The 52259-nt window shown below is 74.8% G+C and carries 41 protein-coding genes and 1 pseudogene; 19 read left to right on the top strand and 23 right to left on the bottom strand.

The features are described from left to right. Positions 1–42 precede the first annotated feature (42 nt). Together ABZY91_RS23785 and ABZY91_RS23780 are read right to left on the bottom strand one after the other, a co-directional pair. Entirely contained in the window at positions 43–1155 is a 1113-nt protein-coding gene (locus ABZY91_RS23785; protein ID WP_355405120.1) for a substrate-binding domain-containing protein, read from the bottom strand. 240 nt (positions 1156–1395) lie between these two features. Further along, positions 1396–2475, bottom strand: a complete 1080-nt coding sequence (locus ABZY91_RS23780; RefSeq protein WP_355405118.1) for a hypothetical protein — start codon at positions 2473–2475, stop codon at positions 1396–1398. A 327-nt stretch (positions 2476–2802) separates the two neighbouring features. Between ABZY91_RS23780 and ABZY91_RS23775 the strand changes: the two genes are divergently transcribed. The 3 genes from ABZY91_RS23775 to ABZY91_RS23765 all read left to right on the top strand — a co-directional run bounded on the left by ABZY91_RS23775 (position 2803) and on the right by ABZY91_RS23765 (position 4650). Then, positions 2803–3483, top strand: a complete 681-nt coding sequence (locus ABZY91_RS23775) for a helix-turn-helix domain-containing protein (protein ID WP_355405116.1) — start codon at positions 2803–2805, stop codon at positions 3481–3483. A gap of 166 nt (positions 3484–3649) precedes the next feature. Next, entirely contained in the window at positions 3650–4258 is a 609-nt protein-coding gene (locus tag ABZY91_RS23770; RefSeq protein ID WP_355405114.1) for a universal stress protein, read from the top strand. After that, entirely contained in the window at positions 4255–4650 is a 396-nt protein-coding gene (locus ABZY91_RS23765) for a DUF4118 domain-containing protein (protein WP_355405112.1), read from the top strand. The genes ABZY91_RS23770 and ABZY91_RS23765 overlap by 4 nt, the downstream gene beginning before the upstream one ends. A 476-nt stretch (positions 4651–5126) precedes the next feature. On the opposite strand, the gene ABZY91_RS23760 is transcribed toward ABZY91_RS23765, so the two are convergent. Continuing rightward, on the bottom strand, positions 5127–6008 hold the full coding sequence (locus ABZY91_RS23760; RefSeq protein ID WP_329880118.1) for an IclR family transcriptional regulator: 882 nt from the start codon (positions 6006–6008) through the stop codon (positions 5127–5129). A 321-nt stretch (positions 6009–6329) separates the two neighbouring features. Between ABZY91_RS23760 and ABZY91_RS23755 the strand changes: the two genes are divergently transcribed. From ABZY91_RS23755 to ABZY91_RS23740, 4 genes are all read left to right on the top strand, one after another. Beyond that, entirely contained in the window at positions 6330–7640 is a 1311-nt protein-coding gene (locus ABZY91_RS23755; RefSeq protein ID WP_329880117.1) for an extracellular solute-binding protein, read from the top strand. A gap of 33 nt (positions 7641–7673) precedes the next feature. Beyond that, entirely contained in the window at positions 7674–8651 is a 978-nt protein-coding gene (locus tag ABZY91_RS23750; protein WP_355405109.1) for a sugar ABC transporter permease, read from the top strand. Beyond that, on the top strand, positions 8648–9496 hold the full coding sequence (locus ABZY91_RS23745; protein ID WP_329880114.1) for a carbohydrate ABC transporter permease: 849 nt from the start codon (positions 8648–8650) through the stop codon (positions 9494–9496). Before ABZY91_RS23750 ends, ABZY91_RS23745 begins: the two co-directional genes overlap by 4 nt. A 70-nt stretch (positions 9497–9566) precedes the next feature. Further along, positions 9567–10142, top strand: coding sequence for an aminoglycoside adenylyltransferase (locus tag ABZY91_RS23740; protein WP_355405107.1), 576 nt, complete (start codon positions 9567–9569; stop codon positions 10140–10142). Between the two features lie 43 nt (positions 10143–10185). On the opposite strand, the gene ABZY91_RS23735 is transcribed toward ABZY91_RS23740, so the two are convergent. From ABZY91_RS23735 to ABZY91_RS23720, 4 genes are all read right to left on the bottom strand, one after another. Further along, positions 10186–11004: a VOC family protein gene (locus ABZY91_RS23735; protein ID WP_355405105.1), complete on the bottom strand. Its 819-nt coding sequence runs from the start codon at positions 11002–11004 to the stop codon at positions 10186–10188. Positions 11005–11151: 147 nt separating this feature from the next. Further along, complete coding sequence (locus ABZY91_RS23730) at positions 11152–11793, bottom strand: alpha-ketoglutarate-dependent dioxygenase AlkB (RefSeq protein WP_355405103.1); 642 nt, start codon at positions 11791–11793, stop codon at positions 11152–11154. A 372-nt stretch (positions 11794–12165) separates the two neighbouring features. Beyond that, complete coding sequence (locus ABZY91_RS23725) at positions 12166–12984, bottom strand: YncE family protein (RefSeq protein ID WP_355405101.1); 819 nt, start codon at positions 12982–12984, stop codon at positions 12166–12168. A gap of 644 nt (positions 12985–13628) precedes the next feature. Continuing rightward, positions 13629–14009: a hypothetical protein gene (locus tag ABZY91_RS23720; RefSeq protein WP_355405099.1), complete on the bottom strand. Its 381-nt coding sequence runs from the start codon at positions 14007–14009 to the stop codon at positions 13629–13631. A gap of 711 nt (positions 14010–14720) precedes the next feature. Here ABZY91_RS23720 and ABZY91_RS23715 point away from each other — a divergent pair. The 5 genes from ABZY91_RS23715 (at position 14721) to ABZY91_RS23695 (ending at position 17913) form a co-directional block, all read left to right on the top strand. Further along, on the top strand, positions 14721–15104 hold the full coding sequence (locus tag ABZY91_RS23715; protein WP_355405097.1) for a hypothetical protein: 384 nt from the start codon (positions 14721–14723) through the stop codon (positions 15102–15104). After that, positions 15101–16345, top strand: coding sequence for a hypothetical protein (locus ABZY91_RS23710; protein WP_355405096.1), 1245 nt, complete (start codon positions 15101–15103; stop codon positions 16343–16345). Before ABZY91_RS23715 ends, ABZY91_RS23710 begins: the two co-directional genes overlap by 4 nt. 82 nt (positions 16346–16427) lie before the next feature. Next, a complete protein-coding gene (locus tag ABZY91_RS23705) occupies positions 16428–16835 on the top strand; it encodes a roadblock/LC7 domain-containing protein (RefSeq protein WP_355405094.1) in 408 nt (135 codons plus the stop codon). Between the two features lie 142 nt (positions 16836–16977). Continuing rightward, complete coding sequence (locus tag ABZY91_RS23700) at positions 16978–17352, top strand: hypothetical protein (RefSeq protein WP_329880100.1); 375 nt, start codon at positions 16978–16980, stop codon at positions 17350–17352. A gap of 153 nt (positions 17353–17505) precedes the next feature. Then, positions 17506–17913: a VOC family protein gene (locus ABZY91_RS23695; RefSeq protein ID WP_329880099.1), complete on the top strand. Its 408-nt coding sequence runs from the start codon at positions 17506–17508 to the stop codon at positions 17911–17913. 119 nt (positions 17914–18032) lie between these two features. On the opposite strand, the gene ABZY91_RS23690 is transcribed toward ABZY91_RS23695, so the two are convergent. From ABZY91_RS23690 to ABZY91_RS23645, 10 genes and pseudogenes are all read right to left on the bottom strand, one after another. Next, complete coding sequence (locus tag ABZY91_RS23690) at positions 18033–18440, bottom strand: DUF6188 family protein (protein ID WP_355405092.1); 408 nt, start codon at positions 18438–18440, stop codon at positions 18033–18035. A gap of 156 nt (positions 18441–18596) precedes the next feature. Continuing rightward, complete coding sequence (locus ABZY91_RS23685) at positions 18597–19718, bottom strand: NUDIX hydrolase (RefSeq protein WP_355405090.1); 1122 nt, start codon at positions 19716–19718, stop codon at positions 18597–18599. Between the two features lie 134 nt (positions 19719–19852). Further along, positions 19853–20200, bottom strand: coding sequence for a hypothetical protein (locus ABZY91_RS23680; RefSeq protein ID WP_355405088.1), 348 nt, complete (start codon positions 20198–20200; stop codon positions 19853–19855). 91 nt (positions 20201–20291) lie between these two features. Next, positions 20292–21296, bottom strand: coding sequence for an SGNH/GDSL hydrolase family protein (locus ABZY91_RS23675; protein WP_355405086.1), 1005 nt, complete (start codon positions 21294–21296; stop codon positions 20292–20294). Positions 21297–21443: 147 nt separating this feature from the next. After that, complete coding sequence (locus ABZY91_RS23670) at positions 21444–22640, bottom strand: glycosyltransferase (protein WP_355405084.1); 1197 nt, start codon at positions 22638–22640, stop codon at positions 21444–21446. A gap of 305 nt (positions 22641–22945) precedes the next feature. After that, a pseudogene (locus ABZY91_RS23665) lies at positions 22946–24079 on the bottom strand (glycosyltransferase family 1 protein); the annotation flags it as partial. 123 nt (positions 24080–24202) lie between these two features. Then, positions 24203–24394 (bottom strand): DUF1508 domain-containing protein, encoded by a 192-nt coding sequence (locus ABZY91_RS23660; RefSeq protein WP_329880092.1) that lies wholly within the window; start codon positions 24392–24394, stop codon positions 24203–24205. 226 nt (positions 24395–24620) lie between these two features. Beyond that, entirely contained in the window at positions 24621–24956 is a 336-nt protein-coding gene (locus ABZY91_RS23655; protein WP_355405082.1) for a hypothetical protein, read from the bottom strand. After that, positions 24953–26596: a CATRA conflict system CASPASE/TPR repeat-associated protein gene (locus ABZY91_RS23650; RefSeq protein ID WP_355405080.1), complete on the bottom strand. Its 1644-nt coding sequence runs from the start codon at positions 26594–26596 to the stop codon at positions 24953–24955. Before ABZY91_RS23650 ends, ABZY91_RS23655 begins: the two co-directional genes overlap by 4 nt. Continuing rightward, the gene (locus tag ABZY91_RS23645; protein ID WP_355405079.1) at positions 26593–32115 is read right to left on the bottom strand and encodes a tetratricopeptide repeat protein; all 5523 of its coding nucleotides are present in this window, start codon (positions 32113–32115) and stop codon (positions 26593–26595) included. The genes ABZY91_RS23650 and ABZY91_RS23645 overlap by 4 nt, the downstream gene beginning before the upstream one ends. Before the next feature lie 267 nt (positions 32116–32382). Here ABZY91_RS23645 and ABZY91_RS23640 point away from each other — a divergent pair, with 267 nt between their 5' ends. Next, on the top strand, positions 32383–34050 hold the full coding sequence (locus ABZY91_RS23640; RefSeq protein ID WP_355405077.1) for an FAD-dependent monooxygenase: 1668 nt from the start codon (positions 32383–32385) through the stop codon (positions 34048–34050). Positions 34051–34362: 312 nt separating this feature from the next. Continuing rightward, entirely contained in the window at positions 34363–36480 is a 2118-nt protein-coding gene (locus ABZY91_RS23635; protein WP_355405075.1) for an ABC transporter ATP-binding protein, read from the top strand. A 71-nt stretch (positions 36481–36551) separates the two neighbouring features. Here ABZY91_RS23635 and ABZY91_RS23630 read toward each other — a convergent pair whose 3' ends face one another. Beyond that, on the bottom strand, positions 36552–37646 hold the full coding sequence (locus ABZY91_RS23630) for a DUF5677 domain-containing protein (RefSeq protein ID WP_355405073.1): 1095 nt from the start codon (positions 37644–37646) through the stop codon (positions 36552–36554). Between the two features lie 419 nt (positions 37647–38065). Between ABZY91_RS23630 and ABZY91_RS23625 the strand changes: the two genes are divergently transcribed. Both ABZY91_RS23625 and ABZY91_RS23620 read left to right on the top strand, forming a co-directional pair. Beyond that, on the top strand, positions 38066–41227 hold the full coding sequence (locus tag ABZY91_RS23625) for a DEAD/DEAH box helicase (RefSeq protein ID WP_355405071.1): 3162 nt from the start codon (positions 38066–38068) through the stop codon (positions 41225–41227). A 9-nt stretch (positions 41228–41236) separates the two neighbouring features. Continuing rightward, the gene (locus tag ABZY91_RS23620) at positions 41237–41464 is read left to right on the top strand and encodes a hypothetical protein (RefSeq protein ID WP_355405069.1); all 228 of its coding nucleotides are present in this window, start codon (positions 41237–41239) and stop codon (positions 41462–41464) included. A 103-nt stretch (positions 41465–41567) separates the two neighbouring features. On the opposite strand, the gene sph is transcribed toward ABZY91_RS23620, so the two are convergent. The 4 genes from sph to ABZY91_RS23600 all read right to left on the bottom strand — a co-directional run bounded on the left by sph (position 41568) and on the right by ABZY91_RS23600 (position 47091). After that, positions 41568–42608: a sphingomyelin phosphodiesterase gene (sph, locus tag ABZY91_RS23615; RefSeq protein ID WP_355405067.1), complete on the bottom strand. Its 1041-nt coding sequence runs from the start codon at positions 42606–42608 to the stop codon at positions 41568–41570. A gap of 72 nt (positions 42609–42680) precedes the next feature. Further along, the gene (locus ABZY91_RS23610) at positions 42681–44777 is read right to left on the bottom strand and encodes an MMPL family transporter (protein WP_355405065.1); all 2097 of its coding nucleotides are present in this window, start codon (positions 44775–44777) and stop codon (positions 42681–42683) included. 93 nt (positions 44778–44870) lie between these two features. Further along, positions 44871–46028, bottom strand: a complete 1158-nt coding sequence (locus ABZY91_RS23605) for a PQQ-binding-like beta-propeller repeat protein (RefSeq protein WP_329950996.1) — start codon at positions 46026–46028, stop codon at positions 44871–44873. 79 nt (positions 46029–46107) lie between these two features. Then, a complete protein-coding gene (locus tag ABZY91_RS23600; protein ID WP_355405063.1) occupies positions 46108–47091 on the bottom strand; it encodes a deoxyribonuclease IV in 984 nt (327 codons plus the stop codon). A 189-nt stretch (positions 47092–47280) separates the two neighbouring features. Between ABZY91_RS23600 and ABZY91_RS23595 the strand changes: the two genes are divergently transcribed. The 3 genes from ABZY91_RS23595 (at position 47281) to ABZY91_RS23585 (ending at position 51328) form a co-directional block, all read left to right on the top strand. Continuing rightward, entirely contained in the window at positions 47281–48606 is a 1326-nt protein-coding gene (locus ABZY91_RS23595) for a cytochrome P450 (protein WP_355405061.1), read from the top strand. Positions 48607–48999: 393 nt separating this feature from the next. Next, entirely contained in the window at positions 49000–50097 is a 1098-nt protein-coding gene (locus tag ABZY91_RS23590; protein WP_355405059.1) for a right-handed parallel beta-helix repeat-containing protein, read from the top strand. A gap of 199 nt (positions 50098–50296) precedes the next feature. Continuing rightward, positions 50297–51328 carry a methyltransferase gene (locus tag ABZY91_RS23585; protein ID WP_329951000.1) on the top strand — a complete coding sequence of 344 codons (1032 nt, stop codon included), beginning with the start codon at positions 50297–50299 and terminating at the stop codon, positions 51326–51328. Positions 51329–51423: 95 nt separating this feature from the next. Here the strand turns inward: ABZY91_RS23585 and ABZY91_RS23580 are convergent, their stop codons facing one another. Beyond that, positions 51424–52143, bottom strand: coding sequence for a class F sortase (locus ABZY91_RS23580; RefSeq protein ID WP_355405057.1), 720 nt, complete (start codon positions 52141–52143; stop codon positions 51424–51426). Positions 52144–52259 lie beyond the last annotated feature (116 nt).

Raw genomic sequence — 52259 nt, 5'->3', positions numbered from 1 at the left:
CGCGGGCCCCGGACGCAGTACGCGTCCGGGGCCCGCGGTCGGTCAGTTGTGGGTGTGCGAGCCGCATACGGGGCCCGGTAGCGGGAGGAAGCCGTGCAGGCGGATGTCGGCGGCACCGGTGCCGCTCCGGCAGATCCAGCCGGACGGGCCGAAGATGGCGCGCAGCGCGACACCGTGCGCGTCCAAGGTGTTCCACTCGGACTGGCGGACGGTGTTGTAGAGGACTCGCCCGTACGCCGAAGCCGAGTAGGGCGCGCTGATGGTGTGGGTCGTGGGGTTGACCGGTTGGACGTTGTTGACCGCGCGTGGCACGAGCACCCCCGGGTTGTCGGTCGGGGTGGAGTAGCCGCCGTAGACCTGGCCGACGTAGCGGCCGACGGAGTACGGGACGATCACGTCCGGGTCGTGCAGGACCGCGTCGGTGCCCTGGTTCTCCCGTTCGACGACACCGACGCACGAGTGGTCCGTCCAGGGGTCCCCCACGATCGCGGAGTAGTAGTCGAGGGCCTGCAGGAAGAACCCGGAGGAGTCCATGGAGGCGCCGTCCACCCCCGACCGGGTCACCAGGAGGTGGCCGGCCAGCATCGGGCGGATGGTGGCGTCGGGCAGCGCCGGGTCGATCTGCCGCCAGTTGGTGACGGTGCAGGTGTAGATGGAGCGCAGCTGCGCGGTGGTGAGGTTGGCCGGGGCGTGGCCGCCGGTCGGGGCGGCCCAGCTGACGGCGTCCTTGGCCATGGCGACGAACAGCGTGTTCACGCTGTCGTCGACCTTCGGGCCCCGGGTGCTGCGGGCGAAGTCCAGCGTGCCGCTGGTGTTGGAGGCCAGCGCGATGATTCCCGCGTTGGACCGGTCGGGGCGGAGCAGCGGGGACGATCCGGTCTTGGGGGTGATGAGGGTCGTCCCGGTGGAGTCCCAGCTGTAGAGGCGGGGCGAGGTGGTGTTGCCGGCGGCGGTGAGGGAGGCGTTGTAGTCGGTGGAGAGCTGGTTGAAGAGCGACTCCGTGACCTGGGCGCCGACGCCGACGATGTCGGTGGCGGCGGGCGGGGGCACGGGGATCGGCTGGGGCGGGTCGGCGAGCGCCGGGGCGGCGGAGGCGAGGGCGAGCGCGGCGGCCAGTGCGAGGGCCGGGGCGACCCGGGCGGTGAGACGGTGCACGAGGTGAACTCCCTGTCGGGGGCGGGCGGTCGGGCCACCGGGATCATCGGTGTGCCGGTCCGTGACCCGGAAGATCCCAGGCTTCTGGGGGGTGGACGCCCCCCGCAGGTCACCCCCGGTCCCCGCCCGCTCCGACCGCCACCTGTTCTTCCACCGGACGCCCCCCGTACGCCGCCCGGGGCTGCCGTCGGGTGGTGTGCGCGGCGGGGCCGGGCGGGCGGGGCCGGGCGGCCCCGGCCGTCAGCTGTGCTCCGTCGAGCCGCAGGCCCCGGGGGGAAGTGCGAGGAAGCCGTGACTGCGGATCCTCGACGCGCCGGACCAGCAGATCCAGCCGTTCGGCGAGAAGATCTCGCGGAGCGCCCGGGCGTGCGCGTCACCGGCGTTCCACTCCGCCTCCCGGAGGGCGACCCGGAGCCGGTAGGCGAAGTACGAGGCGGCGAACGTGGCGTGGAGGGTGTGGCTGGACGGGTTCACCACCGGGACACCGCCGATCGCGCGCGGGACGAGCGCGCCCGGGTTGTCGGTCGGGGTGGCGTGGCCGCCGTAGGTCTGGCCGATGTAGCGGCCGACGGAGTACGGGACGACTACGTCCGGGTCGTGCAGGAAGGCGCCCGTGCCGCTGTTCTCCTCCCGGATGAGGGTGACGCAGTCCCCGATCCTCACGTAGCTCGGCCCGCTGGTCTGCTGGATCCCGGCCAGGAACATCGACGCGGCGTCCGTGATGTGCTCGTAGTTGTAGATGGGCAGTGCCGGCTTGATGGGGGCGTCGGGCAGCGCCGAGTCGATCTGCCGCCAGTTGGTGGTGTGGCACTCGTAGATGCCGCGCAGCTGGGCGGCGGTCAGACTGTTCGGGGCGTGGCCGCCGGTCGGCGCGGCCCAGCTCACGGCGTCCTTCGCCAGGTTGACGAAGAGGGTGGACGCCGGGTCGTTGACGCTCGGGCCGCGGGTGCTGCGGGCGAAGTCGACGGTGCTGCTCGTGGTGGCGTTCACCGCCGTGATGCCCGCACTGGAGAACATCGGGCGGACCAGCGGGGACGATCCCGCCTTGGGGGTGATGAGGTTCGCCCCGACCGAGTCCCAGCTGTAGAGGCGGGGCGAGGTGGTGTTGCCGGCGGAGGTGAGGGAGGCGTTGTAGTCGGTGGAGAGCTGGTTGAAGAGCGACTCCATGACCTGGGCGCCGACGCCGACGATGTCGGTGGCGGCGGGCGGGGGCACGGGGATCGGCTGGGGCGGGTCGGCGAGGGCTGACGGGGTGGCCGCGAGGACCAGGGCGGAGCTCAGCGCCAAGGCCGAGAGCGTCCGGTAGGCGAGGCGGATCATGCGGGCAACTCCCTTGTGAGGTCGACGAGTCGGACCTTTCTCCAGGATCCTCCGCAGGCCCGTGGGCTCCCGGAAGGACGGCGCCGGCCCCGGCCGGCCGGAGGGGCGGGGCCCCCGCAGGTCACCGCAGGTCGGCCACGGCTCCGACCGCCACCTGTTCTTCCACCGGACGCCCCCCGTACGCCGCCGCCGTACCGGCGCGGTCCGTCGCCGGGGTCCGTCACGGCGGTCTGTCGCCCGGGTCCGCCGCCGGGGTGCCGGCCGGCCGGGCGGCGGGCGGCGGGCGGCGTTTCCGGCGGAAAACGCCCAGGTTGCTAGGGTCGGGGGATGGCAGCGAGCGGCGCAGGCGGCGCGAACCCCCCGGTGCGGTTGCGGCGCGACGCGCAGCGCAACCGCGATCTGCTGCTGACCACCGCCCGAGACCTGTTCGCCCGGCACGGGCTGGACGTGCCGCTCGACCAGATCGCCAAGGAGGCGGGTGTCGGCAACGCCACGCTGTACCGGCACTTCCCGACCCGGGAGGCCCTCGTCGCCGAGGTGTTCGCGGACGCCGCGACGCTGCTCGGCGACGCCGGTGCGCAGGCGCTGGCCGACGAGGACGCCTGGGGCGCCGTCGAGCGATACTTCGAGCGGATCTTCGAACTGGTCGCCGCCGACCGGGGCATCAACGACCTGGTCACCCAGGCCATCCCCACCGTCCCCGGGATGATCGAGATCAGTCGGCGCAACGCCGAGACGGTCGGCGTGCTGGTCGCCCGCGCACAGCAGCAGGGCACCATGCGGACCGACGTCGTCACCATGGACCTGCTCTTCATGCTCGGCCCGCTCTGCCGCGCGCTGCCCGCCACCACCGACCTCCGCCCCGACCTCTGGCGCCGCTACCTCGCCCTGCTGCTCGACGGTTTCCGCACCCGGGCCACCCACCCGCTGCCGGTGCCGCCGATCGGCGAGGAGCACCTGGACAAGATGTTCGCCGACCTGTGGGAGGCGGACGGGCCCGGCGCCTGACCCGCTCCCGGGCCCGCGCCGCCGCCGCCCGCGTCAGGAACCCGTACGGACCGGCGCCCCGCGCGTCAGGGCTCCGTCAACGAACGGCCCTTCCCCCCTCCGCCGGGGATTGGCTGGAGCTGAGCACCACACCAGTGAACAGCCAGCCGGAAGGACGGACAGGGCCATGGCGGACAGCGGCGCCGGCACCCACGCGGACGAGCCGATCGACCTCCCGATCGACCCGTGGAACGAGCAGGAGAACGACGAGCGGCACGGCGGGCAGGGCGACGGCGGCCGGGGCCGGATCGTGGTCGGACTCAGCGGCTCGCTCGGCAGCCTCGCCGCCCTGCACCGAGCCGTCGCCGAGGCCCGCCGCCTCGACGCCGAGGTCCTCGCGGTGCACTGCTGGACCCCCGTCGGCGGCGAGTTCGGCTACCGCCGCTCCCCGTGCCCGCCGCTGCTCACCGCCTGCCGCGACGCCGCCGCCGCCCGTCTGCGCGAGGCCCTCGACCAGGCCTTCGGCGGCACCCCGGCGGGCGTCCGGCTGCGCGGCGTGGCCGTCCGGGGCGAGACCGGGCAGGCTCTGGTCCGCTGCGCCGACCGGCCCGGTGACCTGCTCGTCCTCGGCGCCGGCAGCCGGGGCGCGCTCGCCCGCGCGCTGCGCCCGTCGGTCACCGCCTACTGCGTCCGGCACGCGGCCTGCCCGGTGCTGGCCGTCCCGAAGCCGCCGCTCCAGCGCGAGCTGGAGGCGCTCCGGCGCCACCACCGCGTCCGGATGCCGGTGACGGCATGAGCACCCGCCTCCGGCCCGCGATGTCCGGCGCGGTCGCCCTGACCGCCTCCGCCGCACTCGTCCCGCTCCTCGCCGTGCTCGGCGAGCTCCGCGCCACCTGGGTCGCGCTCGCCGGCTACGCGGTGCTGTGCGCCGCCGTCGGCCGCTGCTCGCGCCCGTCCGCCGCCCCGTTGGTCGGCCTGGCCGCCTGGCTCTTCCACAACGGGTTCGTCGAACACCGCCGGGGCGCCCTCGGGTGGGCCGGCCCCGGCCCGGAGGCCGGCCACCTCCTCCTCTTCACCGCCGCAGCCCTCGCCTTCGCCGTCCTCGCGGCCCTGCGGCGCCCGCACCCCCGCCGGCGTCCGCGGCCCCGTGACCGGCGTCCCGGCCGCCGGTTCGGCCTCACCGCCTGACCGACCCCCGGGGTGCTCCGGGAGGCCGTCCGGGGTTCTCCCGTGGTTCGGACGGCCGTTCCGGGCTGGTAGTGTTCTTCCTGTCGCGAGGGAGATGATCTCTCGTCAGGCGTCAGTGGTGCTACCAGAGCACGTCCTACTTTCAGTAGGGAGAGTCCGTGCAACCCGGGCCTGGCGCTCCAAGTCGGACGGGGTCCGGTACCTGAGAAGGTGCCGGGCCCCGTTCGCGTTTCGCGGGGCCGGCGGGTGGGCGGCCGAGTTGCGGTGCACCGGCTCTGACCTGGTACTGTTCTTCCTGTCGCGAGGGAGATGATCTCTCGTCAGGCGTCAGTGGTGCTACCAGAGCACGTCCTACTTTCAGTAGGGAGAGTCCGTGCAACCCGGGCCTGGCGCTCCAAGTCGGACGGGGTCCGGTACCTGAGAAGGTGCCGGGCCCCGTTCGCGTTCACCGGGGTCGCCCGGGCGGGCCGCGCCGGTCAGGTCACCGCGCGGTCGGAGCCGAGTTCGCGGGAGATGCGCAGGCCGACCTGGGCGACGACCGGGCCGAGGGCGCGGACCCGGGCGGCGGTCATCCGCGAGGTGAGGCCGGAGACCGAGAGGGCGGCGGTCACCTCGCCGGTGTGGTCGAAGATCGGGGCGGCGACGCAGCGGACCTCGGGCTCGTTCTCGCGGTCGTCGATCGAGTAGCCGCGGGCGCGGATCCGGGCGAGGTCGGCGCGCAGGTGGGTCTCGTCGGAGATGGTCCAGGCGGTGACGGGGCGCAGTCCGGCGGCGACGACCTCGGTGACCGCCTCCTCGGGCAGCCAGGCCAGGATCGCCTTTCCGGTGGCGGTGCAGTAGGCGGGGGCCCGACTGCCGACCCGGGAGGCCATCCGGACGTTGGTCTCGTCCTCCACCTTGTCGAGGTAGACGATGCCGGGCGCCTGCCAGACGGTCAGGTGGACGGTCTCGCCGGCCTCCCGCTGGAGGCGGCGCAGGTGTTCGGCGGCGACGCTGCGCAGGTCGAGGGTGGAGAGGTAGGCCTGGCCGAGTCGGAGCGAGCCGTGGCCGAGCCGGAACCAGCCGGTCTCCCGGTCGCGGTCGAGGAGGTGCTCGTCCAGCAGCGGGCCGGTCAGCCGCAGGACCGTCGACTTGTTGAGGTCGAGCGCCTCGGCGAGCTGGGCGAGCGGGACGCCGCGGCCGTCGCCGTGGTCGCGGACGTAGCCGAGGACGGACAGCGCGCGACGCAGGGAGGAGGACTGGTTCCGCTCGCCCGTGGTCTTCTTCGGCTTCTCCGCGCCGGTGGCCGTGCCGCCCGCGGTCGCGCCGGCTGCCGGGCCCGCGCTCGTGCCGGCCGCGCTGACCGCCTTCTCCGTCATCGGTCCGTTCCCCTCTCGTTCCGCCACCGGACTGCGGCGGTTGTCGAACCGTACCCTCCCGCACCTCGCTTACCGCTTTTTCGATACACCGTTGTGCATTGCAAAACTTCCCGAACGGCCTCTTGTTGGCCGTGAGCGCCCGCGCCTAACGTCCCTGGCATCGAGCAGGCGACGTAGCCCACCCGAGCGGTCGCTCTGCCGTACCCCCACATCAATGCGTTCACGCACCCACCATCGGCCCCGGTCAGGGCCTGCTTCGACGCGCCCGTCCCCAGCGGCGCACGTCTCGGCGGCAACTGTCGGGAGGGGAGGTCTCCACCCATGCGAATCGTCAGACGGGCCGCCGCGGCCACCGTCCTCGCCGCCACGTGTCTCGCCGCAGCCGCCTGTTCGCCCGGTACCGCGTTGCCGGCCGGTGACAAGGCGGCCGACGACAAGACCGGCACCCTGCAGGTCTGGCTGTACAACGAGGCCGGCAACGCCGCGAAGGAAGCGGTCGTCAGCAAGGCCGTCGCCGAGTTCCAGGCCTCCCACCAGGGCGTCACCGTCAGTGTCAGCTACATCGACACCGACGCCTCGGCCCGCGCCGCCAAGATGAAGGGCGCGTTCAACGACCCGAACAGTGCCCCGGACCTGGTCGAGTTCGGCAACACCGACCTCCCCGGGTACGTCGCGGCCGGCGGCCTCGCCGAGATCGGCGCCGACCTCGACAAGTGGAAGGACAAGGGCGACCTCGACCCGGCGATCGCCAAGACCGCGGTGCTCGACGGCAAGACCTACGGCCTGCCCTGGTGGGTCGCCGTGCGGGCGCTCTACTTCCGCACCGACCTGTTCACCGAGGCCGGCCTCGCGGCCCCGACGTCCTACGCCGAACTGGTCGCGGCCACCCAGAAGATCCACGCCGCGCACCCGGACACCTTCGGCATCGCGGTCGGCGGCAAGTACACCTTCGGCGCGCTCCCCTTCGTCTGGGACGCGGGCGGCGACATCGCCGCCAAGGAGGGCACCACCTACAAGCCGACGATCAACTCGTCCGCCTCGCAGGCCGGCATCAAGCGCTACACCGACCTCTTCGGCGAGAGCGGCTGCCCGGTCCAGCAGTGCGCCGACCTCACCGGCGGCAAGACCGTCGACCTCTTCGCGGCCGGCAAGTCCGCGATGGCGATCCTGCCCAACTCCAGCCGCAGCAAGGTCGACGCGGGCCCGGTCAACGGCAAGTACGGGGTCGTCCCGCTGCCCGGCGAGAAGCCCGGTTCGATCGCCCCGGCGTTCGCCGGCGGCAACAACCTCGGCGTGATGAAGGCGGCCAAGCACCGCACCCTGGCCGTCGAGTTCGCCGAGCTGCTGGCGAGCCCCGCGTACCAGGAGCAGATGTACGACGCGATGGGCAACCTGCCGACGCTGAAGCCGGTCAACGCCAAGGTCGCCGCCAAGGACGCCTTCCTGAAGCCGTTCACCGACACCATCGCGGCCGGTACCAAGTTCGTGCCGCTGGACCAGGGATGGGCGCAGATCGACGCGCAGGCCGTCATCCCGACGATGCTCCAGCAGATCGTCACCGGCAAGGCGGACGTGGCGAAGGCCTCGGGCGACGCCGCCACGCAGATCACGTCGGCCTTCGCGGCCCGCTGATCGCCGGCCCCCGCAAGAGAGCAGGTCCCGTACGTGTCCGCACCCACCACGACCGCCCCGGCGGCGCCGCCCTCCCCGAGCGGGCGGCGCCGGGGCACCGGCCCGGCCGCGCCCCCGCGCGGCCGGCGCCGCCCCCCGCTGCTGCTCCTGCTGCCGGCCGCGATCATCATGATCCCCCTGGTGGCGTACCCGATCTACCAGCTCGGTCTGCTGTCGGTGCTGGACTTCGGTCAGGCCCAGGCCTCCGGCGGTGTGCCGACCAGCTTCGTCGGGCTCGGCAACTACCAGAAGATCCTCGGTGACGGGCAGTTCTGGTCGGTGCTGACGCAGACGATCGGCTTCGCCGCGTTCTGTGTGGTCGCCACCCTGGCGGTCGGCGCCACCCTCGCGGTGCTGCTCACCAGGGTGGGCCGGATCTCCCGACTGGTGCTGACCACCGCCGCCATGGCGGCCTGGGCGGCGCCGGCGATGACCGGTTCGACGGTGTGGAGCTTCCTCTTCGACACCAACCTCGGTCTGGTCAACAAGACCCTGGTCAGCATCGGTCTGAACGGCTTCCACGAGTTCAACTGGTTCTACGACAAGTGGACCTCGTTCCTGATCGTGGGCGCCGTGGTGGTCTGGCACTCCTTCCCGTTCGTCATGGTGACGCTCTACGCGGGCATCAAGGCGATCCCGACCGAGATCCTGGAGGCCGCGGCGCTGGACGGCGCCGGCACCTGGGCCACCTTCCGCCGGATCACCGCCCCGATGCTCCGGCCGATCCTGACCATCGTGGTGATCCAGTCGGTCATCTGGGACTTCAAGGTCTTCACCCAGATCTACGTCATGACCGAGGGCGGCGGAATCGCCGGCCAGAACCTCGTCCTCAACGTGTACGCCTACCAGAAGGCGTTCGCGTCCTCCCAGTACGGACTCGGCGCGGCCATCGGCGTGATCATGCTGCTGATCCTGGTGATCCCGACGGTCCTCTACATCCGCTCGCTGCGACGGACGGGGAATGAACTGTGAACACCCGTGGCCGCAGGCGGCTCGCCGCCAACTCCCTCGCGATCCTGGTGGCCGTGGTCACCGCCTTCCCGATCTTCTGGATGGTGCTCTCGGCGTTCAAGCCGAAGGGCGAGGTGCAGTCGCTCGACCCCCGACCGTGGACCGCGCACCCGACGCTGGAGAGCTTCCGCCAGGTGCTCAGCGTCGACGGGTTCGGACGGTACTTCGTCAACAGCCTGATCATCGCGCTGTCGGTGGTGGTGCTGTCGGCCCTGGTGGTCTTCCTCGCGGCGGTCGCCGTGACGAGGTTCCGGTTCAGGTTCCGCACCACCATCATGGTGATGTTCCTGATCGCCCAGATGATCCCCGTCGAGGCGCTCACCATCCCGCTGTTCTTCATGTTCCGCGACGCGGGGCGGCTGGCGCCGGGCGTCGGACTCAACACCCTGGCCTCGCTGATCCTGGTGCAACTGGCGTTCTCGCTGCCCTTCGGGATCTGGATGATGCGCGGCTTCGTCGCCGCCGTGCCGGTCTCCATCGAGGAGGCCGCGCAGATCGACGGTGCGAGCCGGAGCCGGATCCTCTGGCGGATCCTGCTGCCGCTGGTGGCCCCGGGCCTGGCCGCGACCAGCGTGTTCTCCTTCATCGCGGCGTGGAACGACTTCGTCTTCGCCAAGACCTTCATCATCAGCGCGACCGAGAACCAGACCCTCCCCTCCGCGCTGCTGGTCTTCTTCAAACCGGACGAGAACGACTGGGGCGGCATCATGGCGGCCTCGACGCTGATGACCGTGCCGGTCCTGATCTTCTTCATCGCGGTGCAGCGCAAGCTGGTCTCCGGGCTGGCCGGCGCTGTGAAGGACTAGCCCGCGAGGGCCGGTGCCGCGAGGGAGAGGCTGCGGCGGGTGTAGCGTCCCGATCATGGAGGTGGGGTCCATGAACAGGGAACGCGCCGACGGGCAACTCGCCCAGATCGCCGAGACGGTGGGCCTCGCCCGCCGTCTCGGCACTCGTGTCCGGCTGCGCGGCGGCTGGGCGATGGACTTCTTCCTCGGCGAGCTCACCCGTGACCACGAGGACATCGACTGGTTCGTTCCGGCCGCCGACGCCCCCGCGCTCGCCGCCGGCCTGCACGAACTCGGCTACCGCCGGCTCGACGGCCCGCCGCCGGGCCAGCAGTTCGACGTCGTCAAGGGCGGTTCGGAGTCGAGCTTCGCGCTGGTCGATCCGAGGCCGGACGGCCGGGTGCTGGTCGCCGGCGGCCCCTGGGCCGGGACGGCCTGGCCGGGCGGGCTGCTGGACGGGCCCGTCGGGCGGCTCGGCGGTGTGGAGTGCCCGATCGTGGGTCCGGAGCTGCAGATCGAGATCAAGCGGATGATGCCGGTCTGGGACCCGCGCCGGCCACGGCGGGCCAAGGACGCGGAGGACATCGCACGCCTGCGGGCGGCGCTCGCCCCAGGGCCGGTGCTGCCCCGGTCCCCGGTCCCCGTTTCCCGGTTCCCGTTCCCCTGAGTCGCTTCGGGGATGCTGCGGCTGCACCGGGCGTTCCGCCCTCCTACGCGGCCAGGGTCGCCTCCGCGGACGGGAGGCCGATCAGCGTGAACTCCGCCCCGCCGTCGTCCCGGACCGCCGCCCGCCGTCCGAACGGTGTCGGGTGCGGTCCCGCCAGCACCTCCCCGCCCAGCTCGCGCACCCGCTCGGCCGCGCGGTCGGTGTCGTCCGTGCCGAAGTGGACGCTCCAGACGGGCGGCGGACCGGCCGCCCCCAGGCCCGTCCCGCCGCTCCCGCTCCCGCTTGCGCGGCCCGTCCGGTCGGCGTCGGCCCCGTGGCCGCCGCCGATGCCGCCGGCCACGGCTCCGCCGACCCGGAACACCGTGCCGCCGTCCGCGCCCGACCCGTACTCGTACCCGAAGACCTGCCGGTAGAAGGTCCGGGCCGTGGCCGGGTCGGGGGAGAGCTGCTCGCTCCAGCTGAACGCGGACGGTTCGTCGACCAGACCCGCCCCCTGCCAGAGCAGCCCCTGCCGGAGCCCGAACACCGCACCGGTCGGGTCGGCCACGACGGCCGCCCACCCCTGCTCGGGTCTCTCGAACGGCTCTCGGACGACGCGCCCGCCGGCCGTCCGGACCTCCTCGGCCGCCCGTCCGACGTCCGTCACCGCGAGGTACGTGGTCCACGAGCGTTCCTCGCCCGCCGGCCGCCGGACCAGCCCCGCGACCTGTGCCCCGCGCAGCGTCGCCACCGTGTACCCGGGCAGCCCGACGTACTCCCACCCGAACAGCGCGCCGTAGAACCGCCGGGCCCGCGGGAGGTCCGGGGTTCCCAGCTCGACCCAGCAGGGGACGCCGTCGCGGTACCTGCCCGCCTTCGGCATGCCGCCCTCCTCGCCGCCGGAACCACCCGGGCCCCTGGGGCCAGCCTCTGCTTCCGCCCGGCGCCCGGCAACCGGTCCGCGCCCCCTCGGGCCGATCCGCGCTCGTCGCAGCGCCCCCGCGCGTCCGTCAGGTCGCCCCCGGGCCCGTCAGAGCACCCCGCGCGGCCGGAACTGGATGCTGATCCGCGGCCCCACCGGCCGCGCCGTCTTCGGTACCGCGTGCTCCCAGGTCCGCTGGCAGGAACCGCCCATCACCAGCAGGTCCCCGTGCCCGACCGGGTGCCGCACCACCGCCCCGCCACCGCCCCGGGGCCGCAGCAGCAGCGCCCGCGGTTCGCCGATCGAGAGGATCGCGACCATGGTGTCCACGTGCGCGCCCCGCCCGATCCGGTCGCCGTGCCAGGCCACGCTGTCCCGCCCGTCCCGGTAGTAGCAGAGCCCGAGCGTGCTGAACGGCTCGCCGAGCTCGTCCGCGTAGTGCGCGCCGAGCGCCGCCCGGGCCTCCCCGAGCACGGGGTGCGGCGGTGCGTCCTCCTCCCCGTAGGAGGCGAGCAGCCGGGGCACGTCGACGGTCCGCTCGTACATCTCGCGCCGCTCGGCCCGCCACGGCACCTCCGCGGCCAGGTGTTCGAACAGCTGGTCCGCCCCGCGGAGCCACCCCGGCAGCAGGTCCAGCCACGCCCCCGCGCCCAGCACCGTCCGCCGAACGCCCGACAGCGGCCCGAGGGCGGTCCCGGCCCGGCCGGGATCGTCGAACAGGGAGGGCTGGAGGTGGAGCGTGCTGCGCATGAGCCCAGCGTACGCCGTAATCGAACATATGAGCGAAGAGGCTGCGAGTGGCGCGCGCCCCGGAGCCGGCTCCGACCGATGCCGTCGGGCCGGGCGGTGCCGGTGCCGTCGGGCCGGGCCGGGCGATGCTGGGCCGGGTGCTCGCCGAGGGGGGGGCTCAGCTCCTCGGCGTGGTCCTTCATCGCGGCCCGCTCCTCGGCCGTGAATCCCTCGTACGCGCCGCTGTCGGTGCTGCCCATGGCCGGACTCCCCCTTGAGGAGTGGAACGGATCTTCGAGCCGGCTCTCCGGTACGGGATCTTGAGAGGGGGCCATATCCTGGCGTACCGACAGCGCCGCCGCGCCGCCGCGCCGGTGGTCCGGCCCGCGAGTCTCAGACCGCGATCACCGACAGTGTCCGGTCGAAGTAGTTGGTGACGTAGAGCCTCGACCCGTCCGGACTGGTCGCAGCGCCGCGCGGGCCGCCCGGGACGGGGATCGTGCCGGTGACCGTGTGGGTGGTGGTGTCGACCACCGAGACGGTGTCGAACGGGAAGTGGGCCACGAAGAGCCGCCCGCCGTCCGGGCTGACCGCCAGCCCGTACGGTCCCCGCCGGACCGGGACGGTCGCCACGACGTCGGCGGGCACCGTCTCCTCCAGCGTCGGGATGCCGGTGGCGTCGATCACGGTGACCGAGTCCCGGAAGTAGTTGCTGGCGTAGAGGAGGCGGCCGTCCGGGCTCACGGCCAGGGCGACCGGGAAGTCCACACCGGTGAGGATCCCGCGGGTCTTGGTGAGGGTGTCGGAGACCAGGACCTGGTCGTCGATGGCGTTGGCGATCAGCAGTCGCGATCCTTCGGCGGTGATCGCCAGGCCGTACGGGCGGGTGCCGAAGCCGGTGGAGATGGCCTGGTCGCCGGTGGCGGCCTCGAACACGTGGATGAAGGTCGAGCTGTTCTCGGCGACGAACACGCGCGCGCCGTCGGCCGCGACGGCCACGCCGTAGGGGCCGACGGCGGCGGGGAAGGTCGTGGCCACGGTGTTCGCCGGAGTGTCGACGGCGGTCACCGTCCCGTCCAGGAAGCTGGTGACGTAGACGCGGCGACCGTCCCGGCTCGCCGCCACACTGTGCGGGGTCTGGCCCACGGGGATCGTCTCGATGGCCTGGTGATCGCCGTGAGCCCCGGTTGTGGGGGTGGTGGAGACTGACATGCGCTGCTACTCCTCCTCCGTCGTCGGGCCGGACGTCGGGCCCGCTGCCGATCACGTCGTCGGGTGCGGCGCCGGGCCCGCAGGCCCGCGGATCCGGTCTGTCGCGCGCGCCCGGGCGGAGCGCCCGCCCGCCGGGAGCCGTCACCGGCGCGAGTCCGGCCGTCCCGGGCGGAGTGCGCACAGCGGGAACCCTCCCCCGACACACCCGGAGGCGGTCGCCGCGTGGCCGCCACGGAGAGGGCCACCGCGTGGCCGGTCGAGTGGTCGTCGCCCTTCGATCGTACGCCCACCGACGTCCGCTGCCCACCGCGTCGGCGGCTCAACGGACGGACGGAGCGCGGCACTTCCCCCTTCGGCCGGGCCGGATCAGGCTGCGACCACTCTGCGCCGTCGAGCCGGGCGTACACCCCCGGCCGGTGGGCCCGCCTCCTCGGTGCGAGGCCGACGCCGGTCAGGAGGGCCATCGGGCCGATCGACACCAGGGGCCGGTTCACCTTGGGCGAGGTGGAGGTGGCAGGCGAGCCGCGCGGCCGGCCGGCTGGTGACGATCAGGACCCGCTGCGCGTCCGTAGCCCGGCCGCCGACGTCATCCGTCATGGCGGTGGAGAACACCCCGGCCGGGTCGTCGGTGGCGGCGGCCACCACTACGGAGTCGCGAACGCCCCGCCCCTGGTCGGCGCGGCGAGGGCGCGCACCAGCAGGGCGCGGACGATCCCGGCCGAGGTCTGTCGAGTGGAAGCCGGGCAGCCGGACCGCCGCGCCGCCGAGCAGTGCCCGGTGGTGGTGCCGGTGGCGGTGGGCGTGGCCGTCGCCCCGCCAGGGCAGTAGGGCGCCGCCGGCCAGGTCGACGGTCTCGGTCCGTCCGTCGTGCGCCGGACGACCACGTCACCGGCCGGGCGGAGATCGTCGCCCTGGTGCGCGCCGACCTCGTCCGCACCATCGGCGAGCAGTTCGTCCGGCACCGGCCGTGGGAGGACGCGCTGCGCACCCCTGCGCACGCCTGCCGTGACACTTTCGCCGCGCACCCCGGGATCATCCGTCTGCCGGCCGCGGCCCCGTCTGCCGAACCGTTCACGCACGAGCTGTACGAGCGCGCCGTCCCGACGCCGAGGGCCCCTGCCGTTCGATTTCTGACCAGGCGTGATGTCCTGCTAGTGTTCAACCCGTCGAGAGGAAACGATCTTCGCGAAGCGAAGAGCGGCCTCCCGAGCAGGCGTCAGTGGTGCTACCGGAGCACGTCCTACTTTCAGTAGGGAGAGTCCGTTCAACCCGGGCCTGGCGCTCCATCCGAAGCGGTCGTCCCCTCTCCGAGGGGGCGGCCGCTTCGTCGTTGTGCGGATCGGTCCTATCGCACGACCCGGCCGAAACCCGTCGGCGGCGGTGACAACCCGCCAAGGTCGCGCTCCAGGTGGATCGGCGGCCCTTCGGGAGCGCACTCTCCCGGTCTGCGACTTTGCGGTGACCTGCGGGCTGACGGTCCGTCAAAGGTTGGCCGAAAGTCGGCCCTAATGGTGTGAATATGCCATTGGAATGTTCGTCGTACAGATTCCGGCAGTAGCCTTCCGTGTCGAACCCGCCACTGGTCGTGGCGGTCCGGCCGGTGCCGCGCGGCCCGGAGGTGCGTGCGCCCGGCTGCCCGGAACCCTCCCCGACACCCTCCGGCCTGCGAAGCCACCTCGGCGGGGCCGTCCCGGACCCCTCCCCGAAGCCTCCCCGAACCCTCCGAAGGAGCCCGAGTGCCGGGTATCGACGAATGCCTGACCGAGGCGATGGCGATCGCAGGAGCCCGCGCCGCCAGTCTCGTCGACTGGAGCAGCGGCCTCGCACTGGGCAGCGTCGGCGTCAGCCCCACCGGCGACCATGATACGTCGGCTGCGGAGGCAACCGACCTGGTACGAGCGGCTGTTGAGAGCCCGACCTTCACCGGCTCGGAGGACCCGAAGGCGCCGCTCCAGGACATTATCGTGACCGCCGGCCGCAGTTACCACCTGCTGTGCTTCATCGACACCGTCTTCGACAGCCGGTTGGTCCTGCACCTCTGGCTGGACCGCAGCGAGGGCAATCTCGCCGGCGCCCGCTACCGTCTCCAGTCGCTCGCCGAGGAACTGGTGCTCGGATGACGAACTTCCGGACGAGTGACCTGAAGACGGCGGGCGGGACGGTCGTCGGCTTTCGGCCACCCGCCGGGCGGCCGACGGTTCCGGCCGAGGCCGTCGCGCTCGGCTCCGTCCCGGCGGCCCGTACCGCCTCCTCCGGCCCAGGCCCCGCTCCCTCCTCCGGCCCCGCTCCGGCGCCCGGTCCCGGCCCTGCCGCGGTGCCCGGTCCCGGCTCCGCACCGGTGTCCGCTCCCGGCGCCGCACCCCTTCCCGTGCACCCCGGCTGGACGCCCGGCGCGGTTGTCGAACGGCTGGCCGCGGAGCACGCCACCGGTGCCCTGCGCGGGCCCGCGGGCACCGTCTACCTCGTCGACGGCCTGGTCGCCCACGCCGAGTCCGACCGGACACCCGACCTCGCCACCCTGCTCACCGTCTGCGGCCGGCTCACCCCCGCCGCCTGGCAGGAGGAGGTCCGCCGGTCCGGCCCGTATGCCGGGGTCGGCGAGGCCCTGGTCGAACAGGGCCGGCTCACCCGCGGCGAGTTGGAGCTCTGTCACCTCGGCGCCCTCTACGACGCGGCCTGCTTCCTCCTGGACGCCCCGGCCGCCCTCGCCTTCCGGACCTTCGCACCGGGTGTGCGGCACTGGCTCGGCCCCGTGGCGGCCGTGGGCGTCCCCCGGCTCCGCCGGGAGGCCGAACGCCGGCGGATCCTGCTGGACCGCATCTGGCCGTGGCCCCAGCTCGACACCGCGCCGGTCCGTCCGGCCGCACGGCTCCCCGCCGTCCCCGGCCGCCACGCGCGCCGGATTCGCCCGCCGAGCCGCTACCAGCGCGACCTGCTCGACCACGCGGACGGCCGAAGAACCCCGGCGGAGCTGGCGCGGCTGCTCGGCCGCTCGGCGTTCGCCACCACGGTGGACGTCCGCCGGCTGGCCGCCGCAGGACTGCTGCTCGGGCCCGGGGTCGAGTCCGAGCCCGGCTCCGGTGCCGGTGTCGCTGCCGGCTCCGACCCCGGGGTCGGGAGCGGGGCCGGGCCGGGGAGCGGGGACGCCCCGGGGGAACCGTCCGCGTCCGGCGGTCTGCACCGGCGGGTACCCGGTGCGGCGCTCGCCGCGCTTGCCCCGGCCGCCTACGCGGCGTCCGTCGCTGCCGCCTCCGCCGCCTCCGCCCGACCTTCGACCCCGGCAGCCCACCCGCTGACCGCCCCCGATCCGGACATCGCGTTGCTGATCCGGGTCAGAACCCTTCTGGAGGCCCGACTTTGAACCACTCTCCGCCCGCGACCCCGCCCTCACGGCCATGAGGCGGGCGCTCAAGCAGCGTGTCGGAAGGAGACAACTGATCGCCTTGGAGACCGAACTGCTCGCCGAACTCCGCGCCCTCAGGCATCGGGTACCACACCTCGCGGGCGGTCTGGTGGCCGGTGTCGACGGCCTGCTCGTCGCGCACGACACCCACGGGACCGAGCCGTCGAGTCTGGCGGCGATGACCGCCGCCTCGCTCGGCCTGGCCCAGCGGCTCGCCGACAGCACCGGCCAGGGCGACTTCCGGGAGTCACTCGTCCGGGGCGAGCACGGCTACGTCGCCACGTACGCGGCCGGCGGAAGCTGCGTCCTCACGCTCCTCGCCCACCCGGACGCGAACGTGGGCCGGTTGCACCTGGAGGCCCGCCGTTCCGCCCAGCGCATCGCCGCGCTCCTCGACGACACCCTCGCGCCCAAGGAGGTGCGGGAGTCCAGGGAAGCGGCCTTCTGACCGGCTGCGCGCAGCACCCGACACCCGACGACCCGACCACCCTCTCGACCGCTCCACCCTCTTGACCGCTCCACCTTCTCGACCTGCTCCACCCTCTTGACCTGTCCGACCTGAAACCCCACCACCGAACCGGAGAACCGACATGACGGACGCCGCAGGCGCGCTCAAGCAGGCCCTCACCGTGATCGAAGGCGCCATCGGCGCCGCCCTCGTCGACTACAACAGCGGGATGGCCCTGGCCACCCTCGACGGAGCCGGTGGCATCGACCTCAACGTCGCGGCCGCAGGGAACACGGACGTGGTCCGGGCGAAGATGCGCACCATGGACATGCTGGGCCTGAAGGACGGGATCGAGGACATCCTCATCACGCTCAGCAGCCAGTACCACCTGATCCGCCCGCTCACCGGCCGCAGCGGCAACGGGCTCTTCCTCTACCTGGCCCTGGACAAGGGCCGGGCCAACCTGGCGATGGCCCGCCACCAGCTGACGAAGATCGAGGCGGACCTGGAGGTCTGACCGGCCTCCGACCGCTCAGGCCTCTGTACGGGCGACGGACCCCGCGACGCGCGGCGCGGGGTCCGGGCCGGGTGTCGGTGCCGTCTGCAAGGCTGAGGTTCGTTCAGCAGAACGGCCGTCGAGACGGACGTCGTGACGAGAAAGGCCCGTGCAATGTCGACCAAGATCTTCGTCAACCTCCCCGTGAAGGACCTCGCCAGGTCCATCGAGTTCTTCACGTCGATGGACTACGCCTTCAACCCGAAGTTCACCGACGAGAAGGCCGGTTGTCTGGTCATCAGCGACTCCATCTTCGCGATGCTGCTGACCGAGCCGTTCTTCAAGTCCTTCTCCGAGAAGGAGATCCCGGACACCTCCGCGACCGCCCAGACGATCCTGGCGCTCGGTGTCGACAGCCGCGCCGAGGTCGACGCGCTGGTGGACAAGGCGGTCGCCGCGGGAGCCGTGGAGCCGCGCGAGGCCACCGAACAGGGTGGGTTCATGTACGGGCGCACCTTCGCCGACCTCGACGGGCACCTCTGGGAGGTGATCTGGATGGACCCGGCCGTCGCCCAGGACTGACGGGTCGACCGTTCACCCCGGACGGCCGTTCCGGGCCGGGGGCCACTCCGGGAAGGCCGCCCGGTCGGGCTGCCTCGGGACAGCCGGTGCCGGGCGTGCTCGGGCCTGCCCGGGCGGGCTCAGCCGGTCCTGCCGTCCTCCGACCACGCGACCTCGCCGCCGGGCAGACCGGTGCAGACCGCGCCCTCGGGCGTGAACACGTGCCAGGGCGCGAGCAGGGCGTGCGGCGGGACGGACAGCGTGCCGACCCCGTCGAAGACCAGTTCCAGCCCTCCGGCCATGGTCACGCGGGCCCCGTCGACGGTCCGGCCCACCAGGCCGAGCAGCGCGCCGGTGGGGTGGACGGTGAGTTCCGGGTAGAAGTGCTCCACCTCCGACGGCGCGGAGAAGCGGAACTCGTGCGCCACCCGGACGGTCACCGGACCGTCGAGGGTGAGGTCGAGCCGTCCGCCGCCGCTGACCGACGCCACCCGGCGGCCGGCCAGGGCGTCCTCGATCGTCTGCCGTGCTCCGATCCCGTTCTGCATGCGACCAGTGTGGACCGGCGGCCCGCCACCTGTCTCGCCACCGGTCTCGCCGCTCGTCCCGTCGGTCGACCGGCCCGCCGTCCCGTCGGCCGGGCCGCCACCCGGCCCGTCACCCCGGTGCGCCGGCCGTCCGACCGCTTCCGCGTGCCCCGGCGCTCAGTGCGCCGGTCGACCGCCGACCAGCTCGGCCGGTCCGCCCGGCCGCCCGCGGGCGGCCAGCGCGGCCGAGGTCCTGGCCCACGACGAGGCCGACAGCAGCGCCCGCGCCTCGGCCGGATCGCAGAGCCGCCACTCGACCAGCTCGTCCTCGGCCAGGGCGATCGAGGCCAGCCGCTCCTCGGTCACCGTGCCACCGTCGAAGACGTACACCAGCACGGCGGTGTCCCGGCTGCTCGCCGGGTCCGCGTCCCGGCCGGGGAGCCAGTCCACGGCCAGCAGCCGGCCCGGCTCGCACGCCCACCCCAGCTCCTCGCGGACCTCCCGGCGGGCCGCGGCGCGCGGCAGTTCCCGGTCCGCCTCGACGCCGCCGCCCGGCAGCACCCAGTACGGCACCTCGCCGTTCGGGCCGTCCCACGGCCGCAGCCGCACCAGCAGGACCCGGCCCGCCCGGTCCGTGAACACCGTCCGCGCCTTGGCCCGGATCCGTGGCCGGGTGGCGATGTAGGCCTCCCGGTCCAGCGGGGGCGCGACGGGCCCGGGGGCCCTCGCCGCGACGCCCGGCGATTCCGCTCCCTCCAGCCGCAGTCCTGCCAGTCCCGTGTACGCGGGCGGCGGTCCCGCCGCCAGGTGGTCGAGGGTGTGCCCGGCCGGAAGGCTGTCCTCCAGCTCCAGCGGCCCGGCCGAGCGCGGCGCCCGCAGGCACGCCGTCACCCGCCGGGAGAGCCGGGGTGGCAGCGCGTGGCCCGCCTCCTCGGGGGTCAGCCACGCCCAGCCGCCGACCTCGGCCCGGTCCGGCCTGATCGCCGCCGCCTGTTCCGGCGTCAGCGGGTCGGCCCAGTAGAGGTGGGCGGCGATCGGCGGACGGGAGTGGTCGAGCGTCCAGTCGAGGCAGGCCAGGGGCCCGAGGCGGGGCGTGAACCCCAGCTCCTCCGCGATCTCCCGGGCTGCCGTGTGGCGCGGCGAACGGTCCTGCGGCTCCCAGCCCCCGCCGGGTACGGCCACCGGGTGCTCCCGGTCGTACGGCAGCCGGACCACCAGCACCCGCCCCCGCCGGTCGGGGAACAACACCCCGGCCGCCGCCAACAACTCGCGCCCCGAATGCCCCGTACGCTCCGTCAACGTTCCGCTCCCTCTGCCGTCCTGCCTACCCCGACACCCCGACCGCCCCCGACGGTTCCCCGGATCCGGAGGAGCGGCCGGAGCCGGTCCGTCGACGACCGGCCGGGAAGCCCCGGCCGATCCGGGTTGCTCGGCTAGTCCCAGTCGTCCGCCCCGCCCAGCAGCTCGATCAGGGTCAGGCCCGGGTCGTCGGCCGCGGCGGACCAGCGGTCGTACGCGGTCTCCCAGAGCGGGGCCAGCTGCAGCATCCACGGGAGCCGGTAGCGGTGGACGAAGGGGGCCCGGTCCGGGTGGTGCACGATGATGCGCCTGCTCAGCAGGCTGCTCCGGTGCCGGACGCCGGTGCGGGCGTCGAGCAGGGTGGACCTGTCGCCGATCTGCAGCAGGTGCCGGCCGTCGACCTCGCGGAGCGAGGCGGGCTGCCGGCCGAGTCGGCCGGACCAGCGAAGCTTCCCGGGACCGGTGGAATCCACACCTGACAACGGGTCACCCCATTCGCGGAGGCGGGCGTGACCTCGGTCGGCCGCGTCCTGGTGCACCACATGGTGGCCCGGCCCCGACCGCAGCACAAGATCAATTACCGGACGGGAGACGGCCCCCGCCGTCCTGCTCGGAGCTGGCCGCCCGCCCGAGGGAGGTGAGGGGCGGGAGGGAGGTGAGGGGCGGGAGGGCGGTGAGGGCGGCGGTCGTGGCGCGGGCCATCAGCTCGTCCTGACGGCAGGTGGTGCCCCGGAGGCGGGCGCAGCCCTCGACGGCGGCCAGCGCCAGCAGGCCCGGGAGCAGGTCCGTGCTGCGGTCCACGACCCAGCGGGTGCCCCGGGTGGCCATCCACCAGAGGTCGGCCAGCGTGCCCGGCGGCGGTTCGACCGGCTCCGGGACGGGGGCCGGACCGAGCGGGCGCCCGGCGTCCGCGAGCAGGCCGTGGAAGCCCCGGGCGATCAGGTGGTGGCCCTCGGCACTGGGGTGCAGCCGGTCGACGCTGAGCAACTGCCGCTCGGCGCTCCAGGGCAGGTCGGCGATGTGCAGGTGGACGCTCCCGTGGCGGACGGAGAGGGCGTGCACCACCGCGTTCACCGCCCGCATCCGCCGGGCCAGCGGCCGGGCGAGCGGAGGCGGCAGCCGCAGCAGCGTGCCCGGGTCGGGCAGGCAGGCGGTGAGCACCTGCGCGCCACCGTCCGTGAGCCGGCCGAGGACGGCGTCGAGCGCCCGCGCGGTCCGTGCGACGTCGAAGCCGGACCGCAGGGTGTCGTTGCCGCCGGCGACCACGGCCGCCAGCTGCGGACGCAGGGCCAGGGCCGTCGGCAGCTGCTCGGCCGTCAGGTCGGTGGTGAGTGCGCCGCTCCGTGCGAGGTTGGTGAACTCGACACCCGTGTGCGGCGGGGCCAGTGACCGGGCGAGCAGCGCCGCCCAGCCGCGCCATCCGTCGGCGATCGGGTCGCCGATCCCTTCGGTGAGTGAATCCCCGAGTGCCACGAACCGGACCGGTTCGCCGGTCCGTCGTGCACTCGCCCGTGTCGCCCCGTGAGCGGCACCCGGAACGGTGCCGTCTCCCTCGTCCACCGCCGCGATCGTGTTCATCGCACCTCCCACACCTTCCCGGGCCCTCCGGCCCGGCCGTTCCGTCCAGCGCATGCGCATGCGCGTTCGCCGGAGCGGGAGGACGGGGGCCGCCCTCCTGCTCCGCGCCGGTCCTGCACCTTCCTGCGTGCGGCCCGCGGGCTTCCGCTATCCCGCGTCGTGGGTCCCCGGTGCGCCGGATGCGCCGGATGCATGTGGTGCGCCCGGTGTGCCGGATGCACCGTGAGCGGCCAGGAAGGCGGCCACGGCGGCGGGCCAGCCGTACCGCTCGGCCTGGGCGCGGGCGGCGGCGCGCCGGGCCGCTTCGGGGCGCGCGAGGAGGTCATGCACTCCGTCGGCGTACCCGGCGCCCGTGGGTTCGGCGGCCACCCCGGCCGGGCCGACCAGCTCCGGCAGGGCGGAGCAGCGGTTGACGACCACCGGCGTGCCGCAGGCCAGCGCCTCCATCGCCGCCAGCCCGAAGGTCTCCACCGGCCCGGGGGCTATGACCACGTCCGCACAGCCGAGCAGGCGGGCGACCGCGTCGCGCCCGGCGAGGTGCCCGAGGAAGTGCACGGGCAGCCGGTCACGGGCGGCCCGGGCGGCCAGCCGCGACCTGAGCGGTCCGGTGCCGGCCACCGCGAGGACGGCGGGCAGGCCACGCGCGCGCAGCTCGGCGAGGGCGTCGAGCGCGTGCTCGGGACGCTTCTCGGGGGAGAGCCGCGAGCAGAGCACCAGCAGGACCTCGCCAGGTGTCGCGAACCGGGCCCGTTCCTCGGCCCGTTCGTCGGCGCCCGGCGGGCACAGGGCGGCGAGGTCCACGCCGAGCGGCGCGCGGGCCACGTTCCGGACGCCGAGGCGGCGGAACTCGGCGGCGGCCCAGTCCGTCGTGCAGATCACCGTGTCGTACGACCCGGCGGTGCGGCCGTTGAGCCGGTCGGCCGCCGCGCCGGCGACCGGGCCGGGCAGGCCCCAGGTGCGCAGCAGTCCGGCGGCACTCTCGTGCGAGACCATCGCCGATCGGACGCCGTGCCGTCGTGCCCAGGAGCCCGTCCAGCGCAGGGTGGTCCGGTCGGAGACCTCCAGCCGGTCGGGTGCGAGCCGTTCCAGTTCGGTGGCGACCGCGCGCCGGTCGGTGAGCAGGCGGTAGCCGCCGCTGCCGGGCAGGACCCGCCCGGGGAGGGTGACGACCAGTCCCTGTTCGCCCTCCTCCGTGGCTCGCCGCTCGCCGGGGACGACCAGGACCGGTGCGTGCCCGGCGGCCCGGTAGCCCGCGCCGAGGTGGCGCAGTGCGGTCCGCAGCCCGCCGGAGACGGGGGTGACGAAGTTCGCCACCCGGACGATGCGCAGCGGTCCGGCGGTCATGCCGTCAGCCCCTCCGTGACCGGAGTGCCGGCCGCGTCCCGGGTGGCGTGCGCGCGGGTTCCCGCGGCGCTCCCGGCGGCGTCGGCGGTCTTCTGGACGGCGTGCAGGCCGTTCCGGCCGGTGGTGTCCGCCCGGGGTGCACCGGCCTGCACGCTCCCCGGCACCGGCACCGGCACCGGCACGGCTGCGGGCACGGGCACGGGCACAGCTGCGGGCACGGCTACCGGTACGGGCACGGCTGCGGGCACCGACACGGCTACCGGCTCCGGCGTGGATGCCGTCGCCGCCGTCGCCCCGTGGTGCTCCGCCAGCACCTCCGCGTAGTGCCGCAGCAGCATGTCCCCGACCGCCTCCCAGGTGCGGGCGGTCACCTCGGCCCGCCCCGCCCGGCCGTACGCGGCCCGTAGCTCGGCGTCCTCGGCGAGGGTGGTCACCGCCCGGGCGACCGCCGCGCCGTCCCGGGGCGGGACGAGCAGGCCGGTGCGGTGGTGCGCGACGAGGTCCAGCGGTCCACCGGCGGCCGGTCCGACCACCGGGACCCCGCTGGCCATCGCTTCCTGGATGGTCTGGCAGAAGGTCTCCAGCGGCCCGGTGTGCACGAACACGTCCAGCGTGGCGAAGCAGCGGGCCAGCTCCTCCCCGGTGCGCCGGCCGAGGAACACCGCACCGGGCATGGCGGCCTTCAGCCCCGGCGCGGACGGTCCGTCGCCGATGATCACGACCCGTACCCCCGGCAGGGCCGAGGTCCGGGCCAGCAGGTCGACCCGCTTCTCCGGCGCGAGCCGCCCGACGTACCCGACCAGGACCTCGCCGCCGGGGGCGAGCGCCCGGTGCAGGGCCTCGTCGCGGTGGCGCGGGTGGAAGCGGGCCGAGTCGACGCCGCGCGGCCAGAGCTGGACCCGGGCGACGCCGTGCGCGGTGAGGTCCTGCGCGGCGGGGGTGGACGGCGCGAGCGTCCGGGAGGCGAGGCCGTGGACGGAGCGGATCCGGTGCCAGGCGGCGGCCTCGCCGAGTCCGCGCCCGGCCCGGTAGGCGTGCGCGTACCCGGCCAGGTCGGTCTGGTAGACGGCGACGACCGGCAGGCCGAGCCGGGTGGCGACCTGTGCGCCGCGCGCGCCGAGCACGAACGGGCTGGCCAGGTGCACCAGGTCCGGCCGGTGACCCCGGATCGCGGCGGCCAGCCGGCGGCTGGGCAGTGCGATCCGGACCTGGGGGTAGCCGGGAAGGGGGACGGACGGGACCCGCACCACGGGGAGGTCGGCCAGGGCCGGACCGGCACCGAAGGTGTGTGACGGGCTCTGCGCGCCGCGTGCGGGCGCCGGAGTGACGACGAGCGGCTGGTGGCCCCGGCGGAGCAGGTGCTCGGCGGTCCGCAGCACGCTGTGGGCGACGCCGTTGACCTCGGGGGGAAAGGATTCGGTGACGATGACGACACGCATGCCTGAGTTCTGTCCGGGTCCGGCGTGCACGTGGCCAAAGGGATCTGTCGTACAAACGAACGCGGGTCGGCGATTTGTCCCGCCGACCCGCGTCCCCGCCCGCCGAGGGGCCTACCGGGGCGCTCAGGCCGGCCGGGCGGCCGCCTCCTTCAGCTCCGCGTAGGGAGCGAGCTTCCGGAGGGACTCGATGCTCTTGATGCAGTCGTCCCGGTTCTCCTGCGGGTCGCCCGTCACCACGACGGTGCCGTTGCTCGCCTTGAGCCGGAACCGGTGCATGCCGCTCTCGTCCGTGTACAGCTCGAACTTTCCTGCCATGGCAGTGCTCACCTCTCGTCTGGAAGCCCCCTCGAACCGCACCGTAGGCTCAAAAGCCTTCTGCTGCTTGCCAGATGATGCATTCGGGTTTCCGCCGAACGGGTCACGGGCGGCCCCTGCCGACCGGCGCGCCGATCCGGCGGCACGGTGGCGGCGGAGTGCCTCGTACCGGCCGGCGACGGTCGCGGCGGCCTCGTGAACGCGGGGCCGGCGGGAGCGGCCGGGGTCAGGCGGCCGGGGGCGGGGGAGCGGGGTTGTCCGGGGTGGTGTCGTTGACGAGGATGCGGTCGATGCGTTCGGCGCTGTCGGCGGAGATCGGGCGGAGGTCGTTGACCTCCTGGACGGCCATCTCCGGAGCCTTGGTGCGCAGGGCGTTGAGGAGGCGGCCGACGGTCACGCGGTCGCCGGCGGCGACGGCCGCCTCGACCTCCGCGAGGAGGCCGTCGACCTCGGCCCAGGCGCGGAGCTGCCAGAGGCGTACGAGGTCGAGCAACTCCTCGGCTTCCTCGGCCAGTTCTGGTCCGATGCGGGTGGCGAGCGGGGTGGGAGGGTTGGCCGTCATGGGCCGAGAGTAGAGGAACGGGGCGGCCGTGACGACCGGCCGCGTCGGCGCAGGAGTTCGGCGGCCGTGGCGCAGAGCGCGGCGCCGAGGGCGACGGTGAGGCTGCGGCCCGGGCTGACGGCGGCGTGCAGGAGGGCGCCGCCGAGGCCCTCGGCGCACCAGGCGAGGGTGCCGGCCGTGACGGCGAGTGCCACGACGGAGTAGCGGGTCCGCCGCGGGACTCCCGGTGGGGTGGTGAGGGAGAGCTGGAGGGCGAGGGCGGCCAGCAGGGCGATGACGGCGGGCTTGAGGCGGCCCGGCAGCGGGACGGCGTACTGGAGCGACTGGACGGCGGCGAGGAGCATGAGGAGGGAGCCGACGATCGCGGTGTTCCGACGGGTGACCTGCTCGAACCGGCGGGACTCCCGCTCGGACCGCAGCCGGAGCTGTTCGGCCACGGCGGTCTCGGCGGCGGCGACGATCAGTTGGGTGCGCTCCTCCACGGAGGCGAGCCAGGCGGCGCCGTCCTGGGCGCGGTGGGCGAGGCGGGCGGCGGTCGCGAGGTCGGCCCCGAAGCCGTAGTCGGTGGCGTCCTGCCCCGGTGTGTGCCGGGCGCCGAGGGCGACCCGGAGGTTGTGGGCGACGATCTCGGCGTCGCGGGCGTCCTGGGCGAGCCTGGTCCGCAGTGTGACCAGGCTGAGCAGCTCGGTCCGGGTGCGGACGAGCAGGTGGCGGCCGTGCGGGACGAGGTCGTCGGTGGACGGCCCGGCGAGCAGGGCGTGCAGGGCGGCGATGGCGCGTTCGAGGTCGGCGGCGACGGCGTCGGCCCGGGTCTGCCGGGTGTCGAGCGCGGTGGTGAGGCGGCGGAGACCGGCCGCGTGCAGGAGGTACCGGGCGAGCGGGGTGAGTGCGGCCGTGCCGTCGCTCCAGGTCCAGCCGTCGAGTTCGGCCTCCTGGCCCGGGGCGCAGAGGACGGCGAGCACGCGGGGCGCGGAGACGGTACCGCCGGGCGGGGGTTCGAACACCGGCAGCGGGCCGGGGGTGACGGCGAGGGCCGTCGGCGCCGTCGGCGGGGTGCCGGGCAGGGCGGCGAGGACGGCGTCCTGGAGGGCGCCTGCGGCGGCCGGTGCGGTCGGCGAAGGGGCGGTGGCCGGTGAGGGCGCGGTCGGCGGGCCGGCGAGGGGGGTGACGGCGGTGAGGACGACGGCCTGCCCGAGTTCGGCGGGGTGGTCGCCCGGGACGGCCCGGCGCCACTGCTCGTACAGCGCCGTCCAGTCACCCTGGGGCGGGGAGAGGGTGACGGCCAGGCAGAGCCGGTCGCGGTAGCGGCGGAGCAGCATCTGATGCAGGCCCGGTGTGCCGGGCCGGGCCGGGGCGAGGCACAGTACGCCGTCGGCGGCCGGGGGGTCGGCGGGTGGGACGGCCGGTGGGACGCCCGGTCGGACGGCCGGTGTGCCGGTCGGTCCGGCGGTCAGGGGCCAGTGCCGGACGGCGTCGGCCCACAGCTCGGCCATCCGGGCCAGCCCCGGGGCGTCGGCGGGGGTGAAGACGTACCCGATCAGGCACTGCTGGTCCAGGGCGGCGGAGGGGGTGCCGGGCGGGCCGGACGGTGGCGGTGCGGTGCCGGGGTGACCGTTCGGCGTGGTGCCCGCATTCGTCATCGGTCCCCCTCGACGCCGGCGGCGGCCCCGCTGTCCGCCTCGCCGTCGGCCTCGGCCAGTGCGGCGAACCGTGGGTCCGACGCGGCCAGCGCGCGCAGGTCGGACCGGATGACGGCGGCGGCTTCCGGGGGGAGCGTGCGGAAGGCGTCGGTGAAGGCGGCTGCCCAGGTGTCGGGCGCCCACACGCCGGCCAGGATCCCTCCCATGGCGGCGAAGAGCAGGGCGACGCCGCCGTAGAACTCGTCGTCCGCCGTGTGGTGGGCGATCATGGCGAGCGCGAAGGCCGGCCGGCCGTCCACGGCGCCGAGCAGCGACTCGCGGCTGAGATCGATCAGGCCGCCGGGATCGGCGAGTTCCGCGGCTGCGCGTCGCCGCCACCCCGGGTCGGGGCCGGGGTGTTCCGTACGCTCCAGTGCGACCAGGCACCAGGCGATGACGAGGCCCGGCTCCGCGAGCCAGAAGTTCGGCTCCTCGGGGAGCAGGGTGTCGGCGACTCCGACGAGGAACGGGCCGTCCTCCTCCATGATCGCGAACTGCTCGGCGGGCGGCGCGGTCAGGAACCGCTCGATCCGCGCCCGGACGGCGCCCGCCGCGCTCTCGGCCACGCCGTAGGTGCGGGCCAGCCACCGGAGCCCGCGCAGTACCGGGATCGGCAGCGGGGCGACGCCGGGTGCGAGGGGGCGGGCCATGACGTCCGGCAGGTCGGCGACGACCTCGTCGAGTTCCGGGCCCAGCAGCTCGGGATGTCGGGTGAGGACGTCGTGCTGAGCCTCCAGGGTGGGCTGGAGCAGCCAGACTTCGAGGAGGGAGGCCTGGTCGAGGTCGACGGGTTCGGTGATGCCGGGCGGCGGCGGTTCGCCGGAGAGTTCGAGCCAGTGCCGGTCGAACTCCTCCGGGTCGTCGACTCGCAACTGCTGGGCCGCCAGGAGGAGTTCCAGGGCGAGCTGGTCGGTGAGCCCGGGTGCGGCGAAGGTTTCCACGAGGTAGGCGACGCAGGCGGCGGTGTCCCAGCCCTCCTGACGGAACCGGGCCGTGAAGGCGAACGGCGACGGCTGTGCGGCCAGGCGTTCCCAGACGACCGCCGCCTCGGCACCTCGGCCGAGCGCGTCGAGGTCGGCGGCGAGCCGGCCCGCCACGGCGTGGGTGCGCTGGGTGGTGTCGTCGAAGGAGTCGGCCCGGACCAGCCCGAGCAGCAGCTCGAACGCCTGGCCGCGCAGGTCGACGGCCTCCTCCTGCGGGACCCGGCGGGCGCGGGAGTCGAGGGCCGTGGCGAGCTGGTCGGCGTACCGGTCGGGCTCGGCTGCCCGGGCGGTACGGAGACGTTCCAGCGTCTCGGTCTCCAGGCTCTCGGCCCGTTCGGCGTCGCCGGGCCGGGTCTCCTGCCACTCGGCCGCCAGCAGGCGGAGCAGACGGGCCAGGTCCAACCGGGCCTCGCAGAGGTCGGCGACGGCGTCGGGTTCCCGCTCGGCCCAGCTCCGCAGCACCTCGACGGCCTCCTCCGTGCAGGAGACGGCCCGGACCAGCATCGTGTGCCGCCGGGCGGTGTCCTCGGCTCCGTCGCCGCGCGGACGGCTGTCCTCCAGCACCTCGCCGACGTGGCGCAGGGCCTTGACGAAGACGGCCGGGTCCGGGTCGCCCTCGCCGGTGTACCGGCGCCGGGCGGTCTCCAGGACGAGCTCCAGACGGGGCAGGGCGTCCTCCGGCCTCCCCAGGGTCAGACAGACCGCCAGGTAACTGCCGGCCCCGGTCAGCCAGTCCGAGGTGAAGCGCACCGGATCCGCTCCGACCAGGGTGTCCAGCAGGTCCATGGCCTCGTCGGCGAGTGCCAGGGGGACGAGGTGGAGCCCCTCGGTGCTCGTCGACGCCGCGGTGGAGGACCCGGAGTGGATGGCGTACCCGCCGGCGAGATTGAACAGCGCGACCGTCAGGATCACCGCCGCGCCCGGCTGGTCCGGGGCGAGCGGGCGCAGCCGTCCGACGGCGCTGGTGGCCACGGTGATCGCCTCGCGGGCGGAGCCGTCGTGGGCGTAGGCCTCGGCGAGGTTGGCCTCGGCCTTGGCCAGCAGGAGGACGTTCGCCCCCTCGTCGCGGTGGGGCACGTCGAGCAGCTCGACCGCCTCCCGCCCGGCCTCGACGGCCCGCCGGGCGTCACCGCGCGCACACCGGACGGCGGCCAGGACGCCGAGGGTGTCACCCATCGGCCACCGGACGCGTTCCGGCGTCGTGCGGGCCATGGCCCGCCAGCCCGCGACGGCCCGGGTCAGTGCCGTCTCCGCCTCGGCGAACCGGCCGAGCCGGTACAGGACGGTCGCGGCCTGGTTCAGCACGATGGTGGTCTGTGGGTCGGGGGCCTCCACGTCGTCGTCCAGGAGTTCGCCGGCCCCGTGGGGCTCGGGGGAGCCGGTCGGTGCCCCCGAGGGTGCCGGGGGCACGGTCGCCGGGCCGTCCGACGGCGGGCCTCCGAGCCTGGTCAGCTCCAGGACCTCCCGCAGCGCACTCAGGGCGTTCTCCGGTGTGCCGCAGGACTGTTCCACCGCGATCTTGGCGGCGAGGGCGATCAGCCGCAGGTCGGCCGCGGACCGGTGCAGGGTGAGCCGGAGCGCCTTCTCGGCCGGCTCTCGGCCCTGCGGGGGGTCGATGGTCGTCCACAGGTCCGCCTCCTTGGCGAGGACCCGGGCGAGGTCGCTCCCCGCGGCCGACAGACCGAGCTCGGCCACGACGAACTCGAAGTGCTCGCGGGCCTCCTGGATGAGCGCGAGGTAGGCGGTGGGGGCGCCGCCGCCGATGAGGACACCGGACGCGGCGTTCTCCAGTGTCTCGGCGAGCGCTCCGCGGACTCCCGGGTACGGGTCCGACGCCGCGACGGCCCGCCAGCTGCCGATCGCGAGGTCGTACATCGCCGCGGCGCGGTCCCCGAAGCCGTGGTCGAGCAGTTGCTCCGCCACCGTGCCGGCGGTGACGGCCAGGCTGATCAGGTTCTCGGTGATCTCACCGAGCGCGGCGATCCCGGCCACGCCGTCCTCGCCGGCCCGGGCCGCGTGGTCGCTGAGCCGCAGCCAGAGGTAGCGGGCCTCGATCAGCGACCGACCGTCCGCCATCCGGTCGCGGGCCTCGGCGAACAGCGCGTCGAACACCTCCTGCGCGGCGGTGTCGAAGGGGGCCGCCCGGGTCGGGCTGAACGGCGGGTGCAGCAGGTCGACGACGCTCTGGTGGGCGATGCGGTAGACGGCGGGGCCGACCCCTCCCGCAGGATCGTCCAGGACGTCCTGGGTGACGTGGCGGCCGAGGGCGCCGAGGAGCCAGTCGGCGTCCTCGGTCCGGTAGCGGTCGTCGGGGGCCAGCAGCTCGCGCCGGCGGGCCATCGCGCTCGCCACGCTCAGCCACTCGGCCTCGGGGAAGCCGGCGCCCAGGGCCCAGGTGAGTGCGGTGAGCAGGAGCCGGGCGTGGGCGGGCGGGTCGGCGGCGAGGGCGTCTCGGGTGGGGGCGGCGACGTCGGCGAGGTCGCGTCGGACGGCCTCCTCCAGGCTGCCGCTGAGCCGGTCCAGCCAGTCCGGCCGGGCCGCCGTGCGGTCACCGGCGCTGTCCGCGTCGGTCGCGTCGGTCGCGGCGCCCGGCGCGCGGCCGGAGGGAACGGGACCGGTGAGTCGCGCGGCCAGCTGGTCGGTGATGACACGGGCGAGCAGGAACACGCCCGTACGGTCGGCCGGTACGGAGGCGAGGACGTGGTCGGCGACCCGGTCGGCGTCGGCGGCCGACAGCGGGCCGTCCGGTCCTGCCGCGCCGCCCGGTCCGGCCGGGTGTCCGGGCAGTCCGGTGAGCCGGCGCCGGACGTAGCCCCGGACGGCCTCCTCCGCCCCGGCGAGATACTCCTCGGCCGCCAGGTCCAGGGCGGGCGGGCGCGCGCCGCAGAGGAGGCGCAGCAGATCCTCGCCGGGCCCGTCGTCCCGGGGCAGGTCGCGGGTCGACACGACGACGGTGGCGGTCTCGGCGAGCGGGAGGACGAGCCGATCGGCGATGTCGAACGCGTCGCGGCGCCAGGTGTCGTTGGCGGTCCGGGTCCGCCTCGTCCGGGCCTCGTCGAGGCCGTCGAAGACGATCACCGGGCAACCGGCACCGCTCCCGTCGTTCCCGTCGTCGCCTCCGCCGTTTCCGTCGTCGCGCGGCCTCCTCGTGGTGCGGGCGGCCTGGACCGCGGCGACCAGGGCCGTGCAGGTGCGGGGCTCCCCGTCGTCGGCGGCGTCGATGATCCCGGCGCCGATCAGCTGGTCGTCCAGCTCGGCGGCGAGGTCGTCGGCCGAACGCCCACGGGCGTGCACGTTGGCGTGCACCGAGCCGGCTCCGGGGTCGGCATGGCCGAGGTCCTGGCCCCCGGCGAGCACCCGGTCCCGTTCCGCGGGGTCGGACAGACTGACGACGCGTCCGACGATCGCCGACTTCCCCGTGCCGGCGGGGCCGGTGACGACATGCAGCCCGGGCACTCCCGACCGGACCCGGCCGACCACCAGCTCCACCTCCGTCCGCCGTCCGCTGAACAGCGTCTGCGCGGGGAGGACGCCGGAGCCGCGCGCCGCCTCCAGCAGGTGCTGGACCACCTGAGGGCCGGTGCCGGGCCGGTACAGGGGGTTGGGGAACATCTCGATCCACTCGGTCCGGTCGCGGTGGCGCATGTCGGGCCGTTGCAGGTTGGGGCGGAACACCGGTCGTTGGGCGGAGTACGGCCCCACGTCCTGCGACCAGCCGTCCATCAGCTCGTCGACGACGTCCTGTGCGGACACCATGGGCTGGCCGGCGAGCCAGGGGGCCCGGCCGCGGCGCGCTTCGGCCGGACCCTTCTCCAGGACCCGTCGCAGGTGGTGGGTCATCAGGGCGTCCGCGGCACGCTGTCCGGTGTCGGCGCCGGCGAGCAGCCCGATCCAGAGGAAGTCCCGGGCGCCCTCGGCCTCGTCGACCGCGTTGGCGATCCGGTCGGCGACCTCCTCCAGCCCGGTGACGGCCCCGGCGAAGCAGCAGTTGACCACCAGCAGGAGCTGCCGGGCGCCGGCGGCGGCCGCCCACGCGACCAGACTCCTGGCCTCGACCGCCGGGTCCCACCCGGAGGCGGTGACGGCGGTGTCGGCCGTCGCCAGCAGCAGCCGGTCACCGGCCAGGTCACCGTGGCCGCTCCACAGGACGAACAGGTAGGACGACCGGGCCGGGCCCGGGATCTTGTGCGGCGGCAGCGCCGCGCCGGCGAGCAGCTCGGCGATGTCCCGGGAGGTCGGGTCGGTGCGCAGGGTGGTCGAGAAGGTGTGGCCGGTACGGGCCGCGGGCCCCTGCCACACCTTGCGGAGCGCGGCGGCGAGGCGGGTCACGTCCCGGACCGGCGAGGGCAGGTCCGGCAGTCCCTCCCGGTACGCGGCCACACCGATGCCGACGAAGTGCGTACTGGTGGTGTGCCGCCCCGCGGTCGGTGGGCCGGGTTCGGGGGGCCCGGCTGCCGTGTCGTCGTCCGTCGCCGGGTCCGACTGCGTGTGGTCCATGCTTCCCCCTGGTAGCCGGTCCGCGGTCACGATTCTGGCAGGAGCGGCGCACGCCGGGTCCGGCTGTGGTGGTTTCGTGACACGACGGAAACCTCTCCGCGGGTCCCGGACCGGCCGGGCCCGCCGGGGGTGCCCGGGGCCGGTCCGGGCCGGTGGGCCGCCGGCGGGGGCCGGACGGCCGCGGCGCCGGGCCGAGTGGCGCGTCCGCGTGCGGGCGGGGCAGCCTGGAACCACGGACGCGTGTGCTCCCGGCACCGAGGAGTGGTCATGGGTGACACCGAGGTACTGGTCGTGGGGGCTGGGCCGGTCGGACTGACGGCCGCCGCGGAGCTCCGCCGCCGGGGCGTCGAGTGCCGGATCGTCGACCGTCTGCCCGCCCCGCAGCCGTACGCCAAGGCGGTCGGCATCCAGCCCCGCACCCTGGAGGTCTGGGACGCCATGGGGCTGGTCCGCGAGGTCCTCGACGAAGCCGTGCCGATGCGGGGCCAGTTGATGTTCGTGAACGGCGAGCCCGGCCCGCGGATCGACCTCGACCTGCCCGCCGACGTGCCGTACCGCTTCGCCGCGCTCCCGCAGTACACCACGGAGCGGCTGCTCACCGACCACCTCGCCGGCTACGGGACGACCGTCGAGCGCGGCACCGAACTGCTGGACCTGGAGCAGCGCGACGACCACGTCCGCGTCTCGCTCGCCACGCCGGACGGGCCGCGGGAGGCGGCCGCGCGGTACGTCGTCGGCTGCGACGGCGCGCACAGCCGGGTGCGCCGTGCGGCCGGGATCGCCTTCGAGGGCGACGCCTTCCCCGAGCAGTACATGCTGGGCGACGTCGAGGTCGACTGGGACCTCCCCGACGGCTACGGCGTGCGCGCCACCCACCTGGACGCCGACGGGGTCGCCGACGACCTGCTGGTCTGCATACCGCTGCCGGGCCGACGGCGGTACCGGATGTCGATGCTCGTCCCGCCCGAGCTGGCCTCCGCGCCGTCCGGGGAGGTCGCTCACGGTCTCGAACGCGGCCGTGCACCGGAGTTGCGGCACATCCAGGCCGTGCTCGACCGGTTGTCGCCGCAGCCCACCACGGCCACCGCGCTGCGCTGGTCGTCGGTCTTCCGGATCAGCCACCGGCTGGCCGACCGCTACCGGGAGGGCCGGCTCCTCCTCGCCGGCGACGCGGCCCACATCCACCCGCCCACCGGTGCCCAGGGCATGAACACCGGGGTCCAGGACGCGTACAACCTGGCCTGGAAGCTCGCCCTCGCGGTCCGGGGGATCGCCGCCGACGGACTGCTCGACAGCTACCACGCGGAACGCCACGCGGTGGGCGAGGAGGTCGTCGGACGCACGGTGCGCCACGCCCGGGCGGGCTTCGACGCCGACCCGGACGACCTGACCACCCTGCTGCTCCGGGAGGCCCAACTGCTGGTCGGTTACCGCGGCGGACCGCTGACCCCGCCCGGCGGCGGCCACGGCCCCCTCGCCGGTGACCGGGCGCCGGACTGCGGCGGGCTGGAGCGGCCGCTGACCGCCTTCCCGCAGCGCCTGTTCGACCTGCTGCGCAGCCCCCGGCACGCCCTGCTGCTGTACGCCGACGCGGGAGCGCCGGCGGAACGACTCCACGGGACCGCGGCCGCCGCGCGTTCGGCGGCCCACGGCCTCCTCGACGTCCACGTGGTCCTGGCCGCCGGGGCGGACTCCCGGCCGGACGGTCTGCGGCTCCCGTACGTCCGGGACGCCGCCGGGGCGTTCCGGGCGGCCTACGCCCCGAGCGACGGCGCACGCGACGGCGCGGACGCGGGGACGGGCGCGGGAGCTGCCTTCCTGATCCGCCCGGACGGCTACCTGGCCGCGCGCCTGCCCGCCGGTGATCCGGGCGGCCCCGCCGCCGAACTCCGTCGCGCCTTCGCGGCCCCGGGCGCGACGGGAAGCACCGCCTGACGCGCGGGAGCCCGGTGCCGCGGGCGTCCGTCTCCCGTGGCCGCGGCACCGGTGCGTGGCCGCGGCACCGGTGGGGCGCAGGGCTTGATCGCCACCAACTCGCCGATGCCGACACGGACTTCGCCGGATCGAGTGAGTGCCGTCGGGACACGCCGAGGAGCCCGGTGGACCGCTGCCAGGATCGGGGACCGCACCGGCGAGACCCCACCCGTCCGCAGCCGAGCCGCCCGGCTTGGCTGCCGCTCCCGCGCGCCCACCGGCGGCGGGAAGGGGGTCGCCCGTGCCGCACCGGCAGACGACCCAGGGAGCAACGTGACGCAGTCCCACGCGCAACATGACCGGCCCGACCGCGACCGGCCCGAGGACGGTCCGACCGAGGACGGTCCGACCGACGGTGACCTGACCGAGGACGGCCTGACCGAGGACGGCCTGACCGACCGGCAGGACGGCGGGGGGCCGGAGCACTCCGAGGAGTTCCGCGCCCGCTTCTACGGCGACAACCGGCTCAAGGCCGGCGCGTCGATCTCCACCCTCGCCATGGTGCGGCGTCTGCCGCACCTGGTCCGCAGGGCGCTCTCCCTCGCGTGGCGGGCGGACCGCTCCGCCACCGTGCTGCTGCTCGTCTGCCAGGCCCTGTCCGGCGTGTTCGGCGCCCTCGCCCTCTACTTCACCACCGGCACCCTCGACGCGTTGCTCGTCCCCGGGCCCGTCACCGACCACCTCCGCGACGCCGCCCCCTCCCTCACCGTCCTCACCGCCTCCGTCGCGCTGCGCGCCGTCCTCGCCATCGCCGTCACCAGCCTCTCCGGGCGGGTGTCGCCCCGGATCAACCGCGAGGCCGACCTCGCACTGATCGAGGCCGGCTGCGCCGCCGAGCTCGCCGCCTACGACGAACCCGCCTACGCGGAGAGCTGGGAGGCCGCCGACCGGGGCGCCGCCACCACGCCCGACCTGCTCTCCAACGCCCAGGACGTGATCGCCTCCGCCGTGAGCCTGCTCGCCGCGGCCGGCGTCCTCGCCACCCTCCACCCGTGGCTGGTCCCGTTCCTGTTGCTCGGTTCGGTGCCGACCGGCGTCGCCGCCGTGCGGACCGCCCGCATCCACTACCTCGCCTCCGTCGGCACCAACGAGGAGCGGGCGGCGCTGCGGGTCTACCGCTGGTTCCTCATCGACAAGGGCCGTGCCGACCAGGTCAGGTCGGACCAGGTCACCCCGTTCATGCTCGACAAGTACCGGCAGACCGAGGACCGGATCGCCGTGGCCACCGACCGGGCCGTCCGCCGGGCCACCCGGGTCTCCCTGTACGCGGCGTTCGGCACCGGCGCGGGCGCCGCGCTGGTCTGGGGCACCCTGCTCTACCTGGTCGCCTCCGACCGGATCGGGCTGGCCGCCGCCGGCTCCGCCACCTTCGCGCTGCGCACCGCCGGCAGCGGCATCCAGGGCGTGGTCGGCAACGGTGCCCGCCTCTACCGGATGGGCCTCTACCTGGACGACTACTTCCGTTTCCTCGACGAGGCCGGTGGCCACCGCATCCGGCGGGGCACCGTCGTCCCCGGTGCGCCGGCCACGGTCGCCGTCACCGACCTCAGCTACGCCTACCCCGGCGAGCAGCAGGATCCGGCACTGCGGGGCGTCAGCCTGACGCTGCGTCGCGACGAGATCGTCGCGGTGATCGGCCAGAACGGCAGCGGCAAGTCCACGCTCCTCAAGCTGATCTCCGGTCTCTACCTCCCGCAGGGCGGCCGGATCACCTGGGACGGCGTGCCGATCGAGGAGCTCGACGCCGACGGCCTGTGGCGCCGGGTGGCGCGCGTCCCTCAGGAGTTCGCCCGCTGGCCGCTGAACGCCACCGAGAACATCCACCTCGGACACGTCGGTGACGCCGAGCGCACCGAGGACCCGGACCGGGCCGACCGGGCCGACCCGGTCGACCGGGCCGGCCGACCCCGGCCGGTCGGCGACACCACCCTGGCGGAGGTCCGGCGGGCCGCCGGGCACACCGGCTTCGACGAGACCGTCGCCCGGCTGCGGTCCGGTTGGCACACCCTGCTCGCCCAGGGCTGGATGGGCGGCGCCGAACTGTCCGGTGGGGGCTGGCAGCGTGCGGCCGTGGCGCGTGCCTTCTACCGCACCACCCTCAACCCCGGTCTGCTGATCCTCGACGAGCCGACCTCCGACCTCGACCCGCGCGCCGAACACCGCATCCTGCACGCCCTGCGCGGCTTCGCGCCCGGTCGGATCATCCTGCTGGTGACCCACAACATCGCCAACGCCCGCCTCGCCGACCGCGTCGTCGTCATGGATCAGGGCCTCGTCGTCCAGACGGGGACCTGGGACGAACTCGCCGCCCGGCCCGGCGGGCTGTTCCGTGAACTCCTCGACCTCCAGCGGGACCGGTCCGTCCCGGCCCAGCGCTCCGCCGCCCCCTGACCCGCGACGAGGGCCGGCCGGTCACCCCGGCCGGCCCCCGACGCGGTCCGGAGCAGAGCCCCGGCCGCGCCCTAGCCGAACGCGTCGGCCGGCTCGTGCGGTCTCGTCCGCTGCTTGGCGAGGTTCCGTGCCGTGGCACGGCGCTCGGCGACGTCGGCGGCGGCGAACAGCTGCGCCGCGTGGTCGATGAGGATCTCGATCCCGTCCAGCCGACCGGTGTTGCCCACGCAGAGCAGGTCCGGCGAAGGTGCCGGCGGCGCGTAGAGGGCGAATACCGCGGTGCACCGGAACAGGGAGTCCATGGCCCAGCAGGCCGGCCCGTCCAGTCCGGACGTCGTGGTCCTGGCCACCGGCCGCACGCCCTCGGCCAGGTCGACCACGGTGAACGCGGCGCTCCTGGCGTCGGACTGGACGAAGTGCCCGGACCAGCGGTGGAGGGGGTGCAGGGGGTGGATCTCGGCCAGCCGGTACAGGGCGTTCTGGTTGACGCCCGCCTCCATCCCCGGCAGCCCGATCGCCCAGCCGTAGGGAAAGGCGTAGTGCTCGCCGAACTGGTGCACGAGCTCGTCGCGGGTCGCCTCGATCCTGGCGATGGTGTCGGTGGAGAGCGACTCCCAGCCGAGCTTCTCGTAGTGCTCCTGGTAGAGCCGCGCGTCGCCGGCGTTGTGGACGATGTCGTGCAGGAGGAAGCGTTCGGACAGGTCGGTGTAGGCGGGGACCCGGCCGAACTCGGCCAGGACCTGCGCGATCACGGACACTTCGTGCAGGCCCCGCCAGCGGGCGAAGGCCGTGTCGACGAATCCGCCGTCGAGGTCGTCGTGCACGTCCCTGGCCAGTTGGACGGCCCGCGCCTGCAACCGGGAGAGCGCCTCGAACCCGGCGTCCTGCCGGGCGGCCGCCTCGGCGGAGCACTTCGCGTGGAGGTCGCCCTGCAGGTCGAGGACCGCCGCGAGGACGAGACGGTAGGCGTCCAACGCCGGTCCCCAGTGCCGCCGGACGGTCCGGCGGAGCCGGCGATCCGTGCGGTCCTCGGCGAGCAGCCTCTCCGGACCGCGGGCGAGGAAGCGGCGGGCGAAGGAGACGGCCTCGTCCTCCTCGGCGGGGTCCGCCGGGGCGGGGCCGGCCGACGAGGTGCCGGCGGTGCGGGTGTTTCCAGGAGCAGTCACGTGAGCGTAGCTCTCTCGGGTGATCGGGCATGGCGGGATCGACGGCGCTTCAGCGACCGTGGTCCCGATGCCGTAGAGGAATCTGATCCGGTTCGGGGCTCTCCGACCGGCTCGACGCGTTGTGCACGACGGCATCCTTTCGCAGATGACGCTGCCGGGTGAACCGTTCCCGGGCGTCCTTTCCGGCGTGGTGCGGCGTGGTGCGGCGTGGTGACGCATCCGGGTGGAGGCCGGGCCGGGTCCGCCGACGGGCGCCCGGCCCGCGGGCACCGCCCCGCTCGCCGCCCCGCTCGCCGTCCGGGTTGCCGCCCCGCTTGCCGATCGGGGGTGTTGTCGGAGGGGCGGGCTAGGGTGGGAGGTCCGTCCTTCCCGTACGGCCCCGTACCCCCGCCGCCCCCTCCGAGAGGCTCCGTCCGCCGATGTACGCCCTGCACGCACTCTGGCGGGCCGACGGCCGGCTCGCGGTGTGGGTGGAGGACGCGGCGGCGTACCGGGGTGATCGCGGCCCCGTGGAGCGGGGCCGGGGCGGGCATCCGTTCGCGTGCGCGGCGGACGAGGTGGTCCGGCTGCTGGGCGGGGTCGGACCGGGGGTGGGGTGGCTGGCGGAGCAGGCGTCGGAGCGGTGGACCGGACTGCTGCTGCCCTCGCTCGCCGGGCGCCCGGTGCCGTCGCCGGACCTGCCGGTCGGTGCCGCGCCCCGGGGGATCGGGCTGGCCCCCTGGCGGGTGCCGACGCTGCTGTTCGATCCGGCGCAGGCGGCCCAGCTGCTCGGCGCCCTGCACGATCCGCACTGGCCGGGTGCGACCGTCCGGCTCCCGGACGGTACGTCGGCCGAGCTGGCGTACGGCGCGTCGGTGCGCTGGCTGGCGGCCGTCCACGACCTCGCCTGGCGGCTGGTCGGGCGGGGGCGGCTGGTGCCTGCGCCGGCCGAGGAGGCGGGCGAGTGGTACGCGCGCTGGCGACCCGCCCTGGACGCCCCGGCCCGCCGTGAGGTGACGGCGCTGGTCGACGGGTGCCCGCCGGTCTGCCGGGCGGAGGACCACCGGGCGGGCGGCGCCGCCCCGACCGCGTCCGGGCCCGCCGGACCCACCCCGAGCGCCGTGGCCACTCCGACCACTCCGACCCCGACCACGTCGGCCCCGACGGCCGCCGCCCTGCTCGCCGAGGTGCTGGGCACGCTCGTCGACCAGGAGGCCCGCGCGGCCCTGGCGGATCTCGACCCGCCCGCCGAACCGTTCCTCGCCGCGCTCCACTCGCCCGACGGCCGCCTGGGCGGACCACCGCCCGACGGCCTGCCCGAACGGCTGGCCGGCTGGCAGGCGGCCCGGCCGGCGGACGCTCCGGTCCGGCTCGGGTTCCGCCTCGCCGAACCGCTCGGTCCCGATCCGGACGACCCCGACGGCGGGGCGGTCGCCGACGCCTGGCGGCTCGACCTGATGGTCCAGGCGGTGGAGCGGCCGTCGCTGGTGGTGCCGGCCGCCGCGCTGCGGCCGGGGTATCCGGACCCGGCCTACGAGGCGCTGGCCCGGTTGGTCCCCGACCCGGCCGAGGCGTTCCTCGCCGAGCTGGAGCGGGCCGCCCGGGTCCACCCGCCGTTGCGCGCCGTGCTGACGGGGCCGCTTCCGGCCGGGGCGGACCTCGACCGGGAGGGCGCGCTGCGCTTCCTGCGGGACGGCGCGCCCGCGCTCACCCGCGCCGGTTTCGGCGTGCTGCTCCCGGCCTGGTGGCAGCGGCGGCCCCGGCTCGGCCTGGTGCTCACCGCGGGTGCGCCCGGCGACGGGCCGGGCGCGGTCAAGCGGACGGCCCAGGTCGACCGGGACGCCGTGCTGGCCTTCCAGTGGCAGCTCGCCATCGGCGAACTGGGACTCACCGAGGAGGAGCTGGCCGAGCTCGCGGCCGCCCAGCAGGGTCTGGTCCGGCTGCGCGGTCGCTGGGTGGAGGTCGACGCGGCCCAACTCGCCGCCGCCGTGCGGTTCCTGGCCGAGCGGGGCAGCGGGGTCATGGCGGCGGCCGAGCTGTTGCGGCTGGCCGTGGACGACGGCGCCGTGGTCGACGGCCTGCCGGTGACGGCCGTCCACGCCACCGGGCCGATCGGCGAGCTGCTGGCCGGGCGGCCGGGCGGCGCCGACCGGGTGCCGGTGCTGCCGGCCGGGTTCACCGGGACGCTCCGTCCGTACCAGCGGCGGGGACTGGCCTGGCTGGACGCGCTGGGCCGGCTGGGCCTCGGCGCCGTGCTGGCCGACGACATGGGTCTCGGCAAGACCGTGCAGACCCTGGCGCTGCTGGCCCTGGAGAAGGAACGCGGCGCCACCGGGCCGGTCCTGCTGGTCTGCCCGATGACGATGGTCGGCACCTGGCAGCGGGAGGCCGCCCGGTTCACCCCGGGCCTGCGGGTGCACGTCCACCACGGCGCCGACCGGGCCGAGCCCGGGCCGGCCGCCGACCACGCCGATCTGGTGATCACCACGTACGGGCTGGTCCAGCGGGACACCGCCGAGCTGCGCCGGATCCCGTGGCGGAGGATCGTCGCGGACGAGGCGCAGCACATCAAGAACCGGTCCGCGCGGCAGTCCCGCGCGCTCCGGTCGCTCCGCTCGGGCCCGCGGATCGCGCTGACCGGCACGCCGGTGGAGAACCGGCTGGCCGACCTGCACGCGGTACTGGACTTCGCCAACCCGGGGCTGTTCGGTACCGCGGAGGGGTTCAAGGAGCGGTTCGCGATCCCGGTGGAGCAGGCGGGCAGCGCCGACGCCGCGGCGCGGCTGCGGCGGCTCACCGGACCGTTCCTGCTGCGCCGCCGCAAGAGCGACCCGTCGATCGTCCAGGACCTGCCCGCCAAGCAGGAGTTCACCGTCCGGTGCGGTCTGACCGCCGAGCAGGCGGGCCTCTACCGGGCGGTGGTCGCCGACCTGCTGGAGCGGTTGGGCGGGCTGCGCGGGGTGGAGCGCAAGGGCGCGGTGCTGGCGGCGATCGGCCGGCTCAAGCAGGTGTGCAACCATCCGGCGCAGCTGCTGCACGACGGGACGGCGCTGGAGGGCCGGTCGGGCAAGGTGGAACGGCTGGTGGAGGTGCTGGAGGAGGCGCTGGCGGAGGGCGACCGGGCGCTGGTCTTCACCCAGTACGCGGAGTTCGGCAGCATGCTCCGGCCCTACCTGCGGCGGCGGTTGGGCGAGGAGGTGCTGTACCTGCACGGAGGGGTGCCGCGCGCGAGCCGGGACGAGCTGGTCGAACGGTTCCAGTCGCCGGGCGGGCCGCGGGTCTTCCTGCTCTCGCTGAAGGCCGGCGGCACCGGGCTCAACCTGACCGCCGCGAACCAGGTGATCCACCTGGACCGGTGGTGGAACCCGGCGGTCGAGGACCAGGCCACCGACCGCGCGCACCGGATCGGGCAGCGCCGGGTGGTGCAGGTCCGGCGGCTGCTCTGCGTCGGTACGGTCGAGGAGCGGATCGACGAACTGATCGCGGCCAAGCGGACGTTGGCCGACGCCGTGGTCGGTGACGGCGAGCAGTGGCTCGCCGAACTGCCCACCGAGCGGCTGCGTGAGCTGCTCACCCTGTCCGCCGACGTGATCGGGGAGTGATCCGCAGCCGTGTCCGAATCCGCACCGGGATCCGCACCGGGATCCGCATCGGGGGAGCGTCCGCTCGCCGAGCTCCTCGACACCTTCTGGCAGGGGAGGGTGCCGCCCCCCGTCGACGACGGCCGCGAACCGGTCACCGTGCTGGACGAGTTGGGCCCGACGGGGATCACCGTGCGCGGCCGGCCGCTGGACGCCGCCCTGGCCGTCGCCTACCGGCGGTTCACCGGCGCGGGCTGAGCACGCGCTGAGCGCCCGGCCGCCCGGCGGGCCGGCCGCCCGACAGGCCGGCGGGCCGGTACGGCGGGCCGCCGGAGCGGGCCCGCCGTAGCGGCGGAGGTCGCTAGCCGGCCGTCACCGGGTAGTGGTCGGAGAGGTCCGTGTAGGTGTAGTTCTTGCCCCAACTGCTCACGGTCCAGGGCGAGCTGTGGAACCGGACCACCGTGTTGCCGTAGGTCGCCGGGCGCGCGTGGTCGGCGCGGTAGAGGACGTAGTCGAGGTCCTCGTTGGGCTCACCGGGGTAGCGGTAGGCGGCGATCGAGTTGTCGGCGGTGTCGAAGGAGTCGGCCCAGCCGGTGCGGGTGTCGGCGGGGGCGACGCCCGCGTTGGCGAGCAGCGAGGGGTACTCGGTGCCGTGCGAGTCGATGTTGAGGTCGCCGGCGAGGATGACCGGCTCGGCGGCCGGGATGTTCTTGGCGTCGACGAAGGACTTCATCGTCTTGAGCTGGGCCGCCCGGACGGCCGCCGGCTCGCCGGCGGAGCAGCCGGTGTCGGTGGACTGGAGGTGGGTGCCGATCACGTGCGTGCGCAGGCCGTTGACGTTGAGCACGGCGTAGACGAAGCCCTTGTTCGACCACCAGTCCGCCCCGCACGCGTCCTTGAACACGTACTGCTCCTTGCGGAGGATGGGCCACTTGCTGAGCAGCGTGACCCCGCCGTCCTCCGGGGTGCTGGAGCTGTAGCTGCCGGAGGTGGCGTCCCAGCCGCTGGTGGAGCGGCCGACGACGGGGGTGTGGTACGGGTACGCGGCCGATGCCTGGGCGACCAGCTGGTCGGAGGCGGCGTTGTCGAAGGCCTCCTGGAGGACGACCACGTCCTGGCCCTGGAAGAAGCCGGCGGCGGGGATGGCCTTGGCCCGGTGGTCCTGGCCCCAGTTGGGGTAGAGGTTCTTGCTCATCAGGAAGACGTTGTACGTCAGCACCTTGAGCGCCGGCACGGTGGGGACCGCCGCGGCCCCGGCGGTGGTGGCGGCCGGGGTGGACCCGGGGGCGGTGGTCGCCGCGCCGGCGCTCGGTGCGGCGGCGAGCGGGGCGAGCAGGGCGGCGGCGGCCGTGCAGGCCGCGGCGAGGCGCGCGCCCGGGCGGCGCGTGGAGGGAATTGGCATGACCGCAGTCAATGCGGGACGGGCCACGTCCGGCAAGACAGTGAACGATAACCATATGAACTCATCGGTAACTCAAAGCTGTCTGGCCAACTCCTCCTTGGGCGGAGGAACTTGCCTGGCCAACTTGCTCGGCCACCACATGTGTCGGTCCAGATCCATCGTCACCGCCGTCACCAGCACCGACCGCACCACCAGCGTGTCCAGCAGCACCCCCAGCGCCACCGCGAACCCGATCTCGGCGAACCCGACGACGGGCAGGGTGCCCAGCACCGCGAAGGTGCTCGCCAGGATCAGTCCGGCCGAGGTGATCACCCCACCGGTCGCCGCGAGCCCGGCCACCGCCCCCGCCCGGGTGCCGCGATGCGCGGACTCCTCCCGCACCCGGGTCATCAGGAAGATGTTGTAGTCGATCCCCAGTGCCACCAGGAAGACGAAGACGAACAGCGGGAACGCGTGGTCCACCCCTTCGAAGTGGAAGACGTGTTCGAAGAAGAACGCGCTGATCCCGAGTGCGGCCGCGTACGACAGCACCACCGTGGCGACCAGCACCAGCGGCGCCGTCAGCGCTCGCAGCAGCAGTGCCAGGATCACCAGCACCACGCCCAGCACGAGCGGGATGATCGTCCGGTTGTCGGCGGTCGCGGCCCGTCCGGCGTCCAGGATCACCGCCGTCGAGCCGCCCACCTTGGCGTCGGCGCCCGGCACGGCGTGGACGGCGTCCCGCACCCGGTCGACGGTCTTCTCGGCGGCGGGGCTGTCCGGCGGGTCGGCCAGCGTGGCCTGGAACAGCGCCTCCCCCTCGTGCGCCCTCGGCATCGAGGCGGACGCCACCCCGGCCGTCGCCAGTGTCGCCGCGCGGACCGCCTCGGCCTCCGCGGCCGTGCTGATGACGGTCAGCGGCGCACCCGTCCCGGCGGGGAAGTGCTGCTCCAGCACCTCCTGGCCGACCACCGAGTCCGGCTTGCCGGTGAAGGTGCCGGCCGTGCTCAGACCGGTGACGTTCAGTGAGACGAGGCCGACGCAGCAGGCCGCCAGCGCCAGCGAGGTGCCGATCCACACCTTGCGCGGACGCTGCCCGATCCACGCCCCCACGTGCGCCCAGCGGCCGGTCCGGGTCGGTTCCGGCGTCCCGAACGCGGGCTTGACCGGCCAGAACACCCAGCGTCCGACGATCACCAGCAGCGCCGGCAGCAGGGTCGTCATCGCGGCCAGCGCCACCACCACGCCGATCGCGCAGACCGGACCGAGTCCGCTGGTGGAGTTCATCTCGGCGATCAGCAGGCAGAGCATCGAGGCGACCACGGTGGCGGAGGACGCCAGGATCGCGGGCCCGGCCCGGTGCAGGGCGAACGCCATCGCCTCGTGCCGGTCCTCGTGACGGCGCAGCTCCTCCCGGTAGCGGGCGGTGAGCAGCAACGCGTAGTCCGTACCGGCGCCGAGCACCAGCACGATCAGGATGCCGGCGCTCTGCGCGTTGACGGTCAGTCCGCTGTGCTCGGCCAGCAGGTAGATCACCGCCTGCGAGACCACCAGCGCCCCGGCCGCCGAGAACAGCGGCAGCACCCAGAGGACCGGGCTGCGGTAGGTGAGCAGCAGCAGGATGATCACCACGCTGACGGTGGCCGCGAGCAGCGTGCTGTCGATGCCGGCGAAGGCTTCGGCCTGGTCCGCACCGATCCCGGCCGGGCCGGTGACGTGTGTGGTCATGCCGAGGCTGTCCGCGGCGGCCGTGTCCCGCAGGCTGTCCACCGCGGGGCGGAGGTCCTGCCAGCCGCCGGTGCCGATGTCGATCGGCACGATGGTCTGCAGGGCCTGACCGTCCGCCGACTCCACCGGCCCGACCACCTGGCCCAGCACGTGCGGGGTCGAGGCGAAGGCCGCCGCGTCCCGGGCCGCCTCGACCTTGTCGGCGGGGGTGATCCCGCCGGGGCGCTCGTAGACCACGACGGCCTGGGCGGTGTCCACCGGCTGGAACGCGCGCTGTTCGGTGAGCACCTGGGTGGACTCGGCGTTGCCGGGCAGCCAGCTGGAGGCCTGGTTGTCCTCGGCGTCCGTGAGCTTGCCCGCCAGCGGGCCCGCCACCACCAGCAGGACCAGCCACAGGGCCAGCACCACCCACTTGCTGCGGCGGCCGCAGGGCAGCGTGGCCAGTCTCCGGGACGGGCTCATCGGAAACTCCCAGCCTGTGAGGCGTCAGTCGTTCCAGCCTCCCACCGCCTCCGCTCCTCGGCAGCCCGGGTTACGCCGCGGTCCGTCCGCGGGTCACGTCGGCGAGGCCGCCGCCGCGTAGACGCCGGTGCGGCTGCCGCGGTAGACGACCCCGTCGTGGGCGGCGAGTGACAGGTCGGTGTACTGGGTGCCGAAGGAGGACGGCTCGTCGCGCCACCGGAACCGCCCGGTGGCGAGGTCGAGCGCGTGGAGCCGGTCGTCGTTCAGCGCGACGTAGACCATGCCGTCGGCGACGGTCGTGCTGCTCGTGCCGGCGCCCAGGCCGGGCGGCACCTGCGCGGTCCAGCGGGTCTCCCCGGTGACGGCGTCCAGTGCGGTGACCTGGTCGCTCCGGCTCAGGCAGACCGTGCCGTCGGCGACCGAGGAGGGCGAGAGCAGCCAGTGGCCGAACCGCGCGCGCTGCCAGAGCACCCGGCCGGTCGCCGCGTCCAGCGCGAGGACGGACGGCGCCTGCTGGTCGGCGGTGGTGAGGTGGACGACGCCCTGGTGGACCACCGGCCTGCCGCCCAGCCCGCCGACGGCGCGCTGTTCCCAGCGTCGCTCGCCGCTGCTCGCGTCGACCGCCGTGATCCTCTCCTCGTCCCCGGCGAGGTAGACCGTGTCACCGGCGACGACGGGTGCGAACCCGCCCGCCGTCGTGGTGCTCCAGCGGTGGGCGCCGGTGGCGGTGTCGTAGGCGTGCAGCCGGTCGTCGTAGGTCGCGAAGACGCCGCCGTCCACCGCGGTGCCCCGGACCGAGGCGGACCCGGGACCTTCCGGTGCCTCCGGTGCCTCCGCGGTCCACCGGAGGGTCCCGGACGCGGCGTCCAGGGCCTGTACCTGGGAGTCGGTGGCCACGCAGACGAGTCCGTCACCGGCGGCGACGGGCCAGCCGTACGAGGGGTCGGCGGGCTTGCGGAAGCCGATCGCGGTGCTCCAGCGCGCGGCCCCGGTCCGCAGGTCGAGGGCCTCGACCGTCCCGTCGAGGCCCGCGAGGTACAACGAGGACCGGGGGGACGGGGGCAGGGCGATCCGGCCGCCCGTGTGCGTCCGGCTCCACAGCCGGTGGCCGGTGTCGGCGTCGCGGCGCGCCCACCAGCCGGCTCCTCCGCCGACGGCGAGCGCGGCGGCGCCCCCGGCGGCGCTGAGCAGGAGACGCCGGCGGCCGAGCGGCCGGGGCACCGGGTCGATCCGTTGTTCGTTTGCGTTCACACCGAGGACGACCGTCTGCGGCCCCGGGCGGTTCCCCCCGTCACGCACGGATTTCGCCGGGTATGCGGCGCCCGGTGGATCAGACCGCCGGGACGGCCGCCCGGGCCCGCAGCTCCTTCAGGGCGGTGATGTCCAGCGCGTGGCCGGTGCCGTCGCCGCCGTGCTTGCGGTCCGGGGTCTCCACCACCAGCGGGACGCCCGCCGTCGCCGGGTGCTCGAACAGCTCCCGGAACGGCTCCGCGCCGATCCGGCCGGCCCCGATGTTGGCGTGCCGGTCCTTGCGCGCGCCGACCACGTCCTCCGAGTCGTTGGCGTGGATCAGCCGCAGCCGGCCCGGGCCGGCGGCCTCGACCAAGGCGTCCAGCGTCTCCCGGACCCCGCCCGGTACCGCCAGGTCGTGACCGGCGGCGAAGGCGTGGCAGGTGTCCAGGCACACTCCGACCCGGGGGTGGCCGTCCAGCGCGTCCACGTACGCGGCGAGGTCCTCCATCCGCGCGCAGAGCGAACTGCCCTGGCCCGCCGTCGGTTCCAGGAGCAGCCAGGGCGCGTCCTCGCCGAGCGCGTCCAGTTCGTCCAGCAGCGGGCGGACGTCCTCCCTGACCTGCGCCATCGCCTCGTCGCGCCGGGAGCCGCCGCCCGGTGCCGAGCCGACCGCGGAACCGGTGTGCAGCACCACGCCCAGCGCGCCGATCGCGTGCCCGCGCAGCAGCGAGTGGCGCAGCGAGGTGGCCGAGCGTTCCCGGGTCGCCGGATTGTCCGAGCCGAAGTTGATCAGGTACGGCGCGTGCACGTACGCCGGGATCGACTGTTCGGCGCAGGCGGCCCGGAACTCGGCGTCCTGGGCCGGGTTGCCCGGGGGAGTGGCCCAGCCGCGCGGGTTGGCCACGAACACCTGCACCGTCTCCGCGCCCACCCGCCGGGCGTACGCCAGGCCCGTCCCGGCCAGCCCTCGCGCGGCCACCGGCACATGGGCGCCGACCGGGTTGCGGCGGGCGCCGAACGGGGGGACGGCCCCCGCCGCGGGCTCGGCGGGTGCGACGGTCGTGGTGGTGGCGGTGTCCATGGCTCCGAGCATGTCACGCGGGCCGCCGGCGGTCCGGTGCCGGACTGTCGTCGTGCACGGACGGTCCCTCCGGGGACTGCCTCGTTCTTGCTCGATCGAGTGAATCGGGGCCGGGAAGCCGGACAGGCCGCTGCAGGGCCCGCCACTATCCGTGGGAGCAGCGAGAACCGAGGCCCGAGGGAGGCTCCCATGACCGTCACCGAGCCCGCCGAGTTTGCCGAGCCCGCCCAGTCCGCCGGGGCCACCCAGTCCACCGGGGCCGCCGGGCCGTTCGAGACGGTCGACCTGCGCGACGCGGAGCTGGTGCGCCGCCCGTTCGAGGTCTTCTCCCGGATCCGCGAACGGGCCCCGCTCGCCCGCGGCACCGTCCCGGGCGTCGACCCGGTCTGGATCGCCACCCGCTACGAGGACGTCCGCACCGTCCTGGGCGACCCGCGCTTCGTCAACGACGTCGCGAACGTGCCCGGTGCCACGCCCGCCCACCGCACCGAGCAGGTCTGGCGGGCCCGCGGCCTGCCCCCGGAGTGCGAGAGGTACCTGCGCGCCGGGGTGTTCGACGCGGACGGCGCCCGGCACCGCCGGCTGCGCGGGCTGGTCCACCCCTCGTTCACCGCCGGCACCGTCGGCCGGTTCCGCCCCCGGATCGAGCGGCTCGCGGAGGAGCACGCCCGTGCCCTGCGCGAGCACGCGGACGCCGACGGCACGGTCGACCTCGTCGCCCGTTTCGCCTACCCGCTGCCGGTCACCGTCATCTGCGAGCTGCTCGGCATCCCCGAACCGGACCGGCCGCAGTGGCGCACCTGGAGCTCCTACCTCGGCCGGGGCGCCGGGGAGGGGCTGGACGAGGCGCTGCGCGCGATGGTCGCCGCCGCCCGGGAGCTGATCGACCGTCGACGGACGGAGCCCGGCGACGACCTCGTCTCGCACCTGGCCGCCGCCGAGGGCACGGCCCTGGACCCGGTCGAGACGGTCTCGCTGATCCTCAACCTGATCGTGGCCGGCCACGAGACCACCGCCACGCTGATCGGCAACGGCACGGCCGCGCTGCTCGCCCACCCCGAGCAGCTCGCCGGGCTCCGCGCCGACCTCTCCGGGCTGCCCGCCGCCGTCGACGAGCTGATGCGCTGGTGCGGTCCGACGCTCGGTGCGCTGCCCCGCTACGCCACGGAGGACCTGCGGCTGGCGGGCACGCTGATCCGCAAGGGCGAGGCCGTGATGCCGATCCTCGCCGGCGCCAACCACGACCCCCGGGTCTTCGCCGAACCCGAGCGGCTCGACCTCTGCCGGGCCGCCGCGCCGCACCACGAAGTCCACCTAGGATTCGGCCACGGCGCCCACCGCTGCATCGGCGCGGTACTCGCCCACGAGGAGGCGGTGGCCGCGTTCGGCGCCCTGCTGCGGATGTATCCGGAGCTGGCACTCGCCGTCGCCCCCACCGCGGTCGAACGGGGCCCCAACCCGGTCGCCTGGCACCTGGCGGCCCTGCCGGTCCGCCTGGGGGCACCCGCCGGCTGACGCTTCGACCGCCGGGCCCGCCCCGCCCCTGCTCCGGCCCCGCCCCCGTTCCACCCCTCACCGGCGTGCCTCCGACCCCGGGACCGCCGCCCCTGCCGCCCGCCCCGCTCAGCCCGCCCGCCCCCCTCAGCCCGCCCGCCCCGCGCGCCCGACCGCACCCTGCGGCCGGGCGCGACGCCGTTCCCGGTCCGCTCCGGGCATCCGTCGCCTCCCCGCTCCGGCACGGCCCCGGTCCGACGCTCCGTCAGTCCGGCAGCCCAACCCTGGTGGCGGGGGCACCGGCGCGCACCTAGCGTCGGTTCGGCCGACACCCACCGGCCGTCATCCCCCGCCCACACCGCGTCACCGCGCCGGCGTCCCCCCGCGAGCGCGCCAGAAAGCAGGTCACCACTCATGCCCACGCGACGGGTCCACCACCTCGCCGCGGCCACCGCCGCCGCCACGACAGCCCTGACCACCGTCCTCACCGCCCTCGGTGCCGCCCCGGCCCAGGCCGCCGGGCGGGTGCACCTGGTCCGGCCCGGAGAATCGATTCAGCAGGCCGTCGACGCGGCCCACCCCGGCGACACCGTCCAGCTGCTCCCCGGCGAGTACCGGGGCAGCGTCCGGATCGCCACCCCGGGTCTCACCCTGCGCGGCGCCGGCCCGGAGAGCGTGATCCTGCCCGCCGACACCGCCCGGGCAGGAGTCCCCGAGACGGCTGCCGCCTGTGCGACCGCCGGGCACGGCCTCTGCGTGGTCGGTGCCGACGACCGGCCGCTCACGGGCGTCACCGTCGAGGCGCTCGCCGTCACGGGCTTCCGCAAGAACGGGATCAACGCCACCGGCACCGACGGCATGACCGTCCGCGCCACCCACGTCCACGACAACGGCCAGCAGGGCATCAGCCAGGAGAGGTCCACCCGGGGCGTGATCACCGCCAACGAGTCGACCCGCAACGGCCAGTCCGGTGTCTTCCTCGCGAACACCGTGGACAGCGAGGGCGGCGCCCTCTCCGCCGACGGCACGGTGGTGAGCGGCAACCTGCTCGCCGACAACCGGATCGGGGTCACCGTCCGCCGCCTGCGCGACCTGAGCGTCGAGCAGAACGAGATCCACGGCAACTGCGGCGGCGTCTTCGTCGTCGGCGACGAAGGGGTGCCCCGGGCCGGCGCGCTCACCGTCACCCGCAACCGGGTCGTCGCGAACAACCGCTACTGCCCGCCGAACCCCCGCCTGGACCACATCCAGGGGGCCGGGATCGTGCTGACCGGCGCCGAGGAGACCACGGTGACGGAGAACCAGGTCCGCGACAACGTCGGGGCCTCGCCGTTCTCCGGCGGGATCGTGCTCGTCCACAGCGTGGTCGGCGTGGCCAACGCCCGCAACACCGTGGCCGACAACCTCGTCGTCGGCAACGGCCCGGCCGACCTCGCCGACCGCGACACCGGCACCGACAACGCCTTCGCCCGCAACCACTGCGCGGTCTCCGAGCCGGCCGGCCACTGCTGATCCGGCCGGACCGGCCCCGCCGCCCGCGCACCGCCCGTGCCCGGTCCGGCCCGCACACCGCCCGACCCCACCCGCCGCGCCTCCGGCCCCGGTTCCCCCCCGGCCCCGGAGGCGCGGCGGGCACCCCGAAGACCCTCGTTCGCCCCCGTCAGAGACCGCAGCAACCCGCAGAACCCTGCAGAAAGCAGAGAGACGGCACATGACCACCGCACCCGCCACCACCCCGCAGGCCGCCATGCGCCTGCGGGAGCTCGTCTTCGGCGCCGCCTGCGCCGCCGCCGTCCGCGCGGCCGCCCGGCTCGGCGTCGCCGACGCGCTCGGCGACACGCCCACCACCGTCACCGACCTCGCCGCCGAGCTGGGCACCGAACCCGGGCAGTTGCGCCGTCTGCTGCGCGCCCTCACCTGCTACGGCATCTTCGAGGAGGCGGGCGGCGACCGCTTCGAGCACACCGAGATGTCCCGCCTGCTGCGCGAGGACGCCCCCAACAGCCTCCGCTACATCTCCCTCTGGTGCACCGAGCCGTGGACCTGGGAGGCCTGGCCGAAGCTCGACGAGGCGGTGCGCTCCGGCCGCAACGTCTTCCCCGAGCTGTTCGGCAAGGAGTTCTTCGACTACCTCCACAGCGACGCCGGGGACTCCGCGAAGGTCTTCGACAAGGCGATGACCACCTCCAGCCGGCAGTCGGCCGCCGACTTCGCCGCCTACCTCGACCTCACCGGGATCGACTCGGTGGTCGACATCGGCGGCGGCCAGGGCCACGTCCTGGCCAGCCTGCTGGAGAAGCACCCGACCCTGCACGGGACCCTGCTGGACCTGCCCAAGGTGGTCGCCGGCGCCGATCCCCGGCTGCGGGACGGCGGCGCCTTCGCCGGGCGGGCCCGGCTGGTGCCGGGCGACTGCCGGGAGGCCATTCCGGTCCACGCCGACCTCTACATCATCAAGAACATCCTGGAGTGGGACGACGAGAGCACCCGCCGCACGCTGGCCAACGTGGTCGCGGCGGCCACGCCGGGTGCGCGTGTCGTGGTGGTCGAGAACCTGGTCGACGACAGCCCGTCGATGCGGTTCACCACCGCCATGGACCTCCTGCTGATGCTCAACGTCGGCGGTGCGAAGCACTCCGAGGCGAGCCTGGTCCGGCTGATGGAGGAGGCCGGCCTGTCCGTCGCGGAGGTCCGCCCGGTCAACCCCTACCTGCACGCCTTCGAGGCCACCGTCCGCGGCTGACCGCCGGTCCGGTCCGCGCGAGGACGGCGACCGCCGGCCCCTCTTCGGAGAAGGGGGCCGGCGGTCGCCGTCCTCGCCGCACCCGGGCCGGAGGCTCAGGCCTTGCGCGAGGACTCCAGGTGCGCGAAGACCACCACGTTGTCCAGGTAGTCGCGGCGCTTCTTGTCGTACACGCCGCCACAGGTGATCAGCCGCAGCTGGGCGTCCGGCGTCTTCCCGTACACCTTCTGGTCGGGGAAGGCGTCCTTGGCGAAGGTCTCGACCGAGTCCACCGAGAAGACGGCGATCGTGCCGTCGGCCCGCTGGACCTCGACCTTGTGACCCGGCATCAGCAGGCTGAGCAGCAGGAAGACGGCGGGCCCCTTGGTGGTGTCGACGTGCCCGGCGACCACCGAGGCGCCGCGCTCTCCGGGGGAGACGCCGTCCCGGTACCAGCCGACCAGGTTCTTGTCCTCCGGCGGCGGGGCGCCGAGCTGGCTGTCCGGGCCGAGGGTGAGTTCGGTGAAGGGGGCGTCCACGCCGATCTGGGGGATCCTCAGCCGGGTCGGCTTGGACCGCTTCAGCGGGGGCGCCGCGGGCGCGGACGCCTTGGCGGGTCCGGCCGCGGCCGTCGTGGCGGGCGCCGCGGCCGGGGAGTCGGTGGGCGCGGCGCCGGGCGAGACGGGGGCGGTGGCCGCCGCGGGCGCGGCCTGCCTCGACTCCGACTCGTCGGAGGACACCGTGTCCACCGAGTTGTAGATCAGCAGCAGACCGACCGCCGCCGCGCCCATCCCCGCGCGCAGCAGCCGGGACGTTCCAGGGACCAGACCGGCCATCGCGCCGGCTCCTCTCCTCGGGCCCGCAACCGCGGGCCCGACACGGCGAAGCGCCGCCCCGCGGGCCCCCCCCCCGGCCCGCCCCCCGGGCCCGCCCCCCCCCCCCCCCCCCCGCC

The sequence above is a fragment of the Kitasatospora sp. NPDC002965 genome, from assembly GCF_040611255.1.
In the GTDB taxonomy this organism is placed as follows: Bacteria; Actinomycetota; Actinomycetes; order Streptomycetales; family Streptomycetaceae; genus Kitasatospora.
Note: the sequence above shows the minus strand (reverse complement) of the source record. Positions and strands in the feature narration are given on the sequence as shown.

Excerpts from the sequence above, each read along its gene's own strand:
- ABZY91_RS23780 (WP_355405118.1), bottom strand. The coding sequence starts at position 2,475 with ATGATCCGCCTCGCCTACCGGACGCTCTCGGCCTTGGCGCTGAGCTCC.
- ABZY91_RS23775 (WP_355405116.1), top strand. The coding sequence starts at position 2,803 with ATGGCAGCGAGCGGCGCAGGCGGCGCGAACCCCCCGGTGCGGTTGCGG.
- ABZY91_RS23770 (WP_355405114.1), top strand. The coding sequence starts at position 3,650 with ATGGCGGACAGCGGCGCCGGCACCCACGCGGACGAGCCGATCGACCTC.
- ABZY91_RS23765 (WP_355405112.1), top strand. The coding sequence starts at position 4,255 with ATGAGCACCCGCCTCCGGCCCGCGATGTCCGGCGCGGTCGCCCTGACC.
- ABZY91_RS23760 (WP_329880118.1), bottom strand. The coding sequence starts at position 6,008 with ATGACGGAGAAGGCGGTCAGCGCGGCCGGCACGAGCGCGGGCCCGGCA.
- ABZY91_RS23755 (WP_329880117.1), top strand. The coding sequence starts at position 6,330 with ATGCGAATCGTCAGACGGGCCGCCGCGGCCACCGTCCTCGCCGCCACG.
- ABZY91_RS23740 (WP_355405107.1), top strand. The coding sequence starts at position 9,567 with ATGAACAGGGAACGCGCCGACGGGCAACTCGCCCAGATCGCCGAGACG.
- ABZY91_RS23735 (WP_355405105.1), bottom strand. The coding sequence starts at position 11,004 with ATGCCGAAGGCGGGCAGGTACCGCGACGGCGTCCCCTGCTGGGTCGAG.
- ABZY91_RS23730 (WP_355405103.1), bottom strand. The coding sequence starts at position 11,793 with ATGCGCAGCACGCTCCACCTCCAGCCCTCCCTGTTCGACGATCCCGGC.
- ABZY91_RS23725 (WP_355405101.1), bottom strand. The coding sequence starts at position 12,984 with ATGTCAGTCTCCACCACCCCCACAACCGGGGCTCACGGCGATCACCAG.
- ABZY91_RS23710 (WP_355405096.1), top strand. The coding sequence starts at position 15,101 with ATGACGAACTTCCGGACGAGTGACCTGAAGACGGCGGGCGGGACGGTC.
- ABZY91_RS23700 (WP_329880100.1), top strand. The coding sequence starts at position 16,978 with ATGACGGACGCCGCAGGCGCGCTCAAGCAGGCCCTCACCGTGATCGAA.
- ABZY91_RS23695 (WP_329880099.1), top strand. The coding sequence starts at position 17,506 with ATGTCGACCAAGATCTTCGTCAACCTCCCCGTGAAGGACCTCGCCAGG.
- ABZY91_RS23690 (WP_355405092.1), bottom strand. The coding sequence starts at position 18,440 with ATGCAGAACGGGATCGGAGCACGGCAGACGATCGAGGACGCCCTGGCC.
- ABZY91_RS23675 (WP_355405086.1), bottom strand. The coding sequence starts at position 21,296 with ATGAACACGATCGCGGCGGTGGACGAGGGAGACGGCACCGTTCCGGGT.
- ABZY91_RS23670 (WP_355405084.1), bottom strand. The coding sequence starts at position 22,640 with ATGACCGCCGGACCGCTGCGCATCGTCCGGGTGGCGAACTTCGTCACC.
- ABZY91_RS23660 (WP_329880092.1), bottom strand. The coding sequence starts at position 24,394 with ATGGCAGGAAAGTTCGAGCTGTACACGGACGAGAGCGGCATGCACCGG.
- ABZY91_RS23655 (WP_355405082.1), bottom strand. The coding sequence starts at position 24,956 with ATGACGGCCAACCCTCCCACCCCGCTCGCCACCCGCATCGGACCAGAA.
- ABZY91_RS23650 (WP_355405080.1), bottom strand. The coding sequence starts at position 26,596 with ATGACGAATGCGGGCACCACGCCGAACGGTCACCCCGGCACCGCACCG.
- ABZY91_RS23645 (WP_355405079.1), bottom strand. The coding sequence starts at position 32,115 with ATGGACCACACGCAGTCGGACCCGGCGACGGACGACGACACGGCAGCC.
- ABZY91_RS23640 (WP_355405077.1), top strand. The coding sequence starts at position 32,383 with ATGGGTGACACCGAGGTACTGGTCGTGGGGGCTGGGCCGGTCGGACTG.
- ABZY91_RS23625 (WP_355405071.1), top strand. The coding sequence starts at position 38,066 with ATGTACGCCCTGCACGCACTCTGGCGGGCCGACGGCCGGCTCGCGGTG.
- sph (WP_355405067.1), bottom strand. The coding sequence starts at position 42,608 with ATGCCAATTCCCTCCACGCGCCGCCCGGGCGCGCGCCTCGCCGCGGCC.
- ABZY91_RS23610 (WP_355405065.1), bottom strand. The coding sequence starts at position 44,777 with ATGAGCCCGTCCCGGAGACTGGCCACGCTGCCCTGCGGCCGCCGCAGC.
- ABZY91_RS23600 (WP_355405063.1), bottom strand. The coding sequence starts at position 47,091 with ATGGACACCGCCACCACCACGACCGTCGCACCCGCCGAGCCCGCGGCG.
- ABZY91_RS23595 (WP_355405061.1), top strand. The coding sequence starts at position 47,281 with ATGACCGTCACCGAGCCCGCCGAGTTTGCCGAGCCCGCCCAGTCCGCC.
- ABZY91_RS23590 (WP_355405059.1), top strand. The coding sequence starts at position 49,000 with ATGCCCACGCGACGGGTCCACCACCTCGCCGCGGCCACCGCCGCCGCC.
- ABZY91_RS23585 (WP_329951000.1), top strand. The coding sequence starts at position 50,297 with ATGACCACCGCACCCGCCACCACCCCGCAGGCCGCCATGCGCCTGCGG.
- ABZY91_RS23580 (WP_355405057.1), bottom strand. The coding sequence starts at position 52,143 with ATGGCCGGTCTGGTCCCTGGAACGTCCCGGCTGCTGCGCGCGGGGATG.